Source organism: Caballeronia sp. LZ003, assembly GCF_031451465.1.
GTDB lineage: Bacteria > Pseudomonadota > Gammaproteobacteria > Burkholderiales > Burkholderiaceae > Caballeronia.
Genome location: NZ_JARUXJ010000004.1, coordinates 851,464 through 909,134, shown reverse-complemented (window position 1 = coordinate 909,134; position 57,671 = coordinate 851,464). Strand labels below are relative to the sequence as shown.

Annotated in this window: 48 protein-coding genes (2 of these 48 only partly in view); 23 read left to right on the top strand and 25 right to left on the bottom strand. The window is 62.6% G+C overall.

All coding sequences use genetic code 11. The annotated features are described in order from the left end of the window. Positions 1 to 255: the 3' portion of an MFS transporter gene (locus QCE79_RS28250; protein ID WP_309849542.1), read on the top strand. 1,203 nt of this gene lie to the left of the window's left edge; 255 of the gene's 1,458 nt are visible here — the last part of the coding sequence; the start codon falls outside the window, past its left edge; its stop codon occupies positions 253 to 255. 106 nt (positions 256 to 361) lie between these two features. Continuing rightward, complete coding sequence (locus QCE79_RS28245) at positions 362 to 529, top strand: hypothetical protein (RefSeq protein ID WP_244828474.1); 168 nt, start codon at positions 362 to 364, stop codon at positions 527 to 529. A gap of 220 nt (positions 530 to 749) precedes the next feature. On the opposite strand, the gene QCE79_RS28240 is transcribed toward QCE79_RS28245, so the two are convergent. Next, positions 750 to 1,022: a hypothetical protein gene (locus QCE79_RS28240; RefSeq protein WP_244828475.1), complete on the bottom strand. Its 273-nt coding sequence runs from the start codon at positions 1,020 to 1,022 to the stop codon at positions 750 to 752. Between the two features lie 63 nt (positions 1,023 to 1,085). Further along, positions 1,086 to 1,967, bottom strand: a complete 882-nt coding sequence (locus QCE79_RS28235) for a helix-turn-helix transcriptional regulator (protein ID WP_309850630.1) — start codon at positions 1,965 to 1,967, stop codon at positions 1,086 to 1,088. Positions 1,968 to 2,221: 254 nt separating this feature from the next. On the opposite strand from QCE79_RS28235, the gene motA reads away from it, so the two are divergent. Then, a complete protein-coding gene (motA, locus tag QCE79_RS28230) occupies positions 2,222 to 3,091 on the top strand; it encodes a flagellar motor stator protein MotA (RefSeq protein WP_244828477.1) in 870 nt (289 codons plus the stop codon). A 33-nt stretch (positions 3,092 to 3,124) separates the two neighbouring features. Beyond that, complete coding sequence (motB, locus tag QCE79_RS28225) at positions 3,125 to 4,105, top strand: flagellar motor protein MotB (RefSeq protein WP_244828478.1); 981 nt, start codon at positions 3,125 to 3,127, stop codon at positions 4,103 to 4,105. A 67-nt stretch (positions 4,106 to 4,172) separates the two neighbouring features. On the opposite strand, the gene QCE79_RS28220 is transcribed toward motB, so the two are convergent. Continuing rightward, a complete protein-coding gene (locus QCE79_RS28220; protein WP_250493246.1) occupies positions 4,173 to 5,504 on the bottom strand; it encodes an Nramp family divalent metal transporter in 1,332 nt (443 codons plus the stop codon). Between the two features lie 316 nt (positions 5,505 to 5,820). Here QCE79_RS28220 and QCE79_RS28215 point away from each other — a divergent pair, with 316 nt between their 5' ends. The 6 genes from QCE79_RS28215 (at position 5,821) to QCE79_RS28190 (ending at position 14,722) form a co-directional block, all read left to right on the top strand. Next, positions 5,821 to 6,102: a DUF4148 domain-containing protein gene (locus QCE79_RS28215; protein WP_244828483.1), complete on the top strand. Its 282-nt coding sequence runs from the start codon at positions 5,821 to 5,823 to the stop codon at positions 6,100 to 6,102. Positions 6,103 to 6,454: 352 nt separating this feature from the next. Then, the gene (locus QCE79_RS28210; RefSeq protein WP_309849536.1) at positions 6,455 to 9,655 is read left to right on the top strand and encodes an efflux RND transporter permease subunit; all 3,201 of its coding nucleotides are present in this window, start codon (positions 6,455 to 6,457) and stop codon (positions 9,653 to 9,655) included. Between the two features lie 25 nt (positions 9,656 to 9,680). Further along, complete coding sequence (locus QCE79_RS28205) at positions 9,681 to 10,931, top strand: efflux RND transporter periplasmic adaptor subunit (RefSeq protein ID WP_250509930.1); 1,251 nt, start codon at positions 9,681 to 9,683, stop codon at positions 10,929 to 10,931. Continuing rightward, positions 10,928 to 12,391, top strand: a complete 1,464-nt coding sequence (locus QCE79_RS28200; RefSeq protein WP_309849533.1) for an efflux transporter outer membrane subunit — start codon at positions 10,928 to 10,930, stop codon at positions 12,389 to 12,391. The genes QCE79_RS28205 and QCE79_RS28200 overlap by 4 nt, the downstream gene beginning before the upstream one ends. A 100-nt stretch (positions 12,392 to 12,491) precedes the next feature. After that, on the top strand, positions 12,492 to 13,205 hold the full coding sequence (locus QCE79_RS28195; RefSeq protein WP_244828488.1) for a heavy metal response regulator transcription factor: 714 nt from the start codon (positions 12,492 to 12,494) through the stop codon (positions 13,203 to 13,205). After that, positions 13,202 to 14,722, top strand: coding sequence for a heavy metal sensor histidine kinase (locus QCE79_RS28190; RefSeq protein ID WP_309849531.1), 1,521 nt, complete (start codon positions 13,202 to 13,204; stop codon positions 14,720 to 14,722). The genes QCE79_RS28195 and QCE79_RS28190 overlap by 4 nt, the downstream gene beginning before the upstream one ends. A 578-nt stretch (positions 14,723 to 15,300) precedes the next feature. Here the strand turns inward: QCE79_RS28190 and QCE79_RS28185 are convergent. Genes QCE79_RS28185 through QCE79_RS28165 form a run of 5 tightly spaced genes read right to left on the bottom strand, consistent with a single transcriptional unit; the run spans position 15,301 to position 23,562 of the window. Further along, positions 15,301 to 18,042: a molybdopterin-dependent oxidoreductase gene (locus tag QCE79_RS28185; RefSeq protein ID WP_309849528.1), complete on the bottom strand. Its 2,742-nt coding sequence runs from the start codon at positions 18,040 to 18,042 to the stop codon at positions 15,301 to 15,303. A gap of 2 nt (positions 18,043 to 18,044) precedes the next feature. Beyond that, positions 18,045 to 19,313: an NAD(P)/FAD-dependent oxidoreductase gene (locus QCE79_RS28180; RefSeq protein WP_250466733.1), complete on the bottom strand. Its 1,269-nt coding sequence runs from the start codon at positions 19,311 to 19,313 to the stop codon at positions 18,045 to 18,047. Beyond that, on the bottom strand, positions 19,310 to 19,654 hold the full coding sequence (gene nirD / locus QCE79_RS28175; protein WP_244828499.1) for a nitrite reductase small subunit NirD: 345 nt from the start codon (positions 19,652 to 19,654) through the stop codon (positions 19,310 to 19,312). The genes QCE79_RS28180 and nirD overlap by 4 nt, the downstream gene beginning before the upstream one ends. A gap of 15 nt (positions 19,655 to 19,669) precedes the next feature. Then, positions 19,670 to 22,213, bottom strand: coding sequence for a nitrite reductase large subunit NirB (nirB, locus tag QCE79_RS28170; protein ID WP_309849526.1), 2,544 nt, complete (start codon positions 22,211 to 22,213; stop codon positions 19,670 to 19,672). Between the two features lie 23 nt (positions 22,214 to 22,236). Further along, positions 22,237 to 23,562 carry an MFS transporter gene (locus tag QCE79_RS28165; RefSeq protein WP_244828502.1) on the bottom strand — a complete coding sequence of 442 codons (1,326 nt, stop codon included), beginning with the start codon at positions 23,560 to 23,562 and terminating at the stop codon, positions 22,237 to 22,239. A gap of 716 nt (positions 23,563 to 24,278) precedes the next feature. On the opposite strand from QCE79_RS28165, the gene cobA reads away from it, so the two are divergent. From cobA to QCE79_RS28120, 9 genes are all read left to right on the top strand, one after another. Continuing rightward, positions 24,279 to 25,040, top strand: coding sequence for a uroporphyrinogen-III C-methyltransferase (gene cobA, locus QCE79_RS28160; RefSeq protein ID WP_250493241.1), 762 nt, complete (start codon positions 24,279 to 24,281; stop codon positions 25,038 to 25,040). A 189-nt stretch (positions 25,041 to 25,229) separates the two neighbouring features. Continuing rightward, positions 25,230 to 25,805 carry an ANTAR domain-containing response regulator gene (locus QCE79_RS28155; protein WP_244829714.1) on the top strand — a complete coding sequence of 192 codons (576 nt, stop codon included), beginning with the start codon at positions 25,230 to 25,232 and terminating at the stop codon, positions 25,803 to 25,805. 20 nt (positions 25,806 to 25,825) lie between these two features. Continuing rightward, entirely contained in the window at positions 25,826 to 26,965 is a 1,140-nt protein-coding gene (locus QCE79_RS28150) for a CmpA/NrtA family ABC transporter substrate-binding protein (RefSeq protein WP_309849523.1), read from the top strand. Positions 26,966 to 27,452: 487 nt separating this feature from the next. Then, positions 27,453 to 28,052 (top strand): DUF2760 domain-containing protein, encoded by a 600-nt coding sequence (locus QCE79_RS28145; protein ID WP_309849520.1) that lies wholly within the window; start codon positions 27,453 to 27,455, stop codon positions 28,050 to 28,052. After that, complete coding sequence (locus tag QCE79_RS28140; RefSeq protein ID WP_309849517.1) at positions 28,049 to 29,932, top strand: Hsp70 family protein; 1,884 nt, start codon at positions 28,049 to 28,051, stop codon at positions 29,930 to 29,932. The genes QCE79_RS28145 and QCE79_RS28140 overlap by 4 nt, the downstream gene beginning before the upstream one ends. Then, positions 29,933 to 32,755, top strand: a complete 2,823-nt coding sequence (locus QCE79_RS28135) for an Hsp70 family protein (RefSeq protein ID WP_309849513.1) — start codon at positions 29,933 to 29,935, stop codon at positions 32,753 to 32,755. A gap of 159 nt (positions 32,756 to 32,914) precedes the next feature. Continuing rightward, positions 32,915 to 33,073, top strand: coding sequence for a hypothetical protein (locus QCE79_RS28130; RefSeq protein WP_244828514.1), 159 nt, complete (start codon positions 32,915 to 32,917; stop codon positions 33,071 to 33,073). Positions 33,074 to 33,406: 333 nt separating this feature from the next. Continuing rightward, on the top strand, positions 33,407 to 35,446 hold the full coding sequence (locus tag QCE79_RS28125; RefSeq protein ID WP_244828515.1) for a hybrid sensor histidine kinase/response regulator: 2,040 nt from the start codon (positions 33,407 to 33,409) through the stop codon (positions 35,444 to 35,446). Next, on the top strand, positions 35,443 to 36,402 hold the full coding sequence (locus QCE79_RS28120; protein ID WP_309849511.1) for a nucleoside hydrolase: 960 nt from the start codon (positions 35,443 to 35,445) through the stop codon (positions 36,400 to 36,402). The genes QCE79_RS28125 and QCE79_RS28120 overlap by 4 nt, the downstream gene beginning before the upstream one ends. 115 nt (positions 36,403 to 36,517) lie before the next feature. Here QCE79_RS28120 and QCE79_RS28115 read toward each other — a convergent pair whose 3' ends face one another. Beyond that, positions 36,518 to 37,204, bottom strand: a complete 687-nt coding sequence (locus tag QCE79_RS28115) for an alpha/beta hydrolase (protein ID WP_250493235.1) — start codon at positions 37,202 to 37,204, stop codon at positions 36,518 to 36,520. Between the two features lie 40 nt (positions 37,205 to 37,244). Further along, positions 37,245 to 37,634: an MAPEG family protein gene (locus QCE79_RS28110; protein WP_244828519.1), complete on the bottom strand. Its 390-nt coding sequence runs from the start codon at positions 37,632 to 37,634 to the stop codon at positions 37,245 to 37,247. Positions 37,635 to 37,766: 132 nt separating this feature from the next. Between QCE79_RS28110 and QCE79_RS28105 the strand changes: the two genes are divergently transcribed. Beyond that, positions 37,767 to 38,174 carry a PPC domain-containing DNA-binding protein gene (locus tag QCE79_RS28105; protein WP_244828521.1) on the top strand — a complete coding sequence of 136 codons (408 nt, stop codon included), beginning with the start codon at positions 37,767 to 37,769 and terminating at the stop codon, positions 38,172 to 38,174. A 42-nt stretch (positions 38,175 to 38,216) separates the two neighbouring features. Here QCE79_RS28105 and QCE79_RS28100 read toward each other — a convergent pair whose 3' ends face one another. The 3 genes from QCE79_RS28100 to QCE79_RS28090 all read right to left on the bottom strand — a co-directional run bounded on the left by QCE79_RS28100 (position 38,217) and on the right by QCE79_RS28090 (position 40,701). Beyond that, positions 38,217 to 39,059, bottom strand: coding sequence for a metallophosphoesterase (locus QCE79_RS28100; RefSeq protein ID WP_250509919.1), 843 nt, complete (start codon positions 39,057 to 39,059; stop codon positions 38,217 to 38,219). Continuing rightward, positions 39,056 to 40,066 carry a diacylglycerol kinase family protein gene (locus QCE79_RS28095; RefSeq protein ID WP_309849500.1) on the bottom strand — a complete coding sequence of 337 codons (1,011 nt, stop codon included), beginning with the start codon at positions 40,064 to 40,066 and terminating at the stop codon, positions 39,056 to 39,058. Before QCE79_RS28095 ends, QCE79_RS28100 begins: the two co-directional genes overlap by 4 nt. 191 nt (positions 40,067 to 40,257) lie before the next feature. Further along, complete coding sequence (locus QCE79_RS28090) at positions 40,258 to 40,701, bottom strand: CBS domain-containing protein (RefSeq protein ID WP_244828530.1); 444 nt, start codon at positions 40,699 to 40,701, stop codon at positions 40,258 to 40,260. A 355-nt stretch (positions 40,702 to 41,056) separates the two neighbouring features. Here QCE79_RS28090 and QCE79_RS28085 point away from each other — a divergent pair, with 355 nt between their 5' ends. Continuing rightward, entirely contained in the window at positions 41,057 to 42,016 is a 960-nt protein-coding gene (locus tag QCE79_RS28085) for a chemotaxis protein (protein WP_244828531.1), read from the top strand. 136 nt (positions 42,017 to 42,152) lie between these two features. On the opposite strand, the gene QCE79_RS28080 is transcribed toward QCE79_RS28085, so the two are convergent. From QCE79_RS28080 to QCE79_RS28070, 3 genes are all read right to left on the bottom strand, one after another. Then, on the bottom strand, positions 42,153 to 42,431 hold the full coding sequence (locus QCE79_RS28080) for a hypothetical protein (protein WP_309849495.1): 279 nt from the start codon (positions 42,429 to 42,431) through the stop codon (positions 42,153 to 42,155). A gap of 322 nt (positions 42,432 to 42,753) precedes the next feature. After that, positions 42,754 to 43,200, bottom strand: a complete 447-nt coding sequence (locus QCE79_RS28075) for a response regulator (RefSeq protein WP_309849492.1) — start codon at positions 43,198 to 43,200, stop codon at positions 42,754 to 42,756. Positions 43,201 to 43,282: 82 nt separating this feature from the next. Continuing rightward, a complete protein-coding gene (locus QCE79_RS28070; RefSeq protein WP_244828535.1) occupies positions 43,283 to 43,606 on the bottom strand; it encodes a hypothetical protein in 324 nt (107 codons plus the stop codon). Positions 43,607 to 43,853: 247 nt separating this feature from the next. On the opposite strand from QCE79_RS28070, the gene QCE79_RS28065 reads away from it, so the two are divergent. Next, positions 43,854 to 44,876: a transporter gene (locus tag QCE79_RS28065; protein ID WP_309849488.1), complete on the top strand. Its 1,023-nt coding sequence runs from the start codon at positions 43,854 to 43,856 to the stop codon at positions 44,874 to 44,876. Positions 44,877 to 44,889: 13 nt separating this feature from the next. Here QCE79_RS28065 and QCE79_RS28060 read toward each other — a convergent pair whose 3' ends face one another. After that, positions 44,890 to 45,384 (bottom strand): nuclear transport factor 2 family protein, encoded by a 495-nt coding sequence (locus tag QCE79_RS28060; RefSeq protein WP_309849485.1) that lies wholly within the window; start codon positions 45,382 to 45,384, stop codon positions 44,890 to 44,892. A gap of 80 nt (positions 45,385 to 45,464) precedes the next feature. Here QCE79_RS28060 and QCE79_RS28055 point away from each other — a divergent pair, with 80 nt between their 5' ends. Continuing rightward, positions 45,465 to 46,037, top strand: a complete 573-nt coding sequence (locus QCE79_RS28055; protein ID WP_309849483.1) for a TetR/AcrR family transcriptional regulator — start codon at positions 45,465 to 45,467, stop codon at positions 46,035 to 46,037. Here the strand turns inward: QCE79_RS28055 and QCE79_RS28050 are convergent. The 8 genes from QCE79_RS28050 to QCE79_RS28015 form a co-directional block, all read right to left on the bottom strand. Beyond that, positions 46,034 to 47,383: a TolC family outer membrane protein gene (locus QCE79_RS28050; RefSeq protein ID WP_309849480.1), complete on the bottom strand. Its 1,350-nt coding sequence runs from the start codon at positions 47,381 to 47,383 to the stop codon at positions 46,034 to 46,036. The genes QCE79_RS28055 and QCE79_RS28050 overlap by 4 nt on opposite strands. Further along, positions 47,376 to 49,496, bottom strand: coding sequence for an ATP-binding cassette domain-containing protein (locus QCE79_RS28045; RefSeq protein ID WP_309850627.1), 2,121 nt, complete (start codon positions 49,494 to 49,496; stop codon positions 47,376 to 47,378). The genes QCE79_RS28050 and QCE79_RS28045 overlap by 8 nt, the downstream gene beginning before the upstream one ends. A gap of 2 nt (positions 49,497 to 49,498) precedes the next feature. After that, complete coding sequence (locus tag QCE79_RS28040) at positions 49,499 to 50,728, bottom strand: HlyD family efflux transporter periplasmic adaptor subunit (RefSeq protein ID WP_244828543.1); 1,230 nt, start codon at positions 50,726 to 50,728, stop codon at positions 49,499 to 49,501. Positions 50,729 to 50,806: 78 nt separating this feature from the next. Next, positions 50,807 to 51,658 (bottom strand): hypothetical protein, encoded by an 852-nt coding sequence (locus tag QCE79_RS28035; protein WP_309849473.1) that lies wholly within the window; start codon positions 51,656 to 51,658, stop codon positions 50,807 to 50,809. Between the two features lie 1,039 nt (positions 51,659 to 52,697). Next, positions 52,698 to 53,216, bottom strand: coding sequence for a fimbrial protein (locus tag QCE79_RS28030; RefSeq protein WP_244828555.1), 519 nt, complete (start codon positions 53,214 to 53,216; stop codon positions 52,698 to 52,700). Positions 53,217 to 53,289: 73 nt separating this feature from the next. Further along, entirely contained in the window at positions 53,290 to 54,396 is a 1,107-nt protein-coding gene (locus QCE79_RS28025; RefSeq protein ID WP_309849471.1) for a fimbrial protein, read from the bottom strand. Positions 54,397 to 54,408: 12 nt separating this feature from the next. After that, positions 54,409 to 57,006: a fimbria/pilus outer membrane usher protein gene (locus QCE79_RS28020; protein WP_309849468.1), complete on the bottom strand. Its 2,598-nt coding sequence runs from the start codon at positions 57,004 to 57,006 to the stop codon at positions 54,409 to 54,411. A gap of 156 nt (positions 57,007 to 57,162) precedes the next feature. Further along, positions 57,163 to 57,671, bottom strand: the 3' portion of a protein-coding gene (locus QCE79_RS28015) for a fimbria/pilus periplasmic chaperone (protein WP_250493225.1). 235 nt of this gene lie beyond the right edge of the window; the window shows 509 of its 744 coding nt (coding positions 236-744); its start codon lies beyond the right edge, outside the window; the stop codon is at positions 57,163 to 57,165.

The window sequence follows — 57,671 nt, the reverse complement described above, 5'->3', positions numbered from 1 at the left end:
CAGGAGCGCGCGGGCACGGCGTCCGCAGTACTGAATACGGCGCGGCAGGCGGCGGGAGCAATCGGCGTGGCGGCATTCGGCGCGCTCGCGGGACATGGCGAAGGCGGCGCGGCAACGGCGCAGATCGTCGATGCGGTGCGCTGGTCGGCGGGCATATCCGTCGCGCTTCTAGTCTGCGCTTGCTTCAGCGGGTTTCTCGTGCGCGATGCGCGTGGCAATCGCCCGATGAGCGCGGCACGGCAGGCGACGGAATAATGCGACGAGACTCGGGAACGCGCGTTGCAGACGCATGAGGGACGCCCGGCATCGACGAAACCGTGCCGGTCACACACGAACTGCATACTCTGGAGAACACCTGATCATGTCGACGATGCCCCGCTCACCCGAAGAGCCGATGGAACCGGACCCGGACAAGCTGCTCGACCCCGACGCGGCGCCGAACCCCGACGATCCGGACATGCCCGATGGCCCGGATTCAGCGACGCCACTCGTTCCCGCCGATCCGAGGAATGGGCAGCCGCGCCTTTGAAGGCGCGCGTTGTTCGATCCGCGCTGCTTTCGTGAAATGGATCGCGCGACTCCGCTGAATGCCGGCGCCGGTCGAGGTCACGCCTAACTGACCGCAGAGACGGCAGGCCGAGAGCCTAAGCAGCGCGCTATGTGGCTCGCACTATCATCCAAACACAGAAAGCACAACGCCCGCGCGACCGAAGATCGCCGCGCGGGCGTTGTTGCCGTCTAAACCAGAATTACAAATTCGTAGTTTGCACGGCACCCGTCTGCAGGGCGCGCTCGATCAAGCCTTCCTCCTGCGCCCGCTTCACGGCATCCGCGACGAACGTATCCGGCGCCTCGACTTCCGCTTTGATGGCACCGATAATGCCGCCCGCCTCCACGATCACGAGCGATTCCGCCGAATCCGCCCGGCTGATGATGACGCGCCGGGGACCGCCGCCGTCCGCGATACTCGCGCAGAACTGCATGCTTTGCCCGCCGATTACTTGTTCGAATGTTTGAATCATCGCTGTCTTCCGCGTTGGTTGGACAAAAGCCATGGTTAGCCGCTTCGCTAAAACGCCGCGTGCTCATTCATTGATTCGCGCCGCGTCGTCAGGTTCAATTTTGTAAGCTGATGGCCGTGAGCGCAACGACATCTCCGCGAGCGCAGTAGCCGTAAATTCGTCGGCGGGAAAAAAGGCCTCGATCGCCAACTCGGATAGCGTGATGTCCACCGGCGTGCCGAATACCGTCGTCGTGCTCAGAAACGACAGTGTGCCGTGCGGCGTCAAGAGGCGCAGCGGCACGACCACGGGATCGAGTTCGGCACTCCTCGCCTTGCCGGCATGCGGCGGCGTTGGATAAGCCTCGAGTTCCACGAGCAGCGCAGCGAGCGTGGCGTCTCCAGAAACCTCGATCTGCCGACGCACACGCGCCAGTAGATGCGCGCGCCATTCGTGCCAATTCTCGATTGCGTGAGCCAAGCCTTGCGGATGCAGCGACAAGCGCAGCACGTTCACGGGCGGGGCGATTAGCGACGCATCCGCCGCGAGCGCAACCAGCGCCGACACGGCGGCGTTGCCAGCAATCATCGTCCAGTGACGATCGACGGCCAACGCCGGATACGGCTCGTGTCCCTTGAGCACGAGTTCGACGGCACGGCGCGCGGCATCGAGTTGCGGATCGGCGAACGGGCGTTCGCGATATAGCGGCGCATAACCCGCCGCCATCAGAAGCGTATTGCGCTCGCGCAGCGGCACATCGAGTTGCTCGGCCAGGCGCATGAGCATCTCGCGGCTCGGCAACGATCGCCCTGATTCGATGAAACTCAGATGACGCGTCGATACCTCAGCATCGCCAGCCAGGTCGAGCTGGCTCATGCGCCGTTTCTGGCGCCATTCACGCAACAGCGCGCCGACCGTCGCGGGCGGCGCGACACTCGATGCAACGAACGCAAAAGTCGAATTCATGCCGCCGATGTTAGTCGATTCGTCCATCCGCGATCCATTACCTGACGCGTAATGACCGGTCAAAGTTGCGTCGAATGCCGTCGTAACATTTACCTCGCAAACCATTGCGCAGAAATCTTTGCGCGCGTAACCCTAAATCTCGGGTGGTCCGCGCCGTTAAAAGCCATCAACAAGCCAATAAAGTTTCGCGTGCCGTGCGTGTCTCATGTCGAGCTCGCAGTGCTCGCGACGCCCTGACTTCTTGCGGAGAGATCATGTTTGTCATTATCGGTTGGGTAGTGGTCATCGGTTCGGTGATCGGGAGTTTTATCGGCGTCGGCGGGCATCTGGCGGCGCTGGTTCAGCCGTTCGAGTTGCTGTGTATTTTCGGGGCGGCAATCGGCGCGTTCGTCGTGTCCAATCCGACCGCAACGCTCAAGAAGACCTTGCAAGGTCTGCCGAAGGCCTTTAAGGGCGGCGCCTACACGAAAGAGAAATACCTTGCGCTGATCGCGCTGCTCTATGAGCTGCTGCAAAAGGCCCGCAAGGAAGGGATGATGGCGCTCGAAGCCGACGTCGATGCTCCCGAAGCCAGCCCCGTGTTCCAGAAGTACGAACACGTGATGAACGATCATCATCTGCTCGAATTCATCGTCGACTATCTGCGCATGATGTCCGCAGGCAACGTCAACGCGATGGAAATGCAGGACCTGATGGACGAAGAACTCGAAACGCATCACACCGAAAGCGCGATTGCCGGCAACGCAATTCAGAAGATGGCGGACGGCTTGCCGGCGTTCGGTATCGTCGCGGCGGTGATGGGCGTGGTGCACACCATGGGCTCGGTCGGCGCCGCGCCCGCCGTGCTCGGCGAGATGATCGCGGGTGCGCTCGTCGGAACCTTCCTCGGCATTCTGCTCGCATACGGTTTCTTCGGACCGCTCGCTGACTTGCTCAACGCAAAGGGCGCGGCCGAAGCCAAGCCGTTCCAGTGCGTGAAGTCCGTGTTGCTCGCGTCGATGAACGGCTACGCGCCGACCATCGCCGTCGAGTTCGGCCGCAAGGTGCTCTTCACGGCGGACCGTCCGAGTTTCAAGGAACTGGACGACGCCGTGCGCGCCACCAAGATGCCGAAGTCCGCCTAAAGCCGCTCGCGCTCATTACCGGAAAACACGTTCATGGCTGAGAAACCTTCACGCGATCCGCTGCAATCCGTGCTCGCGCCGACCATCATCGTGCGCCGCAAGAAGAAGGCGCACGGACACGGTCATCATGGCGGCGCATGGAAGATTGCTTACGCCGACTTCGTCACCGCGATGATGGCCTTCTTTCTCTTGATGTGGCTGCTGGGCTCCACGTCGAAGTACGACAAGGAAGGCATCGAGGACTACTTCAACACACCGCTCTCCGCGCTCTTCGGCAACGACGGCGGCGCATCCGCGCACACGAGCGTGATTCCAGGCGGCGGACGCGATCTGTCGAGCACGCGTCCCGGCGAAGGCAAGAAGAGCCAGACGCAGCCAGTGCCGCCACAAATCGCGCGTGCCGCCGTCGCCGCGGACGACATGCAGCGCCTGCAGCAACTGAAGCAGAAGCTGCAAGCGCTGATCGAACAGACGCCTGCACTGAAAGCGTTCAAGGATCAGATTCGGATCGCGATCACGAGCGAAGGCTTGCGTATCGAGATTGTCGATTCGCTCAAGCGGCCCATGTTCGCGTCGGGCAGCTTCAAGCTCGAAAGCTACGTGACGACGATTCTCACGAATATCGGCGCGTCGTTGAATGACGTCGATAACCGCGTGTCTATCGCCGGTCACACGGACGCCGTGCCCTATTCCGGCAATCAGACGGGCTACTCGAACTGGGAGCTGTCGAGCGAGCGTGCCAACTCCGCGCGCCGGGCGCTGGTCAGCGGCGGCATGAAGGAAAGCAAGATTCTTCAGGTGCGCGGTCTCGCCGATGCACTGCCGCTCAATAAGGACGTTGCCGACGAACCGACCAACCGCCGTATCAGTATTCTCGTGCTGAACAAGGCTGCGGAACAGGCATTCTTCCGCGATGGCGGCCGCACGACGGTGGATCAGACCTTGCCTCCCGAAACCGCGATTCCGGCGGCCGTGGCGGCGAAATCGACCGCACCGGCAGCGGTGGTCAAGTAACCTCCAGCCTTCATCGACAGATGCGCCATGCACGAATCACGCGTGCATGGCGCTTTCTTTTGTGCGCTCAGGAAAGCCAGTCGCTCACGGTCTGCACGACGAGCCACACATTCGCCACGCTGATCACGACGAACAAGAGCCACGCCAGCAGCTTCGTGGTCATGGCATTGGCGAACTCGCCCATCAGCGTCCGATCGCTCGTCATGCGAATGAGCGGCCACAATGCAAACGGTAATTGCAGGCTCAGCACGACCTGACTCGCGACCAGCAGCTTGCCGACCGCGCCGTTGCCCATCGCATACACGCCGATCAGCGCGGGCACGAGCGCGAGCGCACGCGTGATGAAACGCCGCTGATAGCACGGAATCTTCAAGTGCAGGAAGCCTTCCATGATGACTTGGCCCGCGATGGTGCCGGTAAACGTCGAGCTTTGTCCCGAAGCGAATAGCGTCACCGCGAATAGAACCGCGGCCAGCCCGGTGCCGACGATAGGCGCCAGCAGCTTGTAGGCATCTTCGATCTCGGTGACTTGGGTATGCCCTGTCGCATGAAACGCCGATGCCGCGAGAATCAGAATTGCCGCGTTGATGAGCAACGCAAGCACGAGCGCGACGATAGTGTCGATGCGCGACAAGCCGATCGCCGACGCCAGGCTCTTCTTATCGCGCTGAACCACGCGCGTTTGCACGATCGACGAATGCAGATAGAGGTTATGCGGCATCACGGTTGCCCCGAGAATGCCGATGGCGAGATACAGCGGCTCGCGCTGCGAGAAGAGGCTGATCGAAGGCACGAGACCTGCGGCGACCGAAGCCCAATGCGGCTTCACGAGCACGAGCTCGACAATATAACCAAGCCCGATGGTCGCAATCAAACCCAGCATGATGGCTTCGAGATCGCGAAAGTTCTTGCCCTTGAGACCGAGCACGATGAGCGTATCGAACGCGGTGAAGATCACGCCCCACATCAGCGAGCAGCCGAATAGCAAGTGAAACGCGAGCGCACCGCCGAGCACTTCGGCGAGATCGCACGCGATGATCGAGAGTTCGGCGAGCGCCCATTGCGCATGAGCGACGGGCTTTGCGTAGCGTTCGCGTGATAGCTGCGCGAGATCGCGTCCGGTGACAATGCCGAGGCGCATCGACAGACATTGCAGCACCATCGCCGCAAGGCTCGAAAGCACGACCACGAAAAGCAGGTCGTAGCCATAGCGCGATCCGGCTTCGATATCGGTGGCCCAATTGCCCGGGTCCATATAACCGATGGAGATGAGCAGCCCCGGCCCCGCGAACTGCAGCAGCTTTTTCCAGAACGACGCGCCAGGCGCGACGGCGACGGAGCCTTTGACTTCAGACGGACAGAATGGCGCGGTGGCCGTGGTCGGCAGCTTGAACGGCAATTGACGGTCCCGGTGTCGATGTTTGAACGAAAGATGTTTGAACGAAAGCGAGCGTCACTGAAACGAACCATGCCTTTGTCTTACAGGACGCTCGAAGCTCGCGAGTCTATCATCGGGCGCTTGCCGCCACAGGCGAAAACGTTTGTGACAGCGCCCGCTTCAATCTGACCAAAGCGCCATTTGACCGCCAGCATCTCGTCACGGTGCGAGACATAGAATCGGTGCCGTGGCGGTGGTGGGTGTAACGAGCTTCATGACGCTCGAAACCACGAAACCGCACGCCGCGAATCGTCCTTAACTTTTCAGGGAGTTCGCCATGAAACTACTCGCTCGCATCGCTATCGTTACGTTGGCCGCAGCGCCACTTGCCGCCTTTGCTCAAAGCGAAGGACTCACCCGTGCACAGGTCAGACAGGATCTCGTCAAGGTCGAACAAGCCGGCTACAACCCGTCGGAGCGCGATGCGTTTTACCCGAACGATATCCAGGCCGCCGAACAGAAGGTCTCGAACCCGTCGTATGGCGCATCGTCGGAAGGCTCGTCCGCGTCGGGACAACCGACCATGACGACCACGCCGCTCGGCCAGACTCCGCAATAACGTCATTCAACAGTCACGCCATTCCGAACGAGGCCAGCGCGGCTTCCGCTGAATTGAAGCGATCCCGCGCCGTCTCACTGCGGTACTCGCATTGCCTTTCGCGCGATGCATCGACGTACTTTCCGATTACGTTCACCTTCCATTGCGCGCTGCCGGCTTTCCTTTCGAGCGCTTAGGATTACACACGCCTTTCATTTCACGCAAGATGACGAAATCGCCATTTTCGCGTCATTATCTCGTTGGTACGTTGCCACTACCATAGGGCACCGAAGGCGACTCACCGACCCGCCTTCGAGACTCGTCCCGCGCGTGAAAGCACCTGCGTCCCTCCCTCGCTCTTCCGAACGCCTCAATGTGGATTGTCAACGTAGCGCTGAAGCGGCCTTATACGTTCATCGTAATGGCCATCATGATCCTGCTGGCCACGCCATTCGTCATTCTGACGACGCCGGTGGACGTACTTCCGGAGATCAACATTCCGGTTGTCAGCATCATCTGGACGTACACGGGCCTCTCGTCCGAGGACATGGCCAACCGCATCACGTCCGTGAACGAACGCAGTCTCACGACCACCGTCAACAACATCGAGCATATCGAGTCGCAGTCGTTGCCGGGTATCGCCATCATCAAGCTGTTTTTGCAGCCGACCGCGAACATTCAGACGGCGATCGCGCAGACGGTGGCCGTCGAACAGGCGCAGCTCAAGCAGATGCCGCCCGGCGCAACGCCGCCGCTCGTCATCAGTTATTCGGCGTCGAGCATTCCGGTGATCCAGCTTGGATTGTCGAGTCCTAAGGAGTCGGAGCAATCGCTCAACGATACGGCGCTCAACTTCCTGCGCCCACAGCTCGTGACCATTCCCGGCGCATCGGTGCCGTATCCGTATGGCGGGAAGTCGCGTCTCATCTCCATCGACCTCGACACGCGCGCGCTGCTCGCCAAAGGCCTGACGCCAACCGATGTGGTCAGCGCCGTCAACGCGCAGAACCTGATTCTGCCGACCGGCACGGCGAAGATCGGGCCGAAAGAATTCACCATCAACATGAACGGTTCACCGACCACCGTGGAAGGCCTCAACGACCTGCCCGTGCGAACCGTGAACGGCGCGACGACTTATCTGCGTGAAGTGGCGCACGTGCGCGATGGCTTCTCGCCGCAGACCAACGTCGTGCGTCAGGATGGCCGGCGCGGCGTGCTGATCTCGGTGCTGAAGAACGGCGATTCATCGACGCTCTCTATCGTCAACACGTTGAAGGGTCTCTTGCCGCAAGCGCGTTCGTCGTTGTCGGAAGACATCAAGATCACCGCGCTCTTCGATCAATCGGTGTTCGTGAAAGCCGCCGTGCAGGGCGTGGTGCGCGAAGCGCTGATCGCCGCCGCGCTCACGGCCGCCATGATCCTGCTCTTCCTCGGCAACTGGCGCAGCACCTGCATCATCGCGATCTCGATTCCGTTGTCCATTCTCTCGTCGTTGATCGTGCTGCATGCGCTCGGGCAAACCATCAACATCATGACGTTGGGCGGGCTCGCGCTCGCGGTGGGCATTCTCGTCGACGACGCCACCGTCACCATCGAGAACATCGAACGCCATCTGCACATGGGCACCGATCTGCACGAAGCGATTCTCGAAGGCGCGGGCGAAATTGCCGTGCCCGCGCTCGTCTCGACGCTGTGTATTTGTATTGTGTTCGTGCCGATGTTCTTCCTGACCGGCGTGGCGAAGTTCCTGTTCGTGCCGCTCGCGGAAGCCGTGGTGTTCGCCATGATCGCGTCGTACATTCTTTCTCGGACGCTCGTGCCGACGCTCGCCATGCTGCTGATGGGCCACGCGCATGCACCCGATGCCAAAAAGAAGCCGAATCTCTTCATGCGGCTGCATCGCCGGTTCGATCACGGCTTCGAGCGCATGCGCGCCGCATACATCGTGATTCTGAGCAGCCTGCTCGTGAAGCGGCGGCTCTATGGTTCGCTCTTTCTCGGCTTCTGTCTCATATCCACCGCGCTGGTGTTCGTGCTCGGCCAGGACTTCTTTCCCACGGTCGATGCCGGCGACATCCGCATGCACATGCGTGCTCCAACGGGCACGCGTATCGAGGAAACCGCGCGTCTCGCCGATGAAGTCGAGAAGGTCGTGCGTCAGGTCGTGCCCGCCGATGAGCTCGATACCATCCTCGACAATCTCGGCCTGCCCTATAGCGGTATCAATCTCTCGTACAGCAACTCGGGCACCATCGGTACGCTCGACGGCGAGATACAGGTCGCGTTGAAAGAAGATCACGCGCCGACCGAAAAATATATCGATGAACTGCGCGCGCTCTTGCCGCAGAAATTCCCCGGCGTGGAGTTCTTCTTTCAGCCCGCGGATATCGTCACGCAGATTCTGAACTTCGGCTTGCCCGCCGCCGTAGACGTGCAGATTCAAGGCCAGAATCAGCAAGCTAACTTTCAGGTCGCCGCCAAGCTGATGAAGCAGATCCGCATGATTCCCGGCAACGTGGATACGCACATCCAGCAAAAGCTCGACGAACCCGTCATCAACCTGACCATGGACCGCACGCGTCTGCAGCAGCTCAATCTCTCGGCAAGCAATGTCGCGCAGAACGTGCTCGTTTCACTATCGGGCAGCTCGCAAACGTCGCCGGGATTCTGGTTCAACCCGAAGAATGGCGTGGAATACAACCTCGCGGTACAGACGCCGCAGTATCAGGTTTCATCGGTCGACGAACTCTTGCGCACGCCTGTGTCTGCCTCGCTCACGGGACCGACGCAATTGCTCGGCAACCTCGTGCGTGTCTCGCCGCAGAATCAGTTCGCGGAAGTCTCGCACTACAACATCCGCCCCGTGATCGATCTCTTCGTGAGCGTGGAAGGAAACGACCTCGGCAGCGTGGCCCGTCAGGTGAATCATCTCGTCGATGAAGCGCGCCGCACGCTTCCGCGCGGCACGCAGATCAACGTGCGTGGTCAGGTCGAGACCATGCGTACATCGTTCTTCGGGCTGGGCGTTGGCGTGGCCATGGCGATCGTGCTGGTGTATTTGCTTATCGTCGTCAACTTCCAGTCGTGGGTCGATCCGCTCATCATCGTGAGCGCGTTGCCGGCGGCGCTCGCGGGTATCGTCTGGATGCTGTTTCTCACCGGCACGCATCTGTCCGTGCCCGCACTCACGGGCGCGATCATGACGATGGGCGTCGCCACCGCCAACAGTATCTTAATGGTGTCGTTCGCGCGGCAACGTCTGACAGCGGGCGTGCCGCCGCTCGCCTCCGCGCTCGAAGCAGGCGCAAGCCGTATTCGCCCGGTGCTGATGACGGCCTTCGCGATGATCATCGGCATGATTCCAATGGCGCTCGGTCTCGGCGAAGGCGCCGAACAGAACGCGCCGCTCGGCCGCGCGGTGATCGGCGGCTTGCTGTTTGCCACGGTTTCCACGCTGTTCTTCGTGCCGCTCGTCTTCGCGGGTATTCACGCGCGCCTTGCTAAACGCGCGGAACGCAAAGGCCAGAAATCGCACGGCGAAGCGCAGTCCGACGACACGAACACGCAGCACTGAATTCAATCCAGGCACTCCGACGAACATGACTGAAAAGAACCACGCCTCGCTCGCGATTCCCGCGCGTGATCCGAATGAAGGACCCGCGCTGCCACCGCGCCATGTCGAATGGAAACGCGCGAAGATCGCGCTCGTGATCGTGCTTGCGCTGCTCGCGCTCGGCGCGGCGCGCACCGTGATCAGCGACATGATTCACAACCGCTCGGTCGTCACGCGCACGCAACAGAACGCCCAGCAATACGTCAACGTGGTCGCGCCAACGCAGACCGATGGCGGCGGCAACACGACCTTGCCGGGTACGCTGCGCGGCTTCGTCGAATCGCCGATTTATGCGCGCGCGACGGGTTATCTGCTGCACTGGTACGCGGATATCGGCACACGCGTGAAGCAAGGCCAGTTGCTCGCCGATCTCGATACCCCTGAAATCGATCAGGAGCTCGCGCAGGCGGTCGCGCAACGCGATCAGACAGCATCGAGCCTGGGCCTTGCGAAAAGCTCGCTGCAACGCTGGCAACAACTGCGTCAGCGCGATGCCGTCTCGCAGCAGGAACTCGACGAACGTCAGAGCACGTATAACCAGGACGTGGCCAATCTCGCCGCCGCGGACGCCAACGTGAAGCGTCTGCGTCAGCTCGAATCGTTCAAGCGCATCGTCGCGCCGTTTGCAGGCGTGGTCACGCAGCGCAACGTCGATGTCGGCGATCTCATCGACGCGGGCAGTGGCGCAAGCCGCGCGCTCTTTGCGCTCGCGCAGTCGGACCCGCTGCGCGTGTTCGTGCAGTTGCCGCAGGCGTATGCGCAGAACGTGTCGGTCGGTCAGTCGGTGGTCGTGATGCAGGCCGAGCTTCCCGGTCAGCAGTTCCACGGCAAGATCACGCATATCTCCGGCGCGATCGACGTGCCCACGCGTTCGCTGCAAGTCGAAGTCACGCTGCCCAACGCCGATCAGCGCCTGCGTCCCGGCGCCTATGTGCAGGTCGCCGTGCCAGCCGTCGTCCATGCACGCCTGCTCGTGCCGGGCAATGCGTTGCTCTTCCGTGCGGAAGGACCGCGCGTCGCGGTGGTCGACTCGAACGGCCATGTGCATCTGAACAAGATCGTGATCGCGCAGGATCTCGGGCAGTCGCTCGAACTCGAGAGCGGTATCGAGCCGACCGACAAGATCATCATCAATCCGAGCGATTCCATTGCGGACGGCGATCATGTCGTGGTCCAGCCGCAGAAGCAGCAGAATCAGCACGATCCGCAGACTCCGAATCAGAAGGCCGCGTCATGAGAGGCATCGTTGCCATCGGCATGTTGACGATGCTTGCGGCGTGCACCGTCGGCCCCGATTACAAGCGCCCCGTCGCCGAGACGCCGCCCGACTGGCAAACCGACTCGTACTGGCGAGTCGGCGAACCTTCGCACGCGCCGCTCGCGCTCGACTGGTGGACGGGCTATGACGACGCCACGCTGAACACGCTGGAGACGCAAGCACTCGCGCAGAATCAGACGCTCGCGGCCGCCGTCGCGCATTACGAACAGGCCCGCGCAACGCTCGCGCAAACCTCATCGCTCGCGCTGCCCGAGGTGGATCTCGGCGCACAGGCCGACCGTCTGCGCGTATCGAAGAATCGTCCGGTCACGAGCTACAACACGCCGGTCATGAGCACGGTTCAGAACGACATCAAGCTCGCGCCTTCCGTGAGCTATGACCTCGATCTGTTCGGACGCATTCGCCGCGAAGTGGAAGGCGCACAGGCAACGGCGGAACAATCGCGCGACGACCTCGCCAACGCGCGGCTCGTTCTCACCACGGAACTCGCGAGCAGCTATTTCTCGATGCGCGAACTCGATGCCGAGATCGACGTGCTGAATCGCTCCGTGGGGCTGCAAAAGAAAGCGCTCGATTACGTGACCTCGCAGCACGATCTGGGCGCGGTATCCGGTCTCGACGTACTGCAACAGCAGTCGCAACTCGACTCGACACGCGTGCAGGCGCAACTGCTGCTGAACCAGCGCGCGCAATACGAACACGCCATTGCGGCGCTCGTCGGCACGCCCGCGCCGCAGTTCTCCATCGCGGCGGACATCAAGGATCGTCCGGTGCCGTCGATACCGCTCGGCCTGCCGAGCGACGTGCTGCAACGCCGGCCGGATGTGGCATCGGCGGAGCGTTCGATGGCGTCGGCGAATGCGCAGATCGGCGTCGCCAAGGCTGCATTCTTTCCGAGCCTGACCTTGAACGGTAACGTCGGCTGGGAGAGCACCGCGTTCTCGAGTCTCATCTCCGCGCCAAGCCTCTTGTGGACCATCGGCACCATGGCGAGCCAGGTCGTGTTCGATGGCGGCCGGCGTTCCGCTGCCGTCGACTTCGCGAGCGAAGGCTACGTGGCGGCTGAGGCGAATTATCGTCAGACCGTTCTCGGCGCGTTCCAGCAGGTGCAGGACGGTATCGTCGGGTTATCGGTGCTGGATGGCGCGGCGAAGCAATCGCATGCGGCCGTGGTCGACTCGCAGCGTCTGCTTTCGCTTGCCAATGATCGATATTCGGGCGGCCTCGTCGCTTATCTCGACGTGATCACCGCACAGCAGCAATTGCTCACGAGCGAGCGCCAGGATGTGCAGATACGTGGCCAGCAACACACCACGTCTGTCGCGCTCGTCAAGGCGCTGGGCGGCGGATGGGACGTGCATGACGCGGCGCAGGAACAGGGTGCATCGAATCAGAGCGTCAAGGAATCATCGCGTTGAATGGCGGTTCGATGCAAGCATGTTAGACGTGAGGATCGTATAGTAATCACCTATAACAATAAGCAAGCGAGCGGTAAGCAAACCCCTTGAAGAGGCAGGCATGAAAGTCCTGATAGTGGAAGACGAACACAAGGTAGTCGATTACCTGCGCTCCGGACTGACCGAGCAAGGCTGGGTCGTCGATGTAGCGATGGACGGCGAGGAAGGCACGCATCTGGCCATCGAATACGATTACGACGTGGTCGTGCTCGATGTCATGCTGCCGCGCCGCGATGGCTTCGCGGTGCTGAAGGCGCTGCGTCTGCAGAAGTCGACGCCGGTCATCATGCTCACGGCGCGCGATCATATCAATGACCGTGTGCGCGGTCTGCGCGAGGGCGCGGACGACTATCTCACCAAGCCTTTTTCGTTTCTCGAACTCGTCGAGCGACTGCACGCGCTCGCACGGCGCACGCGCGCGCAGGAATCCACGCTCATTTCCGTGGGCGATCTTTACGTCGATCTGATCGGCAGACGCGCCACGCGTGACGGCGTGCGCCTCGATCTCACCGCGAAGGAATTTCAGCTGCTGAGCGTGCTCGCGCGCCGTCATGGGGATATCCTGTCGAAGACGGCCATCACCGAACTCGTCTGGGAAGTGGATTTCGAAAGTCATACCAACGTGGTGGAAACCGCCATCAAGCGGCTGCGTGCCAAGCTCGACGGGCCGTTTCGCACCAAACTCCTGCATACCGTGCGCGGCATGGGCTACGTGCTCGAAGTGCGCGAAGCACGCGACACGCGGGAAACCAGGGAAGACGCGAGAACATCATGAACGTGCAGTGGGCCAAATCCGGCGACGGCGAACCGCGCTCGCAGCGATCCATTGCGCGGCGGCTTGCGGTCATGTTCGCGGTCGTCGCGTTGTTCGTGTTTGCGCTCGTGGGCACCGGGCTTTTTCTCGTGCTGCGTGTGCAGCTCGAACAGCATCTGCGCGACTCGCTCGACAATCGCGCGGAGATCGCACGGCTGATCGTCTCGCACGTATCGAACCCCGACAAGTGGAAGATGGCCAAGGAGAAGCTCGCGGACATCACGCCGCGTGACGGCTCCACGATGTTCGCCGTGGCCAGCAACGACGGGCTTTATAACTACGGCGCGCCGCCCTTGCGCGATCAGATCAAGCGCGTGCAGGACCATTACGGGCACTTCCAGCCCGAAGGCCGCGCGTATGAAATGCTCATGACCACGCTGACCATTCCGCCGTATATGGACCGTCCGCCGTTGCAGCTTTTCGTGGCCGTGGACTGTTCGCCGAACGTGCGGACCATGCGCGCCTTCGGGCTTGCGCTTGCCGCATTGACGGCGCTCGCCACGGTCGCCGTGTTGTTCCTCAGCTATTCGGTGGCGCGACTGGGCCTTGCGCCCTTGACGCGTCTGACACGCGACGCGCAGAACGTAAGTCCGAACAATCGCTCGCAGCGGCTCAACACGCGCTCGTTGCCCTTTGAACTCGAAGACCTCGCGAAGTCATTCAACGGCGCGCTAGAACGGCTCGATCACGCGTATGGACGGCTCGAATCGTTCAATGCGGATGTCGCGCACGAGTTGCGCACGCCCGTCACCATTCTCATCGGCCAGACGGAAGTGGCGCTCACGCGCGACCGGCCGATCGAAGAATTACGTCATACGTTGCAGTCGAATCTCGAAGAGTTCGAGCGCGTGCGCGCGATCATCAACGACATGCTGTTCCTCGCGCGTGCCGATCAGGGCGAACGCGCAACGGGGCTCGTCGAAGTGTCGCTCGCGGCGGAAGTGAGCCGCACGCTGGAGTTTCTGGAGATACCGCTCGAAGAAGCGCAAGTGCGCGCGACGGCAAGCGGCGATGCACGCGCCTTCGTCAACACGTCGCTATTCGGCCGCGCGCTTTCCAATCTCGTGATGAACGCCATTCAGCATTGCGCGCCGGGCGCGACTATCTCGGTCAACATCGCGCGCGAGCATGGGCGCGTGCGGATCGCGGTGGCTAATCCCGGCGAGCAGATCGCGCCGCCTGTCATGGAGCATCTGTTCGATCGTTTCTATCGCGCCGAAAGCTCGCGCACCAACAGCCGGGAGAATCACGGGCTGGGACTGGCTATCGTGAAGGCGGTGGCGGAAATGCATCGCGGCACGGTATCGGCGACGAGTGCCAAGGGCATCAACACATTCGCGTTCTCGGTGGCGCGATTCGGCAATGAGCATCGGCCCATGAGCGAAGGCGGAGCATCGGCCGGGGCGCCGTTATCCGCCGAGCATGCGCAGCAGGCGCGCATTGCGATGGGCCTTTCGGAACAGCATTCCACAGGCTGATTGTTCTCGCGGTGCTTTCCCGCAATGTCAAAAAAAAGGGTTGGCCCTTCCGATGTATCCACATCCGAGCCAACCCAAAAAGAAGAGACGGCTGTGAAGCACATCTCCATGCTCCAGAAACGCCACCTTGCCTGGTTGCCTCCGGAGTTCCAACGGTGTTACCGAGCGGTTTGCGACGTCGGTTTCGTCGCGGCAATGGCAATGGCTATTGCAATGGCTATTGCAATGGCTATTGCAATGGCTATTGCAATGGCGGCAAGCTTCGCTTCGTGTGCCCTATAGCGTGGAAGCGTCACCAAGAAACTCATTCGCCATCCGAAATAACCGTGCCTTCGTTTCAATCCCTATAGCCATTCGACGATGCCCGCTGACGCTCATTTTTGTCGATGCGCCTGTGGGAAAGGACTGTAAGGAGAATCGCGAAAGGAATTGGCGGGGGAACCAACATATGCGCTGAAATCGAGCTGATTCGTCAGATGTTTGGTTCGACAACGCTCACAGGGCGCTTATTGGAAGACGGCATGAAGTAAGAACGGGCGCCGAGGCGCCCGCTTCTTGCCGCAGCCGTCAATGACAAATCAAACCGTGCTCAACCGAGCCATCTCCGTTTCGACGATCAGCTTCTTCAACTCCGGCACGCACGATCCGCAGTTGCCGCCAGCCTTCACGCAAGCGGTGACCTCTGCGGCCGTCTTCAGACCCTTGTCCTGAATCGCCTTGCAGATCGTATTGCGCCCGACGCCGAAGCACGAGCAGACTGTCGGTCCTGTGTCCTCGCCCTTGCCAATCGGCTGGCCGAGCAAAAGGCTCGCGCGGTCTTCATCGTCGAGACGCTCTTTATCGAAGAGACTCGCAAGCCAAGCGCGCGCAGGCAAGTCGGGGCGCTCGGAAACGAACACGCAACTTTCGATGCGATCGTTCACCACATGCGCCGCGCGATACACGCCCGCACTTTTGTCCTCGTATTCGATCCAGTCCGCATGCGGATCGTCAATGCGAAAGAGCGCGCGCGCCCAGTCGTAATGATCGTCATGCGCGGCATCGAAACGATTGCGTCCCGCCAGTTCATGGCGCACGAAACGCGCGCCGTGCACGCGCGTCCAGTGCGTGACGGAATCGAGCGCGGGCGCGCGTCGCGAAAGCGCGAAGCCGTGCCATGTCACGTGGAATTGCTCGATCGACACAGGCGTGTGCTTGAACTCGGGCTCGCCCGATACCGGATCGACGACCGGATTCACCACCGCGCCGACGCGCGCATCCGAGGCAACCTGATCGTTCCAGTGGATCGGCACGAACACGCTGCCGCGCGACATGCCGCCGCCGAATTGAACACGCGCGATCATCGAACCCCAGCGGCTCGTCACGCGCGCGAGCTCTCCTTCGCGCACGCCGTATGCAAGCGCGTCCTGCGGATGCATGTCGATGAACGATTCGCTGATATGCCCGGCGAGCTTCGCCGAACGCCCGGTGCGCGTCATCGTGTGCCATTGGTCGCGCACGCGGCCCGTGTTGAGAATGAGCGGATAGTCGGCATCGGGCGCGTTGACCGGATCGCGCGGCGGCGTCGCGATGAAACGCGCGCGCCCATCGGCATGACTGAAGCGTCGTTGCTCGAAAAGGCGCGCGCTGCCGGTGTCGTCTTTCGAGCGCAGCGGCCATTGCACGGGTTCGAGCAGGTCGTAATCTTGCTCTCCGAGTTGCGTTAGTCCGCCGATGTCGAATGCGCGATAAACGCCCGTCTCCGTGTCGTTGCGATACGCGCTCAAACGCGCGTGTTCATCGAAAATTTCATGCGGCGCCTGAAAGTCGAAGCCCGCAAAGCCCATGCGACGCGCGACATCGCACATGATCCGCCAGTCGGCGCGCGCTTCGCCCGGTGCCGGCAGAAACGCGCGCTGCCGCGAGATACGGCGCTCCGAGTTGGTCACGGTGCCGTCCTTCTCGCCCCAGCCGAGCGCGGGCAGCAACACATCGGCGCAAGCGTTGGTATCCGTATGCTCGATGATGTCCGAGCTCACCACCAGTTCACACTTTGCAAGCGCGCGCTTCACGCGGTCGCCGTCCGGCAGACTCACGACCGGATTCGTGCCCATGATCCACACTGCTTTCACGCGGCCGGCTTCGATGGCGTTGAACAGATCGACGGCCTTCAATCCGGCGCGTTCGGGAATCGCAGGCGACGCCCAGAACGTCTGCACGATCTCGCGATGCAACGGGCTATCCAGTTCGAGATGCGCCGCCAGCGTGTTGGCAAGGCCGCCCACTTCGCGCCCGCCCATCGCGTTCGGTTGTCCCGTGAAGGAAAACGGTCCCATGCCTGGCTTGCCAATGCGTCCGGTCAACAGATGACAGTTGATGATGCTGTTGACTTTGTCCGTCCCCGCGCTCGATTGATTCACGCCTTGCGAATAAACCGTCACCACGCGTTCGGTGCGCGCAAAGAGCCGATAAAAGGTCATCAGATCGTGCGCGTCGAGCTTGCAGTCCTTCGCGGTCTGCGCGAGATCGGACGGTCCTGCTGCCGCGAGCGCGGCATCGAAGCCGTTGGTGTGTGCATCGACGAAAGCGGAATCGGATGCGCCATGCTCCGCCAGAAACGCGAACAGGCCGTTGAACAGCCGCACATCGCTGCCGGGCTTGAGCGGCAGATGCAGATCGGCCATCTCGCACGTTGCCGTGTGGCGCGGATCGATCACGACGATCTTCACGTCTGGCCGCGCTTCCTTCATCTTCACGATGCGCTGAAACAGGATTGGATGACACCATGCCGTATTCGATCCAACGAGCACGATGGTATCGGCGAGTTCGAGGTCTTCGTAATTCAGCGGCACGAGGTCTTCGCCGAACGCGCGCTTGTGTCCCGCCACCGACGACGACATGCAAAGCCGCGAGTTCGTATCGATGTTCGCGCTGCCGATATAGCCCTTCATCAGCTTGTTGGCGACGTAATAGTCTTCCGTGAGCAATTGCCCCGATACGTAGAAGGCGACCGCATCCGGACCGTGACGTTCGACGATGCGAGCGAATCCGCTCGCCACGGTGCCGATGGCATCGCTCCAGGAGACATCGGCGAGCGCGCCGGTTTGACCGTCGCGCAGCTTCGGTTTGAGCAGACGTCCTTCGAGGCTCACCGTGTCGCCGAGTGCCGAGCCTTTCACGCACAAGCGGCCGAAGTTGGCCGGATGTGTTTCGTCGCCAGCAATCGCCACGTCGATAGCCGTGCGCGGTGTCGCCACTACGCCGCAACCCACGCCGCAATAAGGACATGTCGTGCGAACGGCAGCCGCCTGAACCGGAATGATGGGGATTCTCGCGTTCATATCTATGCTTGCGCTTCGCAAAGCGTCTTGCCGAACAACAAACGTCCGCGCAGATGCGAGACATCCGTGCGGTTCTGAATCAGCTCGAAATACCATGCGCCGTCTTTCACGTCGCCATACAGCACCGCGCCGATCACACAGCCCGCCTGCAACACGAGACGCTTGTAGACGCCGCGACGCGGATCGCGCAGCACGAGGTCTTCGGACGAATCGTCGCCGATGAAATCGCCCGCCGAGTAAAGATCGACGCCCGTGACTTTCAGCTTGGTCGCGGTCGCGCGCTGCACATAGCGGCGATGTCCCGCGCCGGCGAGATGCGCGCCGGCCACACGCGCCTGATCCCAGATCGGCGCCACGAGACCGAACGTAGCCGAGCGATGCTGCACGCATTCGCCCACTGCATAGACGCGCGGATCGTAAGTCTGCAAGGTGTCGTCGACGACGATCGCGCGCTCGCAGTGCAGTCCCGCTTCCTTCGCGAGCGCGATGTTGGGACGCACGCCCGCGGTCATCACGACGAGATCGGCTTCGATCTCGCGGCCATCGGCAAAGCGCACCGCCGTCACGCGTTCATCGCCCACGATCTCCGTCGTCTTCGCGGCCATCGCGAAACGCAGACCCTTGGCTTCCAGCGAACGCTTGAGCAACGTGGACGCGCTCGCATCGAGTTGACGGTCCATCAGGCTTTCGCTCGAATGCACGACCGTCACCGACATGCCCTGACGTTGCAAACCGTTGGCCGCTTCGAGACCGAGCAAGCCGCCGCCGATCACCACCGCGTGACGATGATCGCGCGATGCCGCCAGCATCTTTTCCACGTCTTGAATGTCGCGAAACGCGATCACGCCCGGAAGATCGCAACCCGGCACGGGAATGATGAAAGGCTTCGAACCCGTCGCTATGAGAAGTCGGTCGTAGCGCACCTCGACACCGCTTGCCGAGCGCACGATGCGCCGCACGCGATCGATTCCGACCACGGCGTCGCCTGCATGCAGCGTGATGTCATTGGCTCGATACCATTCGCGCGTATTGAGGATGATGTCGTCCACGCTCTTCTCGCCTGCAAGCACGGGCGAAAGCAGAATGCGGTTGTAGTTGCCGTAAGGCTCGGCGCCGAACACGGTGATGTCGTACAGCTCGGGCGCGATCTTCAGCAATTCCTCGACCGTGCGCATGCCCGCCATGCCGTTGCCGATCACGACGAGACGCTGACGCGCCTGCACCACCGGTACATCGGCCGCGCCAGCCGCAACCGCATATTCCGTCTTCATGCGGCAATCCACACTTTGCCGCCCGCCACGCGTGCGCGATACGCGGTCACGGAGCGCTCCGGCGCTTCGAGGCATTCGCCGGTACGCAGATCGAAGTGCTGCTTGTAGATCGGCGATGCCACGACAATGCGCTCGCCCAAGCTGCCGACGATACCGCGCGAGAGCACCGCCGCCTGCGAATGCGGATCGAAGTTGTCGATGGCGAAGACGCTCTGCTCGTCGCCCGCCACATGAAACACGGCCACCTGCGCGCCCTTGAAAAGCGCACAGACGCCGGTGTCGGGCACGATGTCATCGAGTGCGCAGATCTCGGTCCAGTCCTGTTCAATGCGGTCATTCATGGTGGTCTCCAGCGCTCAAACGGTTTCGACGACGACAGGAATGTCGATCAGCTTCAGCTTGCGTTCCTCGGGCGTCGCGGGACGAATCTGGCCGCGCTCTTCCACGAAGGTCACGTTCTCGTCGCTCTTGTCGCTGTTGACGAAGTGACGGAAGCGCTTGCGCGTTTCGGGGTCGGTGACGGCCTTCTTCCATTCGTCTTCGTACGTATCGACGACGAGTTGCATCTCCGCTTCGAGTTCGGCGGCGAGTTCGAGCTTGTCGTTCACGACGATATCGACGAGATAATCGAGGCCGCCTTCGAGGTTGTCGCGCCACACGCTCGTACGTTGCAGGCGGTCCGCCGTACGCACGTAGAACATCAGGAAGCGGTCGACGTAGCGAATGAGCGTGACTTCGTCGAGATCGGATGCGAGCAGTTCGGCGTGACGCGGCTTCATGCCGCCGTTGCCGCAGACGTAAAGGTTCCAGCCCTTCTCCGTCGCGATGACGCCGATATCCTTGCCCTGCGCTTCCGCGCATTCGCGTGTGCAACCCGAGACGCCGAACTTGATCTTGTGTGGCGTGCGCAGCCCCTTGTAGCGGTTTTCCAGCGCGATGGCGAGACCGACCGAATCGCCGACACCATAGCGGCACCATGTCGAACCGACGCACGACTTCACCGTGCGCAGCGACTTGCCATAGGCATGTCCCGATTCGAAGCCCGCGGCGATCAGCTCTTCCCAGATGAACGGCAACTGCTCCACGCGCGCCCCGAACATGTCGACGCGCTGGCCGCCCGTGATCTTTGTATAGAGCCCGTACTTCTTCGCCACTTGTCCGACCGCGATCAAACCATCGGGCGTGACTTCGCCGCCCGGCATGCGCGGAACGACGGAATACGTGCCATCGCGTTGAATGTTGGCGAGGTAGTAGTCGTTCGAATCCTGCAGGCCCGCATGCTCCTTCTTCAGCACGAACTCGTTCCAGCACGAAGCGAGAATGCTGGCCACGGCAGGCTTGCAGATATCGCAGCCCAGACCCTTGCCATGCTTCGCGAGCATCGAGCCGAACGTGCGATGTCCTTCCACGCGCGCCATGTGATAAAGCTCCTGGCGCGAATACGGGAAGTGTTCGCAGATATGGTTGTTGACCGCGAGCCCCTGGCGCTTCATCTCGCTCTTCAGCACCTGCGTAACGAGCGGCACGCAGCCGCCACACGATGCGCCCGCCTTGCATGCGCTCTTCAACGCGCCGATGCTCGTCGCGCCCGCGCACACCGCCGCGCAGATTTCCGCCTTGCTCACGTTGTTGCACGAACAGATCTGCGCGGCATCGGGCAAGGCTTCGACGCCGAGGCCGGGCTTCGCCTTGCCGTCGCTTTGCGGCAAGATCAGGAATTCGGGTGCTTCCGGCAGCTCGATCTTGTTGAGCATCATCTGCAAAAGCGTGCCGTATTCAGTGGCGTCGCCAACCATCACGCCGCCCAGCAGGAACTTGCCGCAATCGGACACGACCAGCTTCTTGTAGATCTGCTTGCGCTCGTCGCTGAACTGATACGAGCGGCTGCCCGGCGTCTTGCCATGTGCGTCGCCGATACTCGCCACGTCCACGCCCATCAGCTTGAGCTTGGTGCTCATGTCCGCGCCCGCGAACATGGCGTCGTCCGCGCCAATGACCTGCTTCGCGACGATGCGCGCCATGTCGTAACCCGGCGCGACGAGGCCGAACAACTGCCCTTGCCACAGCGCGCATTCGCCGATGGCGTAGATATCCGCATCGCTCGTGCGGCATGCGTCGTCGATCACGATGCCACCGCGCGGCCCGATCTCGAGACCGGCCGCACGCGCGATATCGTCACGCGGACGAATGCCCGCGGAGAACACGATCATGTCGGTATCGAGATGCGCGCCATCGGCAAAATTCATGCGATTCGCAGCACCCTCGCCATCGACGATGGCAAGCGTGTTGCGGCCCGTGTGCACCGTCACGCTCAGTTCCTCGATCTTGCTGCGCAACACGCGTCCGCCGCCGTCGTCCACTTGCACGGCCATCAGACGCGGCGCGAATTCGACGACGTGCGTGATGAGCCCGAGATCGCGCAACGCCTTCGCCGCTTCGAGACCAAGCAAACCGCCGCCGACGACCGTACCGACTTTCGATTTCGCACCGAAGGCACGCATCGCTTCGAGATCTTCTATCGTGCGATACACGAAGCATCCCGCGCGCTCCTTGCCTTCGACGGGCGGCACGAACGGATACGAACCCGTTGCGAGCACCAGCTTGTCGTAGGGCAGCACTTCGCCCGTGGATGCCGTCACGGTACGCGCCGCGCGATCGATCGCGACGGCTTTCGCATTGAGTTGAAGCGCATAGCCCGAGCGATCGAAGAAGCCTTCCTGCACGAGCGAAAGCTCATCGGCCGACTTGCCCGAAAAGAATTCGGTCAGATGAACGCGATCATAGGCCGCGCGCGGTTCTTCGCAGAGCACGGTGACTTGCAGCGTGTCATGCCCGCTTTCGGCGAGACATTCGAGGAACTTGTGGCCGACCATGCCGTGGCCGATGACGACGATTTTCATGGGGACTCTGCCTGAGTGATGACTTAACCAGCTACACGGTTGTTGCCCGCGAGCGCGCTTTCACGCAACGCGGCTTCGCGTGCCTTGTGTTCCGGGGTAAAGCGCACGGCCAGCGCGCACAGTGCAGCGCCTCCGACCATCACGCCGAGCATCGAGAGCGTGGCTTGCGCATTGCCCACGCCTTTCATGAGGAAGCCCGCCGCGACCGCGCCGACGTTGCCGCCCGCGCCGATCACGCCAGCCACGCCGCCCAGCGCCTTGCGGTCTATGAACGGCACGAGCGCGTAGGTCGCGCCGCAAGCCATATGCGTGAAGAGACCGAAGATGAGCATCGATACGATGGCGAGCGCCACGCCTTCGGCATGCGCGAACGCATAGAGACCGATGCCTTCGCCCGCGATCAGTACGAACAGCAAGGTCGCGCGAATATCGAGGCTGCGGCGCGCGGCCGCTTTATCGGAAAGCCAGCCGCCGAGCGCGCGGGCAAAGAGCGCGAGCAGACCGAAGCTGCCTGCCGCCAGTCCTGCCGCGCCGAGCGAGAGCTTGAAGTGATCGACGTAGTACACGGCCGCCATGTTGTGGATGAACACTTCCACGCCGAAGCACGCGCCGTAGGTCACGAACAACATCCACACGCGATAGTTCGAGCATGCGGTCACGAAACTCTGCCAGCCGCCCTTCTTGCCGCCGTCGATGGCAACGCCCAGTTCGCGCAGTTGCGTGAAGTTGCCTTGCGGACAGTCTTGCGTATAGCGCCAGTAAAAGTACGCCATCACAGGCATGGCGATACCCGGCACGATCAGCGCGATGCGCCACGACGATGCCGCGCCTGCGCCCAACGCGATCGCGGCGGCAACCAGCATCGGCACGAGAGCTTGCGCCGCGCCTGCGCCTGCGTTGCCCCAGCCCGCGGTCGTGGCGTTCGCGGTGCCGACGACGTTCGGCGCGAACATCACCGACGTGTGGTATTGCGTGATGACGAAGCTCGCACCGATTGCACCGATGGCAAGACGACACCACAGGAAGCTGTCGTAGCCCGTGGAAAGCGCCGCGCCGAACACCGGCACCGCGCCTGCGAGCAACAGCGCGCTATAGACCTTGCGCGGGCCGAAGCGGTCGCACATCGGGCCCACGATCAGACGCACGAGAATGGTCACGGCCACGGCCGCGATATTGAGGTTGGCGACCTGGTCGTTGGAGAGGCCGTATTCGCGCTTGATGAGCGGCATCAGCGGCGCGCAAGCGAACCAAGCGAAGAAGCATACGAAGAACGCCATCCATGTGAGATGGAAGGCGCGCATCGGCGCCGTGCGCATGCTGAAGAGATCGATCCGGGTGGCTTTGTCCATCGTCTTTCCGCCAAAAAAGAAAGGCGTCCCGCGCATCAGCCGGAAAGCCGATGCGGGGGACGCCGTTGTCCGATGCCCGCATGGCTTTTACCTGCCGGGCGCTGTAATCAGGACGGATCGCCGTTGATCCGATGGCGGGACATAAGGCAAGGGATATGCCATGTTGAAGGCGTGCAGCTCAAAACCACGCGGCATAAGCGTTCGAGCGATCCTGCACCGGCAACGCGCATTGGCTCCGCGTCGCGTTTTGATGCGCGCGGGCACATCGCTGGTGCGGCGCAGCACTGATGGCGTGCGAACGTCGCTTATATTTGAACCGTCTGGTTAATCGTGCGAATGAACGCGGGACGCCATGCGTTTGGCAACGCATCGAGGCATGCGCGCGCTGTTCGGGTGCCGGCTGCACATCGACAGTGCCTCCTTACGGTGCGACGTGATGCGCGCGTCGACGCGCAAGCCCTTGCGACATCTACGCAAGCGCGTTCCCGGCGCAAATGGCCCGCTTATTGCATTGCTCGAAGCGCTGCCGGCAACGGCGCTGGCAGCAGCGCAAAGCATGCATACATCGACCGATGCGTGCATCGACCAAGGCCCAAGGACAACGGCGTCCCCTCGTGCAACGACACGGGCGGACGCTTTTTGCATTTCGTCCCGCCGCGCCGATGCGCCCCACCGATACAGGCGAGTCATCTCGCCCCGAGCCGAAAGAGAACACGATGAATCACGTTGAAGGCAAAGTCACCCTCCTAAGCGCGGGTCCCGGCGATCTCGACTTGCTGACCTTGCGCGCGGCCAAGGCGCTCGCCGCCGCCGACATCCTCATGCTCGACGACCTCGCCAATCCAGAGATCGTCACGCTTGCGCCCAACGCGCGCGTGATTCGCGTCGGCAAGCGCGGCGGTTGCCGGTCGACACCGCAGGCGTTCATCGAACGTCTGATGCAGCGTTATGCGAGAAAGGGCCTGCACGTGGTGCGCGTAAAGGGCGGCGATGCGCTGCTGTTCGGCCGCGCGGGCGAGGAAATCTCGGCGCTACGCCATGCAGGCATTGCCGTGGATATCGTGAACGGCGTGTCGTCGGGATTCGCGGCGGCAGCGGGGCTCGGCATTTCGCTGACGCATCGGGATCATTGTCAGGGCGTGACCTTCGTCACGGCGCACATGCAGGATCACAGTCAACCGGACTGGGCCGCGCTCGCCGCCACCGGCACGACGCTCGCCATCTACATGGGCATGAGCCGCATTGCGAGCATCGCTCAGGCGTTGCTCCTGGCGCTGCGTGCCGATACGCCGGCCGCGGTCGTGCAGCACGCGGGATCGCCCGATGAGAAGCGCCTCGTCACCACGCTCGATCGTCTCGCCGCCGACGCCACCGCCGCCGGACTCGGCAGCCCCGCCGTCATTCTGATTGGCGGCGCGATAGGCGAAGCCGTCGAATTCGCGTGCCATTCCAGGCAAGGTCTCGCGCATGCCGCTTGAACGAATAGCTCGCGATGCAACGTCGAATCCGCGCGTTCGTCGCAACGAAAGACGCTGGTCGCGCACATTCGCACGCCGTATTGCCTATGCCATTCGGCCAGGTTCTCAAGCGGCCTGGCGCACGTTAGAGTCGAAGGTATCGCGTATGCCTTCGTTCCGACCGTTTCCCGCATGACTCCTGCTCCATCCATGTTGCGCGTCTTGCTCGTCACCGACACCGCCAAGCCCATCGGCGACTTGCGCGAGCAGCTGGCGCGTCTCGGTTACGACATGCTCGCCGAGGTCGCCGCGCCTTCCGCGCTGCATGCGGCCGTGGAGAGCCAGAAGCCGGATGTCGTCATCATCGATACCGATTCGCCTTCGCGCGACACACTCGAACAGCTCGCGGTGATGAACAAGGCCGCGCCGCGTCCCGTGCTCATGTTCAGCAACGACGCCGATCAGCAGTTCATTCGCGCCGCCGTCGGCGCGGGCGTGACAGCGTATTCCGTGGAAGGGCTCGCACCCGCGCGGCTCGCACCGATCATCGAAGTCGCGCTTGCTCGCTTCGCACACGAGGCGCAGTTGCGGCAGCGGCTCGCGCAAGTGGAGAACGAGCTTGCGGAGCGCAAGATCATCGACCGCGCGAAGCGGCTGCTGATGGATCGCCGCGGCCTGTCCGAGAACGACGCCTACGCCATGCTGCGCAAACGCGCGATGGACCAGGGCGTGAAAGTCGCGGAGATCGCGCGCCAGCTTCTCTCGGTCGCGGATTTACTGCCCTGACCGAGCACACTGCACAGACCATGAACTTGCCCGAAACGAATACATCCCCGTCCGCGTTGCCCGAACGCACGCATTTGCGGCTCGGCTTCGTCGCGTTGAGCGACGCCGCGCCGCTTGCCGTCGCGGCCATCCACGAGATGGGGCGGCGCCATGGCATCCGTATCGAACTGTGCCGTCAGCCTTCGTGGGCCGCCGTGCGCGACAAGCTGCTTTCCGGCGAGATCGACGCCGCGCACGCGCTATATGGGCTCGTGTATGGCGTGCAACTGGGCATCGGCGGGCCGCAGGCGGACATGGGCGTCCTGATGGTCCTCAACCGCAACGGTCAGGCGATCACCTTTTCAAACCCGCTCGCCGATGCCATTCGGAATGGCGCGAGCGTGAAAGATACGCTGGCGTCGCTCGACCGCCCGCCCGTGCTTGCGCAGACTTTCCCGACCGGCACGCATGCGATGTGGCTGTATTACTGGCTGGCGGCGAATGGCGTGCATCCGCTGCGCGACGTGCAAAGCGTCGTGATTCCGCCGCCGCGCATGGCCGATGCGATGGCCGAAGGCATGCTCGACGGCTTTTGCGCGGGCGAGCCGTGGCATGCGGTGGCCGAAGCGCGCGGCGTGGGACGCACGGTTGCGTACACGAGCGAAGTCTGGCCGGATCATCCGGAGAAGGTCCTTGCGTGCCGGCGCGATTTCGTCGCGCTGTATCCGAATAGCGCGCGGGCGCTGGTGCGTACGCTGCTCGACGCATGCGCGTGGCTCGACGCGCGCGAGCATCGCGTGGAGATTTCGCGGGCGCTGGCTTCGGCGGAATTGCTTGGCGTCCCGGCGGCGCTCATCGAAAGCCGGCTGGCTGCTGCCGATGGCGGCGACGCGCGCGCGCTTCCCGTGCGCTTCTTCGACAATGGCGCGGTGAACTTTCCGCGCGTGTCGGATGGCTCGTGGTTCATCACGCAGTATCGGCGCTGGGGCATGCTTTCCGGTGAACACGACGATGCCGCCATTGCGTCGGCAGTGAACCAGACGGCGTTGTATCGCGAGGCGGCGCTGGCGGCAGGCGTAAGTGTGCCGGACGAGTATCGAAAAGCGACCTTGTGCGATGGACGCGTTTGGGATGGCGGCGATACGGCCGGTTATCTCGCGGGCTTCGATGTGAAGGCTTGAGCGCGGCCTGTTGTCTCGTCTCGCGAAACTGCATCGGCCGGTGCGAGGGCCAGGCGCAAACGTCGCAAGCGACCAAGACACGCCATACGCCAGCTTGCATGCACGTCGGTTCGACCCGGTCGTGAGCACGCCAGCCAACGCAAGGTTCAGTGGCGACTCGGCCTCCGCGCCACGATCAAGCCGTCTCGATCCCGCCAAGCCTTGACTTAAGCGCCTAAATCAAGAGAATGGGCGCCGCCGCGCGACCCTCGCGGGCGGGTTTTAGCGCCCCGGCGCCAACATCATGGACAATATCGGGATACGGATCGAAACGCGCTGACGTTCTCGTCGCGTGCTTCGGCTCACGCAACCGCGCTCAAACGGCCTGCCGTGCGCCGCTCGCGGCATCGGCTGCCGTTTTCCGCACACCAGAACCGCGCCGCCACCGGCCACCAGCGCCGCCGAGGATAGGTCGTCCTCGCAAGCAGCCACAAGGAGCATCAAACACATGACCGACATGAATCCGTCCTTCTTCGGCAGGATAGGCATTGCCTTCGGAGCGTTCTTCGGCGTGCTCGGCAACGGCGCGTTCGCCGGCCGCGTGCAGCGCCTGCGCGAAGCCCCGCATGCGCCGGAAGCGCCCGTGCCCGCCGCCGCGCCGGTGGCAACCGCGCCGGTGGCAACCGCGCCGGTCGCGCCCAAGCCCGCGCCGTCGCCGCTGAAGGAATCGAGCCCCGTCGCCGCCTTGCAATTGCTTGGCCTTTTGCAGCGCGACGCCCGCTTCATCGATTTCGTCGAGGAAGACATCGCCAACTACAGCGACGCCGATATCGGCGCGGCCGCGCGTCTCGTGCACGACGGCTGCCGCTCGGTGCTGCGCGAACATTTCACGGTCCAGCCTGTGCGCAACGAAGCCGAAGGCAGCCGCATCACGCTGCCCGAAGGTTTCGACGCCAGCGCCGTGCGGGTGACCGGCAACGTCGTCGGCAAGCCGCCGTTCTCGGGCAATCTCAGCCATCGCGGCTGGAAGGTCGCTGAAACACGTCTGCCGAAGCTCGCGGACCAACACGACGCGAGCATCGTCGCACCGGCCGAGGTGGAGCTATGAGCGATCATCACGAAGAGAACGCGCCGCGCTATTCCATCGGCGTCGATCTCGGCACCACGCACTGCGCGCTGTCCTACGTCGACTTGTCCGCAAGCGACGGCGAGAAGACCGCGCAAGGCGTGCTGTCCATCGCGCAACTGACGGCGCCTGGCGCGGCCGAGGAGCGCGAGTTGCTGCCTTCGTTTCTGTATCTGCCTCATCCGAGCGAACTCGCGCCCGGCGATCTGACCTTGCCATGGACGCAGGAGCGGCCGTTTATCGTCGGTGAGCTGGCGCGCAGCCGGGGCGCTGGCACGCCCATCCGCCTCGTCTCCAGCGCGAAAAGCTGGCTCTGCCATCCGGGCGTGGATCGTCGCGCGGCCATCCTTCCCGCCGATGCTCCCGAGGAAGTCGAACGCGTCTCGCCGCTCGAAAGCTCGGTGCGCTATCTCACGCACTTGCGCGAGGCATGGAATCACGCGCATCCGGACGCGCCTTTCGATCAGCAGGACGTCACCGTGACGATTCCCGCTTCCTTCGACCCCGCCGCCCGCGAACTCACCGCCGAAGCCGCGGCGGCGGCCGGCTATGCGCGCATGACGCTGCTCGAAGAACCGCAAGCCGCGCTCTACAGCTGGATTCAGAAGTCGACGGGCGGCTGGCGCAAGCAAGTGAAAGTGGGCGATGTGATTCTCGTCGTCGATGTCGGCGGCGGCACCACCGATCTCTCGCTGATCGCCGTGGTTGAGCGTGAAGGCAATCTCGAACTGCATCGCGTCGCGGTCGGCGAACACATCCTGCTGGGCGGCGACAACATGGACCTGGCGCTCGCGCATATCGTCGCGCGCAAGCTCGCGGCCGCCGGCACGCAACCCGATCCGTGGCAACTGCGCGCGCTCACTTATGCGTGCCGTTCGGCCAAGGAAACGCTGCTCACCCATCCAGACACGGACACCGTGCCGCTCGTCGTGCCGAGCCGTGGCTCGAAGCTGATCGGCGGCTCGCTGCGCACCGAGCTCACGCGCGCCGAACTCACGCAGATCTTGCTCGAAGGCTTCTTCCCGCAAGTCGATGGCAGCGCGCGCCCGGTCAGCCGCGCACGCGCCGGTCTCACGCAACTCGGTCTGCCCTATGCGCAGGATGCCGCCGTGACGCGTCACCTCGCCGCGTTCCTCGGCCGTCAGGTGCACGCGCTCGCGGAAATCGAAGGCTTGCCGCACGAAGCCCCGCAAGGCGCGACGCTGCTGCATCCGACCGCGGTGCTCTTCAACGGCGGCGTGTTCAAGTCGCCGCTCCTGGTCGAGCGCGTCATGTCCACGCTCAATTCATGGCTCGCCGCCGAGAACGCGCCCGCCGCGCGTCTGCTCGAAGGCGCGGACCTCGATCTGGCGGTGGCGCGCGGCGCGGCCTATTACGGCTATGTTCGGCGCGGCAAGGGCGTGCGCATTCGTGGCGGCACGGCACGCGCATACTACGTCGCGGTCGAGTCGGCAATGCCTGCCGTGCCCGGACTCGAACCGCCCGTGCAGGCACTGTGCGTGGCGCCTTTCGGCATGGAGGAAGGCACGGAGGCCGCGCTGCCCGCGCAGGAGTTCGGGCTCGTGGTCGGAGAGCCGGTGCATTTCCGCTTCTTCGGCTCGTCGGTGCGCCGTCAGGACGAGGTGGGCACGCTGCTCGAATACTGGCAGCCGGACGAACTGCAGGAACTCGAGGAGATCGAGGCATCGCTGCCATCGGAAGGGCGCACGCCCGGCGAAGTCGTGCCGGTCAAGCTGCACGCGCGCATCACCGAGGCCGGCACGCTCGAACTCGAAGCCGTGCCGCGCGGATCGTCCGAGCGCTGGAAGGTCGAGTTCGACATGCGCGGCGGCGTGAGCGCCGACTCGGGCATGGGCCTGTAAGTGCCGGCGCGTAAGAAGGCGGCGGGCGCGCGCTATCGCGTCGGTATCGATCTGGGCACGAGCAATACCGTCGTCGCCTATGCCGAAGCGGGCTCGGACGAAATTCGCGTCTTCGAAATGGAACAGCTCGTGAGTCCGGGCGAAGTGGCGGCGCGCCCGCTCCTGCCATCGTTGCGGTATCACGCGGCAGCGGGAGAACTGAACGCGAGCGACTTGCAGTTGCCGTGGCCCCGTGACGCAAACGCCGGGGCACAGCCCGAAGTGGTCGGCCAGCTCGCGCGCGTGCTGGGCGCGCAGGTTCCGGGGCGGCTCGTTTCGAGCGCGAAAAGCTGGCTCTCGCATGCTTCGGTGGATCGTGTCGCGCCAATTCTGCCGTGGGGCGCGGGCGACGACATCGAAAAGATCTCGCCCGTCGCCGCGAGCGCGAGTTATCTCGCGCATGTGCGCGCGGCGTGGAACCATCGCTTTCCGGGCTCGTCGCTCGAAGCGCAGGACCTCGTGCTCACCGTGCCCGCATCGTTCGATGAAGGCGCGCGCGCCCTCACGCTCGAAGCAGCGCGCATGGCCGGGCTTACGGCGCTGCGCCTGCTGGAGGAACCGCAGGCGGCGTTCTACGACTGGCTGTTTCACCATCGCGAAAAGCTCGCCGATGAACTCGCGGCCACGCGGCTCGTGCTCATCTGCGATGTCGGCGGCGGCACGACCGACCTCACGCTGATCCAGGTCGCGATGGACGGCCCGGAGCCGCGCCTGACGCGCATCGGCGTGGGCAACCACCTGATGCTCGGCGGCGACAACATGGACCTGGCGCTTGCGCATCTGGTGGAGCGGCGCCTTGCCGGCAACGATCAGGAGCGCCTCTCCGCCGCGCGTCTTTCGCAACTCGTCGAACGTTGCCGCGCGGCCAAGGAGCAATTGCTCGGCGCCAACGCGCCGGACAAGGCCACGATCACGCTGCTCGGCGCGGGCTCGAAGCTGATCGGCGGCGCGCGTTCCACGGAAGTGACGCGCGAGGAGATCGCGCGGATCATCGTCGATGGCTTCTTTCCGATGGTCGCGCCCGACGAGCGTCCGCGTCGCGCGCGCGGGGGTATCGTCGAATTCGGGCTGCCTTATGCAAGCGATGCCGGCGTCACGCGGCACGTCGCGGCGTTTCTCGCACAACACGCCACGCAGGCGCGCGAGGCGTTGGGCGAAGCGGCATCTGACCAAGCCAGCTTGCCCGTTCCCGACACGCTGCTCCTGAACGGCGGCGTGTTTCGCGCCGAACCGCTTGCGAGCCGTATCGCCGAGGCGCTCGGTTCTTGGCGCGGCGCGCCGGTCCACGTGCTCGCCAATCACGATCCGGACGTTGCCGTGGCGCGCGGCGCGGTCGCCTATGCGCTCGCGCGCGCGGGCCGCGCACCGAAGATCGGCGGCGGCTCTGCACGCAGCTATTTCCTGCTGCTCGACGAAGACAAGAGCGACGCTGGCGAGCGCGGCGTCTGCGTGCTGCCGCGCGGCACCGAGGAAGGTCAGGCCATCCATCTGGCGGACCGCACCTTCGCGTTGCGGCTCGGCGCGCCGGTGCGCTTTCACCTGGTGTCATCGGTGGCGGATGCGACGTTCAAGGCAGGCGAGATCGCCGATGTCAGCGCCTCGGCCGGCGACTTCGTGCGCTTGCCGCCCATCGCCACGGTCGTCGATCCGCGCGGCCAGGAGGCGAATCACGCGCACAAGCCCAACGAGACGCCCGTGCAATTGACGACTTCGCTCACTGAAGTCGGCACGCTGGAGATGCACTGCATCGCCACCGACGATCCCGCCAAACGCTGGCTGCTCGAATTTCAATTGCGCCGGGAGAATGCGTCGAACGACGCGGCGGCAAGCGAAACGCATCCTGCGTTGCCGAAAGCCATCGATCTGATCGACCGCACTTTCGGCGCGCGTTCACAGGACGTCGGCCCGAAGGAGACCAAGCGCCTGCGCGCGCTGCTCGAACAGGCGCTCGGCCCGCGCGATAGCTGGGATCTCGCGCTCTTGCGCGAGCTTTACGGCGCGCTGTGGGACCGCGCGAAACGCCGCCGCCGTTCCGCCGATCACGAACGGCTGTGGCTCAACCTGACGGGCTATTGCTTGCGGCCGGGCTTCGGTCATCCGCTGGATGGCTGGCGCGTCGAGCAATTGTGGACGCTCTTCGACCAGGGCATCCAGTACGGCAACGAAAGCCAGATCTGGTCCGAATGGTGGACGCTATGGCGGCGCGCGGCAGGCGGTCTGCCCGAAGCCGCGCAACTGCGCCTGCTCGACGACATGGCCTTCGTGCTTCAGCCGCCCGGCACGAGCCGCTATCGGCGCGCGGCGGGCGCTGCGCGCGCGGGCTATGAAGACATGGTGCGGCTCGCGGCATCGCTCGAACGCGTGCCGGTCGCGCGCAAGATCGAAACCGGCGAATGGCTGCTCACGCGGCTGAAGAAGCCTTCGGAGAACGTGCAGAGCTGGTGGGCGGTCGGGCGGATCGGCGCGCGGCAACCGTTCTACGGCAGCGCGCATGGCGTCGTGCCACCCGAGACGGCGACCGCCTGGCTCGGCGCGATCCTCGCGCTCGACTGGAAGAAGGTCGATCCGGCGGCGTTCGCGGCCGTGCAGATCGCGCGCATGACGGGCGACCGTTCGCGCGACCTTCCCGACGACATCCGCGCCGCCGTCGTGCAGCGCCTGGAGACGATGGGCGCGGCGGAAGCGTGGATCGCCATGGTCCGCGAAGTCGTCACGCTCGATCGCGCCGACGAAGGCCGCGTGTTCGGCGAGGCGTTGCCGGCAGGGCTCAAGCTCATCGGCTGAACTGGCGTCGATGCGGCGCGTCGAGACCGCGAATTGCTTCGCTCTCAGAAGCTTTTTGCGAAAGACGGCGCGAAAGCCTTGCGCCGTCTTGATTCCCGGCTATGCGCGTCCTATGGTTATCAGTGTGTTCGTCCTGGACACACACTGAAGGAGGTCATCATGCCATCCCCACGCAAGGCTCAAGCGAGCAATCCCGCCGAAACCGAAATGTCGAGCCGCAAGAAAACGGCCGGTCCCAAGGCATCGCCGCCCAAGGCAGCGGGCGCCAAGGAAACGCAGGTCGCCAAACGAAGCACCAAGGCCAAACCGAAATCGTGAATGCGCGAGGCGCGGTATCGCGCACTCTCGCGCGGTACGGTTAGCCCTCGTCATCGCGCGGGGGGCATCGGTCGTGGCTGTCCTTCGATACGGCGAGCAGGCATGCCCGGCTCGCCGTTCGACTGATCCGGTTCGAGATGCACCGGTTGCTTTGTGCGTCGACTCTCTCCTCCTTCCCCGCCGCCGCCGTCCAAAGCCATCTTTTTTCAGCGTCTGCCCGCCAAAAGCTCGCATTAATTTCCGTTTTTAACGGTTGATGCCTAAAAAAAGGCGTATTGGTAAGACCAAGTTGGCCTACAGTAGATATCCCCGAAACCGCGACTCGAACAAGCGATGGCCGTCCCTCAACGCGCCGAACGTGTGCGCACTCCCGAGATTTTCTCCGCCGCGCGAGAAGCGGGGCTCAGTCTCGTTCGCAATCTTTCCATTCCGGCCGCTTTCGCCGACCGCGCGCTGGAAGCGCAATTCCTCGAAGATCACGCGCAGCGCTTCTGCGCGTTCAGGCGCGCATCCGCGCTGCTCGCGCTCGTCATCTGGACCTGCTTCCTCTGGTGGGACTTCAGTTTCTCGCAAGGCAACAGCGCGCTGAACGGGCGCCTGTCCGACATTCTGGCAATCCGCTTTGCGGGCATCGTGTTGCTGATTCTCGAATGCTGTCTCGTCCTGCGGCCCTCGTTCCGCTCGCACGCGATGTCCGAGAAGGTCATCCTCACGGGCATCTACGGGCTCTTGTGTCTGATCCTCGCGCTCTTCGCGATCACGCCCTCGCCCTATAACTACACGCAGCATTTCACGGGGCTGTGCCTCGCGCTCTTCGTGCAGTTCAGTTTCTTCTATCTGCGCTCGCGGGTCGTGCTGACGGCGGGCATCGTCACCATGGCGTCGATCGTGGTGCTGCAGCTCACCGCGCATCTGCTCAATCCGGAGAATTTCTTTGCCGGACTGTTCTATATGTTCAACGTGATCGTGGTCGGCCACGGCGTCTGCGTGCACGCCGAACGCGTCTCGCGCGAACGCTTTTCCGCCGAACGCGCGCTTGCCTCGCTCAACGACGAACTGCGCGCCGCGAACGGCTCGCTCGCGCGCAAGAACGACGAGTTGGAGATCTCCAGGAAGGACCAGGAGAACAAGACCACGGCATTGCTCGCGTTGCGCGAACAGCAGATGATCGCCGCGCAAACCGCGAGCCGCGAGAAGTCCAATTTCCTCGCCGCCGCGACCCACGATCTGCGCCAGCCAATGCACGCGCTCAACCTGTTCCTGCAAGCCGCCGCCGAGGCCATCCGCAACGGCGAGTTCGAGCAGGCGGAACGGCTCATCGACGAATGCGGGCGCTCGTCGATCATTCTGGCGCGGCTCTTGAATGCCGTGCTCGATCTCTCGCGGCTCGAATCGGGCCGCGTGGTGCCGCGCTATCACGTGTTCGACGTGCGGCGAACCATCGAGGAAGCCGTCGAACAATTGCGTCCGTTCGCCATGAGCCGTGGCGTCGACTTGCGGCTGCGGCTGCCGAAGTCGGAAGTCGTCTGCGTGCGAAGCGACGCGCACTGGCTCGGACGCGCCATCGCCAATCTGATCTCGAACGGCATCAAGTACGCCGATCAAAGCAAGACCGCCAGCAAGACCGCCAAGCCCACCGTGATCGTCGGCGTGGTGCGCTCGCCGACGCGGGCGCGCATCGACGTGCTGGATAACGGCATCGGCATTCCGGCCGATTATTTCGACGCCATCTTCCAGCCCTTCTTCCAGGTCGACAACCCGGAGCAAGATCGCGACAAGGGGCTGGGACTCGGCCTGTCTATCGTCAATGCGGTCATTTCGATGCTGGACGAACACCGCATCGAGCTCAAGTCCACCGAAGGGCGCGGTTCGCGTTTCTCGCTGGAAATGCCGCAGTGCGGACCGACGCTCGACAAGCCGTCCACGCGCGCGCCTGCATTGTCCGAGGCGAACGAAGCGGCGGCGCTGAGCGGGCGCTACGTGCTGCTCGTGGAAGACGACGGCCTCGTGCGCGCATCCACCGAGGCGCTGCTTTCGCAATGGGGCGTGCTTTACGACTCCGCCGCGACCTTCGACGAGTTCGAAACCATTCTCGCGGACATCGAGCGCTTCCCGGATCTCATCATCACCGACTACCGCCTGCGCGACTCCAAGACCGCGCGCGAAGTGGCCATGCTGGGCACCGCAAGGCTCGGCCGTCCGTGTCCGTGTCTGGTCGTGACGGGCGAACCGTCGGCCACCATCGTGCCGCTCGCGTGCGAGCAGGATGTGCTGAGCAAGCCCGTGAGCCCGGCGGAATTGCGCCGCGGCATGGTCGCGTTGATGCCGAACGCAGCCGCCGGCCAGAGCGCTTGCGAGGCAGCCATCGCATGAGTGTGCACAAGGTCATCTACGACACCGACCCCGGTATCGACGACGCTATCGCGCTCTTGTTTCAGACGTTGCATCCGCGGATCGAACTCATCGGCATCACGAGCGTGTTCGGCAATGCCGACATCCATACGACGACCGCCAACGCGCTCTATCTTGCATCGCGTTTCGCGCCGAACGTGCCGGTCGCGCGCGGCGCGGCGGCGCCTTTGCAACGCGCCGCGCCCGAACCTATTCCGCATATCCACGGCGACGATGCGCTCGGCAACGTCGAGCGCACGGAAGCCGTCACGGTGAAGGAGGACGGGCGCGCGGCACATCGGTTCATCATCGAGAAGGTGCGCGCGGAGCCGGGCGAAATCACGCTGCTCGCGGTCGGGCCGCTCACGAATCTCGCGCTCGCGTTGCGAGACGATCCGGAGATTGCATCGCTCGTGCGCGAGGTCGTCGTCATGGGCGGCGCGTTCGGTTACAACGGCGCGCTCGGCAACGTGACGCCCGCCGCCGAGGCGAACATCCATGGCGACCCGGAAGCGGCCGATATCGTCTTCGGCGCGCCGTGGAAGGTGTCGATCGTCGGGCTCGATGTAACGCATGAAACCGTGATGACGAACGCGTTTCTCGCCGATGTGCGGGACAGCGCAGGCGATGCCGGCCGGTTCGTATGGAACGTCTCGCGCTTTTACGAGCGCTTTCACGCGAACGACGGCGAGACGCGCGGCATCTACGCGCACGATTATTCGGCGGCCGCTTTCGTCGTCGCGCGCGAACTGTTCACGACGAGAAGCGGGCCGGTGCGCGTGCTGACCGAAGGTATCGCGGCGGGTTTGACTGTGCAAAAGCCCACGTCGATGCGTGCCAGCGCGCCGGATTGGGACACGCGGCCATCGTGCGACGCGTGTATCGGCGTCAATGCGGACGCGGTGCTCGAACTCTTTGCTCGGACATTGCGCGGCTGACGTGCTCGTCTAGTGCGCCGCTTCTTTCATGCAACCGGCGCGCGCCGCGGCAATGCCGACGCGCTGCGGCTTGCACCTTGCCGAAGCGGATCGGCGGGCATACCAACGCGGCGCTTCAACCCTCGCGCAACCGCGCACCCAGCCACTCGCGCAGCGCTTCCACTTCCTCCATGCAGACCGAATGCGGCATCGGATACGTATTCCATTCAACCGTGCAGCCCTGCTCGCGCGCGAATTCCACGGCTTCCTCGCCTAGCCGCACGTTGAGTACGTCGTCGAAGCTGCCGTGCGCGGCGAAGATCGGCGTGTCGCGGTTCGCCTCGCTGAACGAGGCATCGATCAAGCCTTTCGACGGGATATAACCCGACAGCACGATCAGCCCCGCGAGCTTTTCCGGATGCGTGAGTCCCGCCTGATAGGTCATCGCGCCGCCCTGCGAAAAGCCGGCAAGAAAGATGCGCTCGGAGGCGATGCCGCGCGCGTTCTGCTGCGCGACGAGTTCGCGCACGAAGGCCACAGACGTCTCGATGCCCGCCTCGTCCACGCGCCGGTTGATACCTTCGAACGACAGGATGTCGTACCACGCGCGCATCACGTAGCCGTTGTTCGCGGTTACGGGAATCTCCGGCGCGTTCGGAAACACGAAGCGCATGGCGGGGGCATCGGCCAGACGCAGTTCGGGCACGAGCGGCACGAAGTCGTTGGCATCCGCGCCCAGTCCGTGCATGAGGATCACCGCGAACTCGGGGTCCGGCGCGGTTTCGACTTCCACTACCGATGGATCGTACGGTTGTGCGGACATGCAATCACTCCCTTGAGGTCGATCACGTTTCAATCACGCGTCAGATGATGGGCACGAGCAATAACACGATACCCACGATGGAAATGAGCCACACCAGCGAGCGCACGAACGGCACACCGCCCGCATAAAGCGGCACGTAGCACAGGCGCGCGACGAAATACATGAGCGCGCCATAGTGCGTAAGCGCATTTTCGCGCCCGGCGACATGCACGATCAGCACCGCGACAGCGAAGATCGGCAAGGTCTCGAAAAGGTTCGATTGCGCTCGCATCAGACGCCCGGTGAGCTTGCGCGGCGGCGGCGCCGGGCCGTCGCGCGGACCGGCGTTGTATCTGAGGCCCGTCTCCTTGTTGCGCAAGAACGCGGGCAGCAGCACTTGCACGAGGGCGAGGATGAGCGTCCAGGCCAGCATCGTCAGTTCGAAACTCATGGCGTCTCCAATCGGTTTGTTGGCGATGCAAGCGACGGTCCATCATGCCATCGGGCCGTGCGAACGTGTACGCTTGTTGGCATTCCTTCGACTTACGCTCGTTCTCACGCTCAAGCTCGCGGTGAATCTTCCATGCACACGCTTACCCTGCGTCTTTCTCCCGGCGATGACCTGCGCCTCGCGCTCGATCTCGCAGTTCGCTCGCAAAAAAGCGCGCAAGAAGCGGGCGCAGCGTTCGTCCTGCAAGGCATTGGCAGCTTGAGCGTGGCTGCCTTGCGCTATGCCGGGCGCGACGAGGCAACCGTTCTGCGCGGCGACCTCGAAATTTTGACGCTGGCGGGATCGCTATCGGCGGATGGGCCGCATCTGCACATGAGCATCTCCGATGCCGATGGCCGCGTCTTCGGCGGCCACGTCACGGCGGGATGCATCGTGCGCACGACGGCGGAAGTGCTGATCGCAAAGTTGCCGGACGAACGCTACACGCGTGAGCACGATCCCGCGACAGGTTTCGCGGAACTCGTCATCCGGCGTACATAGCTTCCTGAGTTGCAGCAGCACGAAGCGCTCCAAGAGCGTCGATCAGGCGGATGCGACTGTTGCCGGTTCGGCGGCGGCGCTATCCAGCGCGAGATCGTGACGCGCGATCAGCTCGAAGCGCTCGCTCTTTTCCACATAGTCCCAGCGCTCGACGGTCGTGCTGCGCGTACCCGATGACCCGTCGTAGCGAATCACGTTCACCGAATTGTCGATGGTCCCGCGCGTGCGCCGGGACAGCGCCGTGCCCGCCTGCACCGCCCACAGCTTGCGCGGCAGGCCGGCGAAGGTATCGTGCAGCGGCAACACGTAGGGCAGATGAATGTGCCCGCCGAGAATGAGATCGGCGCCCGCGCGCGCCCAGCGCTGCACGGCGCGCTCGTGTCCATGCAGAAGGTTGGCCTCGTCTTTCGCGCGCGTGACCGCGACCGGCTGATGCGTGACCACCACGCGCAATTGCTTCGCGCTTGCCGCTTCGAGCCGCGCGGAAACGCGTTTGACCTGTTGCATCGAAATTTCGCCGTCCTTGTGACGGAACGGACGCGTGGTGTTCACGCCGAGCACGAGCAGCGTGTCCGATTCGAACGACGGCTCGAGCTCCGCGCCGAACACGCGCTGATGATTCGCATACGGACGAAAAAGCCGCGCGAGCGGATTGAAGAGCGGAATGTCGTGATTGCCGGGAATGACGAGCCGGGGCCGCGTGCCGAGGGCATCGAAGAACGCGCCCGCCAGCGCGAACTGATACCGCCGCGCGCGCTGCGTGATGTCGCCCGAGACGACGACTAGATCGGGCGAGATGGCATCGGAAAGCCGCAAGAGCGCCGCCACCACCGTCGGGCGTTCGGTGCCGAAATGCGGATCGGATATTTGCAGCAAAACGTTCATGAGCGATTGGCTTCGGCCACGGCCGGCTCGGGTTTGAGCAGCAGCAATGGCTTGTCGGAAACGCGGAATTCCAGCGGCATCTGCAGCCACGCCACTTCGCCATCGGTTGCGATCTTCACGCGACGGCGTCGTCCGGACGGATGCGTCACCGTAATGCGCTCGAATGTGAAACTTGTCACGTGATCGGAGTCGGCTAGCCGCCCTGCCGCGCCGCGCAAGGACAGGAGCAGATGCGCGAGCCGCCCGACCGGGCGCGGCGCAATGGCCACGAGCAAGCCATGTTCCAGTGCGCCGGCTTCGGCCATGCCGATCTGTTCGAGTTGCAGCCGGTTGTTGCCGACGAAGAGCGTCGATGAACGGATGTCGCGCACTTGCCCTTCATGCTCGATATGCAGCCGCAAATGCCGATGCCGCCGCAATAGCGTGTTGAGCGCGGACCACAGCGCGACCAAACGGCTGCGGCCGAATTGCTGCTTGTAGGTTTCGCGATCTTCCAGCAGCTTGGGATAAAGCCCGAGACTCGCATTGACGATGAACATCTGGCCGTTCACGTAGCCCACCTGCGCGGGAAATACGCGCGCTTCGAGCAACAGGCGGGTGGAAAGCTCGAGATCGGCGGGAATACCGTGATCGCGACTGAAGTAATTGAACGTGCCGCGCGGCAGCACCGCGAATGGCACGCCGCGCGTAAGCGCCGCTTCGGCCACGGCGCATAGCGTGCCGTCGCCACCGGCACCGACCAGCACGCCGCCCTGATCGAGCGCCAGTTGTGCCGCCTCGCGCGCGGCGGCGGGCAGACGGCCGGGGTCATCGACAACGCACATTTCGAAGCGCCGGCCCGCCGCGCCAAGTTCGCGGTCCAGCACGGCGCGAGTTTCATCGGCCTGCTTGCGGCCCGATCCCGCGTTCATCACGATAAAAAACGGCGCGTGCGGCGCAAGTGTCTGCCCTTGTTCCGCGCCTCGAGCAGGTTCGGCGGGTATGACGGGTGTGGCGGTCGGGGTCATCGGCAGCGCTCCTGGGCATCGTGCGATTCGTCCCGCCTGGCCGCCGACGTGCCGTGGAAGCGCGCTCAAGACACGAAGTCCCGCCGACACGCACGCAACGAAGCCCGGCGAGTATCTGCCGAATCATAACAAAATGCTTACAGCTGCATGACGAGACGCACGCGCAAGCGTGCGCCATCGCTCAAGGCAGATCAGGTGTGTTCGCCGCCGCGAATGTAGTACTCGAGCTGCTGAATGGTGAACTGCTGCTCGGAGATGATGTTCTTCACCAAGTCCCCGATGGAAATCATGCCGGTCAGCTTGCCGTCTTCGATCACCGGCAAATGGCGCATGCGCTTTTCCGTCATGAGCGCCATGCAGTCGTCCGTGGTCTGGTCGGGGCGGACGTAACGCACGTGCGAGGTCATGATGTCGCGCACCGGCGTCTGCTTGGACGAACGGTCCATCAGCACGACCTTGCGCGCATAGTCGCGCTCGGTCACGATCCCGACGATCTCCTCGTTCTCCGTGACGATCACCGCGCCGATATGGCGGTCGGCCATCAATCTGATTGCATCGTAGACCGATGCAGTTGCCGCGATCGTGATGACCGTCTGATCGGGTTTGGAACTGAGTACCTGTGCGACTGTTGCCATCGAGCGCCTCCGTCTGGCTTCGCGCGGCTCACCGGCCGATGAACACGCGCTTTTGTTGTGCGGAACCGATGTTGCGCGTAACGGGCGAGGCAGTTCGTCGTGCGACATGTAGCGCGGGCTTAAAAGTGACCGGCTGCATCGGCGAAAGTCCGACCGTGGAAAAAGTATAGATCAACCCCGGCTCGCGGATATGCGCCCGTCCGCTCGCATGTTTGTGCAAGCCCGCTGGACTTGCGTTTGCGCGCGCATGGCGCGTCGCCTTCAGTTTTGTCGATTCGTGCCGCTAATCAGACACGCGCGCCGCGATGCGCGCATCAAGCGGCGCAATGAGGCGCCGCTCATGGAGATGACAAAGGTGAGCAGTTCACAACAGGATATCGAGCAGCGCGTGCGGCTCGCGGGCAGCAACATGTTCGAGCTGCTTCTGTTCAGGCTCGGCGAGGCGCCGGGTTCGGAACAGCGCGAGCTCTACGGCATCAACGTGTTCAAGGTGCGCGAGATTCTCGCGATGCCGACGATCACCGCTGTCGCGGGATCGAGCGCGGAAATTCTCGGCGTCGCCGACATTCGCGGGCAGATCATTCCCGTGATCGATCTGGCGCGCATCACCGGATGCCGGCCGAAAAACGGTCCGAAGATCCTGCTCGTCACCGAGTTCGCGCGTACCACGCAGGGCTTCGCGGTCGAGGAAGTCGATGACATCGTGCGGCTGGAGTGGAATCAGGTGCTGTCGGCGGAATCGCATTCGGGCGGCAGCACGGTAACGAGCTTCGCGCGGCTGGACGGCAACGTCGACGGATCGCGTCTTGCGCAAGTGCTGGATGTCGAGCGCATCGTGCGAGAAGTGCTGCCGGGGCAGGAATCGGATATCACCGAGGAAAGCACCGGCCGCCTGCGGCTCAAGCCCGGCGCGCGCGTGCTCGCCGCGGACGACTCGGGCGTGGCGCGCTCGCTCATCGGACAGAGCCTCACCGCGATGGGCGTGCCCTTCGTCATGACCAAGACCGGTCAGGAAGCGTGGGACGTGCTGGAATCGGCGCTCAGAAAGGCGCAGAAGGACGGCACGGAAGTGTCGGATCAGATCGCGCTCGTGCTGACGGACCTGGAAATGCCGGAAATGGACGGCTTCACGCTCACGCGGCGGATCAAGGCGGAATCCGGTTTGCAGCATATTCCGGTGGTGATCCACTCGTCGCTTTCGGGTTCCGCGAACGAGCAGCACGTTCGCAAAGTCGGAGCGAATGCGTATGTGTCGAAGTTTGAGGCTTCCGAACTCGCAACCGTCATGCGCGGCGCATTGGCCAACGCAGCCTGAAAACCGAGCGATCAAACGAAATCGGCGCCCGAGAAAACAGACCTTGTGAGTCTGCTTCTCCGGGCGCCGTTTTCTTTGCTTATTGCGTACTGGTCAGTCCGTTCAGCCGAACGATAATCCGGCCGGACTGCTTCGATCAGTGACCGAAGAAAACCGAGTTTGCGTTGTTATCGCCGCTGGCTTGCGCACGGTTGCCCGATTGAGCCAGCGAGTCACGCGAACCGCCGAAAGCGCGATTATCGCCATGAGCCGCTTCTTCAGCAGCAATGGTTTGTGCGCTCGGGCCTTGTTGCGAGCTCGGCGCGCCGACTGCCGGACGGTAGAACGGAGCCGGGCCGTAGCCGCTTGCAAATGCGGGTGCTGCGAGCGTGGCGGAAGCGGCGATCAAAAGAGTAGCGATAAGATTGCGTTTCATGGTGAGCTCCAAAGACGGTTGACGTTCAATCAGAAAGCGCCGCAGCGGTCTTGCGAGAAACTGTCTGCTACGTCGATGAAATGCAGTGTATACCCCTACTATCGTTTTTTTATCTCGATATCTTTCAATACACTTTTCACGGTGAACCAACAATCGCTGGCAGCACGATTGTGCTTAAGTTCTGAGCAGCCTTTTCGGATAAGGGTTTGCGGACGATGCAGTCCAGCAGCGGCGCGAGCTTTGTTTAGCGGGGGCAAAACGATTATTTATCGCACGAGCGTGCAATAGACGGGTAACTCGGGCTGATTTCCGGCGTTATCTCTCAATGCACCTGCACGATCTTTTCGATGAGCCGCACGAGCGCGGCCGGCGAACTGCCCTTCTGGCAATAACCGTCGAAGCCGGCGTGAAGCCCTTGCGTCCTGACGAGTTCTTCACCGAGCGCGGTAAACGCAATGATCCCGGCGTCGCGCGTCTGAGCCACGCGGCGCAAGACGCGGGCGGTGGCGAAACCGTCGTGCTCGGGCATGGTGATATCGAGAATGACGATGTGCGGGATCCAACGATCCACCGCGTGCAGCGCCTCCAGGCCGCCGAGCGCGACGCGCGTCTCGAAGCCATCGGCGAGAAAGGCGGCGGAGAGTGCCTCGGCGCTCGTGGCGTTGTCATCCACGATAAGAATGCGCCATTGCTTACGGTCGACGTCGACGCTGCGGTTGGTCCACAGCGAACACGGTTGAGAAGACGAGGTCAGCGAAGTCAGAGGCATGGCAATCCGGCAAATTCATTTTGCCGAACAGCCAGCAGGTTTCGGACCAGAGACGCGCGCCGCCGCTTCTCGGCGTGCGCGGTCAGTCTTTTTTGCTTTTGCGACGCTTGCCCGCGACCACTTCTTCGCGGTCACGCAGGCGCGCGTTTGCTTCCACGAGCGATGCGGCGTCGTGCTGACGCAAGGCCAGATCGAGTTCGCCGAGCGCCGCGAAAACCGCGTCCCGCTCCGCTTCTTCGTTTTCCGCCACGCGCCGGGCTTCCTTGTCGATCCGCTTGAAAAGCTTGCCGCCAAAGCGCGTATCCACCGCGCCTTCGCGCACGAGAACAGCGATCACCGAAGCCAGCCGGACCACGCCTGCTGCCGTGGTTTGCGTATCGCCATCCAGTTCATCACGGTCGTCCACTCTTGCCTCTCCCCGGTTTGGGCAAATGATTCGCGTCGATATCGTCCGATGCGAGGGCGCGCCGCGCCCTTCTTGCGTTGCGCCATGATACGCCCGCTTTGTGACAGCCAAATTTGCACGGGTATGAAGAACCTGGCCCGCGCGCCCCATTCGACAGACGCGCGAGCAATGGCACACTAACGCCTGCCGCCCTGTCACGCCAGTCGATATCGATGACGCCGTTTAGCCACTGCCACCGACCGCCCGCATGAATCCCGCTACCCTGCATAGACCGTCCTACGGCTCCGACTTCTCCGGCCTCGTCTGCGGCTTCCTGTTTCATCTCGACCAGCCGGGCGTTGCCATCGACGCCGACACCGCGAGCGCCTGGCTCGCCCGCGACGATACGTCGAAGGAATTCATCTGGCTGCACTTCGATCTCGTCAATAGCGCGTGCGAACGCTGGATGCGCACGCGGCTCGGCCTTCCCGACGCATTCTTCGAGACGCTCAGCGAAGGCTCGCACTCGACGCGCATCGAGCATAAGGAAGGCGCGTTGTTCGCCGTCATCAACGATGTGATCTTCAACTTCGAACTGACGCCGTCCGAGATCGCCACCTTGTGGGCGTATACGCATCACAAGATTCTCGTCACCGCGCGCATGAAGCCGCTGCGTTCCGTGGACTCCCTGCGCGAATCGGTGCGACGTGGCGAGCTGTTTCGTTCGCCCGCGGAATTACTCGCGCATCTGCTGCGCGATCAGGCGGAATTGCTCGTGCAGATCGTGCGGCGCACGAGCGTGGAAGTGGACGGCATAGAAGACCGCTTTCTGTCGCTGCATTCGCCCACGAGCCGTTCGGATCTCGGCGCGTTGCGACGCGTGCTCGTCAGGCTGCAACGCCTGCTCGCGCCGGAACCGGGCTCGGTATTCCGGCTGCTTGCGCGTCCGCCGCGCTGGCTGCACGCGCAGGACATTCAGGAATTGCGCGACGCCACCGAGGAATTTTCGCTCGTGCTCAACGATCTCGCGGGACTCGTCGAGCGCATCAAGCTCTTGCAGGAAGAGATCGCAACGCGCATGGACGAGCAGAGCAATCGCACGCTGTTCACGCTGACGCTCGTGACCGTGCTCGCGTTGCCGATCAATATCGTCGCGGGTTTCTTCGGCATGAACGTGGGCGGCATTCCACTCGCGGAAAATCATCACGGCTTCTGGCTGCTCGTGTTGATCGTCGCGAGCTTTACCGTGCTCGCGGGATGGTGGGCGTTTCGCCGCCGTCGCAACATGTGAGCGTACGCGCGTGTTAAAAGCCGAGATCGCTCAGGCCGGGATGGTCGTCCGGCCGGCGTCCGAGCGGCCAATGATATTTGCGATCCGCTTCCCGAATCGGCAAGTCGTTGATCGACGCGTGGCGGTGCGTCATGAGACCCGCCTCGTTGAATTCCCAGTTCTCGTTGCCATAACTGCGATGCCAGTGGCCGGAATCGTCGTGCCATTCATAAGCGAAACGCACGGCAATGCGATTCCCCGTAAACGCCCACAGTTCCTTGATGAGCCGATAGTCCAGCTCGCGATCCCACTTGCGCTGCAGGAACGCTTCCACGGCAGCGCGGCCGTCGACGAATTCCGCGCGATTGCGCCAGCGGGTGTCCTGGCTATAAGCCAGTGCGACTTTCTTCGGGTCGCGCGTGTTCCAGCCATCTTCGGCGGCACGGACTTTCTGCACGGCGGTTTCGGCGGTGAACGGCGGGAACGGCGGTTTGCTTTCCATGGCGAACTCTCCTTTGCGCTCTGACATGTAGTCGATATAGGGAGACAGGTCTGTCTACCTGCGGCCTACTCTAGCGCAGGTAGACGAACCTGTCTACAATCGATTGCATGAATACGCATACCGAAGTCACGGAACTCACGCCCGACGCGCGCATCCTGCAAACGGCTCACGATCTCTTCTATCGCGACGGCATTCGCGCGACCGGCATCGACCGGGTGATTGCGGAATCGGGCGTCGCGAAGAAAACGTTCTACCGTTATTTTCCGAGCAAGGACGATCTGATCGTCGCGTTCCTGGCGTTCCGTCACGAGAACTGGATGACGTGGTTTCGCGACGCGCTCGCGCGTCACGGCGGCTCGCTCTCAGCGCTCGTGCCCGCGCTTGCCGAGTGGTTCGGCGGCGACACGTATCGCGGCTGCGCGTTCATCAATTCGGTGGTGGAAGTGGGCGGCACGTTGCCGCCGGCCGTGGATATCGCGCGGCGGCACAAGCGGGATATGACAGCGGCAATTCGCGCACACATGCCGGCATCGCGCACAGCCAAGGCCGATGCACAAGCGCTGGCGCTCGCCGTGGATGGCGCCATAGTCGCCGCGCAATTCGCCGACTCCCCCGCCGATGCATTGAAGGCGCTCGCACGCGTGGTGCGAGCGGTGAAACGCGGAGCGAGCGCGGACTAGAACGACCCGCCGCTCGCTTTCGCCGATTCCGTGAGCGCCGTCTGCGCGCTGCAACACAACTTCGCGTTCATGGCCTCGATATCGTTCGTGCTCAAGGTCGCGACATCGGCCTTCAGTTTCAGGAACGCGACGATGGCATCGTAGCGAGAGCGCAGCAGATCGCGGCGCGCGGTGTAAAGCGCGTCGATGGATCGAAGCACATCCGTGCCCGAACGGCTGCCGACCTTGTAGCCGATCTGCGTGGCATCCAGCGTGTCTCGCGAGGATTGCACGAGATGCGTGAGCGAATCCACCCGAATCCGTTGACGCGTATAGCGAGCGAAGTTGTCGCGCGCGGACGCTTCTGCTTGCCTGGATGCCAGCAGATACGCCTGCTCTTCCTTGTCCGCGAGCGCGAGCGTCTGCTTCACGCGCGCCTGAACCTCGCCGCCCGAGAACAGCGGTATCTGCACCTGAAACATAGCCGTGGTGGTAGTCGTAGGCCGTGAGTAGCCGGATGCAGCGCCCGCAGGCTGATAAGTGCCCGTAATGCTTGCGACGGGATAATGCGCGGCGCGCGCCTTCGCGGTATCGAACTTCGCGATCTCCCAGCCGAGTTGCTTCGACTGTACCGAATAGTTCGACGCCTTCGCCTGCTCGGTCCACGACTCTTCGCCGTCGGAAAGGGCGGGCAAGGTCATGCCTGGGGGCAACGCAAGCAACGCCGAGAACGGCTGGCCGGTGACTTGCTCGACCGCGCGACGTTTCGTCGATACATCTTCCTGCGCATCCGCCTGCTGCAATTGGGCTTGTTCGCGCGCGGTGTCGGCTTCTCGCTGGTCGATGAGCGTGGCCTCACCCGCCGCCCGCTTGCGACGCACCTGATCGAGCTGCAAGTCGATGGCCGCGAGATAGTCCGCCGTGCGCTTCTGCTCGTCTTCCGCGGCGAGTTCATCGAAATAAGCCTGCACCGCGCGAAGGATCGACGCCTGTTGCGCCCCCGCGAAGTCCACCGCGCCTTGCGCCACCGTGAAATCCGCCTGACGATACGCGGTCCACTTGCTCCAGTCGAAGAGCGGTTGCGAGACGGTCACCATCCAGCCGTTCTGCCAATAGTCCTGACGCGGAAAGCCGTCCATGACGATGCGGTTATACGCGCGTCCCCAGCCGCCTCCGACTTGCGGCAGCAATGCGGCGCGCGCGATCGGCACCGCTTGCTTCGCGGCCTCGTAGCTTGCGCGCGCCTGCGCGAATTCGGCATCGTGACCGAGCGTTTGTTGAACGACCGCCATGAGATCGTCGGCATGGGCGAACGACGCGTGTATCAACATACCGAGCAGCAAGCTGCGCTTCAACGATTTATGCATGAGCTTCTTCTTCCGGCGTCGCAACCACAGGCACTTGGCCTTCGCGCACGAGTCCACCATCCTCGAAGCGATAGCGCGTATCGAAAGCCGAAGCCAGCGACATATCGTGCGTAATCACGACGACGGTGCGATCGAGATTGCGCAACAACCCGGCGATATGCTTCACCGATGCAGGATCGAGATTCGAGGTCGGTTCGTCGAGTAGCAATAGCTCTCGATTTTGATAGAGCGCGCGCGCCAGCAACAGACGCTGCCGCTGCCCCGCTGAAATATTCGCGATGGTGTCGCTGATGACAGTGCGCGTTCGCATTGGCAAACGCATGATGTCGGGTAACAAGCCGACGTCGTCGAGCAGCTTGTGGATGCGCTCCTCGTCCGCCTGGCCCGTGAAGAGCGTGATGTTGTCCGCGATCGATCCGTGCAGGATGATGTCGCCCTGACGCATATGCGCCTGATGCCGGCGGATTTCATCGACGGCGAGATTCGGCCAGGCGATGTCGTTGAGCGCGATATGCCCTTCCTGCAACGGCTCGGCCGCCGACAGTAACTTGAAGAGCGTGGACTTGCCGCTACCCGACGGCCCCGTGATGACGATCTTGTCACCCTTGCGCACTTCGAAGCTCGCGTTCTTCAGAACCGGTTGGTCCGAAATGCCATAGCTGAACGTCACATCGCGCACGTCGATACGCTCGAAATGACGCACTTCGGTGGCACGCTGCGCATCCGCGAGCGGCGTATAGCGTTCGTTCTCGTTCTCGGCGATATCGTCCACCCGCGCGGTCGGCACGCTCAGCATGAAGTATTGGAACATCGCGTTGATGGCGCTCGCAAAGCGCTCCGACATCAGCGACTTGTAGATCAGAAACGAATAGAACACGCCGACGGACACCTTGCCGCCCAGCATGAGACGCGCCGCCAGATACGTGATGATGATGGTATCGGCATAATTGACGAGCTTGAGCATGCCGTCGCGCGTGCAGGTCAGCCGGCTGCTCTTGAGAAGCGCCGCTGCGTAAGCCTTGTAGACGGTCATGTAGATAGCCGTGCGGCGGGTCTCGCCTTGCGCGAGCTTGAGCAGCGAAGCCGCGCGGATGGTCTCGATCAGCGAGTCGTCGCAACGGGCCGAGGTTTCGAGCACGAGCGCGTGATTGTCGCGCATGGCCGCGAACATGCTGAGCGCAACCGCCACATACACGGCGAAAACGACGAGCGCGACCACGGCAAGCTGGCGGCTCTGAATGAACATGAGCACGAGCGCGAGTGCGCCGACTGCCAGATCGATATGCAAGGAAATGGCGGAGCGCGTGGCGAACACGCTGATCTCGTCCTGCGCCTTCACGCGCGCGAAGACGTCGCCGACGTGACGCTTCTCGAACCATGACATGGGATTGCGCAGCAAATGGCCGATCAGCCCTTCGGTCATGTTGATCTGCGTGACGTTGTAGAGCAATTCGGTCAGATACTTCTGCACGAATTCGCTCAGCGCGCCAAGCACGAAGATGCTTGCGAACGTCATGATCAGCACGTTCAGCAAGTTGCGATTGTCCGCGGCGACCACATAGTCGAGTACCAGATTGCCGAAGTACGGCGCGGCGAGAATGGCGAACTGACTGCCGAGCGCGACGAACAGCACCTTGGCGATGAGCGCCGTGAGGTCCGGATTAAGTGCGCGCACGCGCTTCAACGCTGCGGGCACGCGCGATTTCGCGCGGATGCGCGGCATTTGCGGCGTAGGCGCGAACTCCAGCAGAAAGCCGGAGACGGCGGAGCGGAACGTGTCCATCGAGATACGCCGGCGGCCGCTTGCCGGATCGAGCACGCGCACGTAGCCGTGACTCGCCTTTTCGAACACCACGAAGTGCGAGCCGCCGAAATGCATGAGCGAGCCCCTCTTGACCTGCGAGAGATCGTTGGGATCGAACCGGTATGCCTGCACTGCAAGGCCGAAATCGGTGGCGACATCGTACAGGTCCATCAAGCTCAGCCCGTTCGCCGAAATGGGCTTGTAGCTCGACAACTCGCGTACTTCGGTCGCCCGGCCGAGATGCGACAGCACCATGGCCAGACACGCATAGCCGCATTCGGCCACTTCATTCTGATAAATAACCCGCACCATCAACCTCTCAGCATTCGGAACAAGGGCGCCAGCACCCATTCGGCAATCGTCCTTCGCTCGACGACGATGCTCGCCGTCGCCCGCATCCCCGGCAAAATCTTGAAATGCTGTCCCTCGAAGTCGAAGGTATTGCCGCGCAGCGTGGCCCATGCGAGGTAATCGCCTTCGCCTTCTTTCGAGCTATCCGTCTGTTCGGTCGGATCGGGCGCGCCTGGTGTGCCGGGTGGACTGGGCGGGCTCGCCGGCAGCACGGTGGTGCCGGAGATGGAGTCGATGCGCGCCTCGTACGTGCCAAATTTGGCGTACGGGAATGCATCGAACTTGAGCCGCACGATCTGGCCTTCGCGCACGAAACCGCGACGCCGAGAAGGAATGCTCAACGCGGCGCGCAAGGGCCCGCTCTCGTCTGTCGCGATGACCATCGCCACGTCGGCCGTCGTCAACATGCGGCCCGCGACGAGGCCCGAAAACGTGACCGTGCCGCCCTTCGGCGCGGACACGGTCGCGTCTTGACGTTCGCGTTCGAAGCGCGTGCGCACGTCTTGCACGTCGCGCTCATGTTGCGCGTCGAGGCCGCGCAATTGCGCTTCGAGATCGGCTTGCGTGCTACTCGACGCGCTGACTTCGCCCGCCAGTTGCTGCTGACGCGCGACGCTTTGCGCGGCCGTCGCCTTGCCCTGATGAACATCCGCGCGAGCCTGTTCGACCTTGTCGGCGGCAACGTAATCCGCCACCGAATCCAGACGCGCCAGCCGCTGCTGGAACTCGCCGACCAGTTGATTGTTCTGCGCGATCTGCGCGTTGAGCGCCCCAAGCTCGGCGCGGCGGCTCACTGCTGTCAGGCGCGCCGATTCGCGCTGCGCATTCAACTGGATGCGGCGCTCGTTGTACTGCGCGTCGATGGAGCGAATCTGGTCATCGCGCATTTGCTCGTCGAATACTTGTCGGCGACGTCCGTCTGTCGTCAGCGAGAAATCCCGCTGCAGCCGAAAGAGCGGCGTGCCGGGCTGCACCTTTTCGTCCGTGCGCGCGTAGATGCCCGACACCAGTCCACTCAGGCCTTGAATCTTGACCTCGGACGGAGACATGACTTCGCCACTGACATCCTGTTTCAGTTCGACCTGATGGAAGAACGCGAAAGCGACGGCGGCGACAGTAAAAATGGACGTCGCGTAGGCTATCCATCGCCACGGGACGTCTTTGAATTCGGGAAGATCGGTCGGCTGCATGAGAATGAAGGCTGGCTTCGCTGCGTGGTCTGGCCCGGTCTGCACCGGGTGCGTGACGCGCAGATTCGGTTGCGCTGATTAGCGATTGGGAGCGAACGAATACATGGCGGGATGACCGCCCGGAGTCCACTGCTGATAGTTATCGGTCAGCGCGCTTTCGATGTAATTTGCGAGCCGCTGGGGCGCGTCGGGCGCGGCGAGCGGAATGTGGTCGAAGATATGCGCCTCGAAATGTCCGCGCTCGAAGCGCAAATAAAACGGCAGCAACAGCGCATTGAAACTCTCGCCCATGCGGAACACGCCGTTATGAATACGCGCGCTGCGTCCGAACATTCTGACCTCGGCGGTCTCCATGGGATAACGATGCATGGTGAATGGCGGCACGTCGGAGAACAGCACGACGACGCCATCGCGTTTCAGCGCACGCGCCACGCGCACGCCAAGTCCATTGCGATTCGCATCACCATAGGTGTAAAGCACTTTAATGCCGGGAATGAGCTTGTGATCGTCGCCATATTGATTCCTTGGCACGCCCGAAACCACCGAAAGCGACTTCAGGTCGAGCAAGGCGACAAGCCGCTCGACGATATAGATATTCGCGTATTGCGAGACATAGTGAAAGGGCGAGACAAACACGGGCTGATTCGGCACATCGCGTTTGAGTTGCCTGATTCGCGCCGCCAACTTCTCCGCGATTGCGTCTAACTCGGGCAGGGCTTCGTGCTTGCGAATATCGCGACCGAAATAAATGCGCTGGTCGATCAACTTTTCCAGTTGCGCTGCCGCGCGTGAACGCTTTATTTGCGCGGCTGGCAAATGCAGGATATCGCGCGCAATCTCTGCGCGAATGTTTCCGTGCGCGCGGCAGACGGCATTGAATAAACCGTTGACGCGCAGCATGATATTCGCGAGCTGTTCCGCTTTGGTCATCGGGATACGTCCAATCACCGCGCGCTTTACGCGATGTCGACACACCGCGAGCCACTTTCTCAGCATTGGGCGCAACGATGCCATGGTATTTTCTGTCAGATAATGAGAAAGCGGATCTCGCACTCTTCGGCGAGATTGGATACAGCGCGGATAATCCGTTCTTTACCCTTGCGATGACCTCTCGCGGAGAGCAAACCAGGAGAGGTCAAAAGCCAAGCGATCAACCGCCAGCACTACCCTGTTGGCCACCACTTACCGCCGTCCGGGAAGTGCTAAGCGGATATTCGATTTAGCCCGTGATGTAGATGTTGATCACGGTTTGCGACTGAGCCGACGAACCCTTGTTGCAGCCGCCTGCGATGTCAGCGTGTTGGAGTGCGTTACGTTCGATTTTTTGCATGATTGCCTTGAAACTATTTTTAGATTGACGATACGCGCAAGAATTCAAGTATGAGGTTCTTGCGAATTACATTGCCTTTGATATCCGAATCTTGCTGAATATCGAAGGAAGGCGAATGATACGGCATCCCGAAACGAATTTAAACTTCGATAATTCCGAAAAATAAAACTGGTCATAGGAGTATATACATGCCCACAGGCAATCAAATAAAGTTTGTGATTGCCGAGAAGCCCTTATCGGTTGCTTCAATTGAGCTTTCATTGTCATCGTGGACTGTTTTTTAAAGGCAAACGACAACGGGGCCACTGGCCCCGTCGTTCAATCGCTTCTTCGGACAGACTGGAAACGTTAGTTGGCCGCAACAGAGATTCTTGCCTTGTCGTTATGGTTCCCAGACGTAATGGAAATAGAAACGTTAGTATTTGAACTGGAGTTGCTCGACGCCTTGGCTTCACCACCGGCGACGTAGCATTCGCTCAACGCTTCTCGATCGATTTTGTGCATAGATATGATCCTGCTTGTTGCTAAGTAGAGGGTTTTCTTTGAGCCGGCTTTATCCGGCAATCAGAGACTACATACAGACTCCGCGGAATCAAATAAGTAGTTTTGCCAGCTATGTTTAACGAAGCGATTGAAACCTTAGTTATAAGTGAAGTTCACTGTAGCCGATGCCGTCACCGTGCCGCCGGTCATCGTGCCGAGCCTATAGTATTGGGCGACCATCGGAACGGTCATCGAACCCGAAGCGTCCGCTGCGCCCAGCGTGAGCGCGCTATTCAACGCGAGAGGCGAACCCGTACTGTCACCCACATTCGTGGCCTTGAGCAATTGCACGCCCACTTGCGCAGCAGTACCCGTGTTTTTCAGGACGCTTGCCACCGTGTCGATGGTTCCATTGACGGTCATTCCTATATTCGTGCCGGCCGCGCAACTGACCAGCTTGACATTGAACGCCTGCGCGGAGTTGGTTGCGCCAACGGCTGCAAAGTCGGTCGTTTTAGCCTGTTGAAGCGTGATTGTCTGATTAACGGAATCCGTATCCACCGTGCATGTCGGCAAGATGATCGTTCCGGTGAAATTGAGCGTGGCATCGGCGGCAAATGACGAATGCGCGGCAACGAGTGCAAGCGCGGCCACGCCGGTTTTCAAAAGCTTCATTCGAGTTTCTCCTTTGTGTTGATGAGCGGTCAGACAATGCGCGGCGAAATCTCAGGCAATTCGCCGCGCGTTGTCACAGATAGAGCACGGTCAAGGTCATCGTGGCGTTGGCGGGTCCCGCACTCAGCGCGCCGGTGCGGTAATAACGGGCCGTCATGGGAAGCGAGTAACTGCCATTGCGCGTGCCGTCGAATCCGCTCAACGTCCGATTGACGCCAAAGCCGAATACCGAGCCCGTGCTGTCATACAGCTGGATGCCCACGCCGCCCGCACTCGGACTGCCATTCAGCGCCGCCACGTCGGTGAAGCCGGCAATGGTTCCGTTAGTCGGATCGATCCGGTACTGCACGCTGTGGATCAATCCAGCCGACGTATTCGGCACCGCCGCACCGGCCGGGCAATTGTTGAAGCTCAGATTGAAGCCGATGACCTTGCTAGGCGCGGCTCCGACGGATGGCAGGTCGGCTGGTCCCTGCGTTCCCATCGGCACGGTCACGTCCGGTGTCTCGCAGGTCAGAACGGTGATCACGACCGGCGTGATGTTGAAGTCGATCACCCCGGCGGACAGCACGTTGCCAGCGGGCGGTGGTGTCAAGGTCTGCCAGGAGAAAGCCTGGGCGATCGTTCCCGAAAGTGTGCCGGGTGTCACGTCTCCGATCTTCACCAAAGCCACGATCAATTGCCCGCCGTTGTAGATCGTGCCGGGGTAGTTCCACTGCGAACCCATCTTTTCGAACGAGCGAAGGTTCGTCTGTCTGCCATCGGGGACGACGTAACCGCCCATCGCGATGCCTATACCCGGCACAGTTGTCGGGTACACAGCGAACGCAACGCCGTTGTAGGTCACGGTATATGTGGTTCGACTGTCCGTCGTCACTCCCGCGGTCTCGAAGTCGGTCCCCGTGTACACGGAGCCAACCACGGTGCACGTGTAATAGTCGCTCTTCAATGGCGACAGTGACCATGCGGTCAAGATCGACCCATTTGGCAGATCCCGCGCCACGGCCACGGCGGCGGGCATCGAAAGCGTGAACGCACTGTAGTTCGACCGGCAAGTAGCGGAATCCGCATATGCATTCGCCGGTAACAGCGCCCACGCGACGAGCCAGCACAGCAGAGCGCGCACCAGCGCCGAGGCGACCTTGTCGATCGTACCCATATGGTTTTCTTGATTAATCATCGCGTCTTCTCCTCACTGACACACGCCATCGCCGATGGAGATCGAATTAGGTTTGGTTGCATCGACGGACTGCGGCAGCTGATAACGCACCACGCAACGCTGGCTGGCCCCGTCGCCCCATTTCACGTTCAACGCGCCCGCGTCCGCCTTTAACCCGGTAGCGATGATGCGGCTGCCTTGCGCCACGGTGCCGACGGTGTGGGCCTCGCCGTCGAATACCTCGGCGCCGAATGGCAGCGGCGTGCCATCGGCCTGCGTCACGCGCATGACCGCTGGCTTGCCCAGGTTTTCGGTTTCGAACTTCAGGGCGACCACCGCACCAGCGGTCGGCGCCGTGCGCAGCACCGTCGACTTCAGCGCGATGTTGAGCGGCAGACCCTTGGGGTCGATTTCGACCTCGTTGTTCGAATATGGCTGCATGCCCGAGATGACCGCATGCCCCCAACGGTCGACGCGCAAGCCCGCACCATTCGCGAGGCGCGCGCCTGCCGCGTCCTTGGCTTCGACCACGGCGACCGTATCGCCCATATTCGGGGTGAACGCCACGCCGTCGCGCCACGCGACCACTCCGCTGGAAATGCCCGCGCCGACCTGCGAATAGTGGCGTCCGGTACTGGCGTTTGCGGTCATCAACGCGAATGGCGACATGTAGCCGACGTTGCCGCCAGCGCTCGTCGAACTGCCCGAGCCATTTCCGCCGTCGCTGTAGTTGGCGTTGACGCCGTAGCTGAACGCGTTGTCCGCGCCGAGCGTTCCTGTCACCGATTCCTGCAACGTGGAGCTTCTATCGCTCGTATCGTGCTGGAAGGTCGTGGACGATTGCGGTGCGTGCGCGCCGAAGCCGAGCGGCACCATGAGGTTGAGCATGATGCGGTTATCCCAGCGATTCGTGTTCACTTGATACTGACGCACCGCCGATACGCCATACGTCAGGCGTCGCCAGCTATTGCTGTAGCCGATCTGAAATTGCGTGTCGTGATCGGACCGGTTCCAGTAGTTTTGAATCGATCCCACGGCATACACCGAGCCGTACTTGCCGCCCTCGCCCAGACTCTGATTCAGAACGAACTGAACGCGCGACTTCTGGCGAGCATCGAGAAAACCTGGTTGATGGTCTTCGTACAACTGGCGCAGCGCGACGGCATCCTGCAGCGTGTAAAAGCCATTGGTCGAATAGCGATAGGCCGCGACCGCGATATTCGTATTCGTCGGCTCGAACAGACGGCTGAAGCTCAAGCGCACACTCGCGCCATTGTGCGTGCCGTAGCCCTTGAAGCTCGCGGTGGCGTGGCTCACGTCGAGGCCGAATGCGCCGACGCTCGTATTCAGCGCGGCGCCGACCATGCCGGAGAAATACATATCTCCGCCGATCATGCCGCCGTAGAGCGTCACGAGATTGTTGACGCCGTGCTGCACCGTTGCCTGCGAGACGAACGGATGAATATCGATGCTCGGATCGCGGTACTGACCGATGGTCGCGCTATAGCGGGTGACGCCGGGTCGCAACGCGTTCACCGCCGCCGCATAAGGCACGGTGGAAATGTGCTGCGAGCCGTCGGCTTCCGTGACGATGACATCGAGATTGCCGCCGTAACCCGTCGGATAAAGATCGTTGATCTCGAATGCGCCGGGCGCGACGGTCGTCTCGTAGATGATGTTGCCGTTCTGCCTGACCTGCACCCGCGCGTTGCTGTTTGCAATGCCGTGCACCACGGGCGCATAGCCGCGCTGCGACTCGGGATACATGCGGTCGTCGGTGCCGAGTGTGACGCCGCGCACTCCGTAGCTGTCGAACAGCGCGCCGTCCGTGAAGGTATCGCCGGCGGTAAGCTGGCTCTTGATGTCCCTGAACGAACGCTGCACGTAAGTCTGCACGCTCTGATAGTGCTGACCGCCGATGGTGTTGTGCGTCAGGTTGCCCTGATAGCGAAAGCGCCACGGTCCCGCATTGATGCCGCCGATCAGCCCGAGATACTGCGAGTCGTTGTTGTATCCGCCGGACGAGCTGTGATAAACGTTCGCGTTGTACTGCAGCGTGCCCGCGTTGATGCCGTCGTCCCAGTACTTCGGATCGACGTAGCCGCGTGCGCGCGAATTCATCGCGATTTGCGGAACGGAGACGTCGAGACGCTGCTCGCCGTTGTCGAACGACGCGGTTGCTCCAGCAATGAGATCGGGCAACGTAAGGCAGGCATCGCCCGCGTTATCGAGCTTCGCCGATGCCTCCGGCGACAGCTTGCGCAGATCGACACCCATGCGATCGAGCAGGTCCGCATTCACGCAAGGCTGCATGGCGACAACACCCGCGCCTGCGCCCGCCTCGCGGATATCGATATCGAACTTGCCTTTCCAGACGGCGTTCACGTAGGTATCCGCGCGATACGTTCCAGGCAGAATCTCTTGTCCCTTGTTGAAGCGCGATATGTCCAGCTTTTCGCCGCTGCCGTTTTCGAGGAATTGTTCGTTGAATTCGACGGCCGCGATCTGCTGGGTAGAATCGGCCCATGCGTGAGCGCTCAAGCCCATTGCGGCCAATGCCTGAAGCGTGAACAGGCTGATGGGTCTCAGGCGCATGCCGGACACATGAGCGCTTCGGTATTGCATATTCATTTAGTGTTCCGAAATTACGGCAACAGCGTGACTCGGCACGCTATGCGGCATGCTCCGAGTTCATCCTTAACGAGTGATGGCGACGTTCAGCGCAACGCTGCGCTATCGCGGGGAATCGGCCTGCTGGGCAGGCCCGCCGAGAAGCCTGCGAATGACTCAGGGCGCCAGATTGGCATCGCCGTCCTGCGGGCCGCCGTAGTCGTTGATCGCGGTATAGCGAATCTTCGTGCTGTTCGCGGGCACCTCGCCCTTGAGCGGGAAAGCCCTGCTTTCGCCCGGGCCTACCATGCCGCCGTCAGTGAACTCCGATGCACTCGCGCCGTTGCTAACCTGCACGCGGTCGAACGACACGTGATACGGCGTGGGGTTACTCGCCTCGATCGAGTTCTTGCCGCCATCGTGTTTGAGATGCCACACGATCTGTCCCGGCGCGTCCGTTGCCTGGCCTTTGAGGCCACTCGGGCGATAGAAAAACTTGATGCGCGTGCGAAATGCAAGCTGCAACTGGTTCGCGCTCGCTTCGTCGCCCGTGGGTTTCGGCGGCACTTCGAGCACGTTCAAATAGAAGATGCTCTCCTTGTCCGCAGGCAAAGGCTCGCCCGTCGACATGATCCGCAAGGTCTGCGATTTACTCGGATCGATACGCATGATCGGCGGCGTGATGG

Coding starts and splice junctions, on each gene's coding strand:
- QCE79_RS28215 (WP_244828483.1), top strand. CDS start 5,821: ATGAAACTACTCGCTCGCATCGCTATCGTTACGTTGGCCGCAGCGCCA.
- QCE79_RS28090 (WP_244828530.1), bottom strand. CDS start 40,701: ATGGCAACAGTCGCACAGGTACTCAGTTCCAAACCCGATCAGACGGTC.
- QCE79_RS28240 (WP_244828475.1), bottom strand. CDS start 1,022: ATGATTCAAACATTCGAACAAGTAATCGGCGGGCAAAGCATGCAGTTC.
- QCE79_RS28205 (WP_250509930.1), top strand. CDS start 9,681: ATGACTGAAAAGAACCACGCCTCGCTCGCGATTCCCGCGCGTGATCCG.
- QCE79_RS28235 (WP_309850630.1), bottom strand. CDS start 1,967: ATGAATTCGACTTTTGCGTTCGTTGCATCGAGTGTCGCGCCGCCCGCG.
- nirD (WP_244828499.1), bottom strand. CDS start 19,654: ATGAATGACCGCATTGAACAGGACTGGACCGAGATCTGCGCACTCGAT.
- cobA (WP_250493241.1), top strand. CDS start 24,279: ATGAATCACGTTGAAGGCAAAGTCACCCTCCTAAGCGCGGGTCCCGGC.
- QCE79_RS28060 (WP_309849485.1), bottom strand. CDS start 45,384: ATGTCAGAGCGCAAAGGAGAGTTCGCCATGGAAAGCAAACCGCCGTTC.
- QCE79_RS28030 (WP_244828555.1), bottom strand. CDS start 53,216: ATGAAGCTTTTGAAAACCGGCGTGGCCGCGCTTGCACTCGTTGCCGCG.
- QCE79_RS28185 (WP_309849528.1), bottom strand. CDS start 18,042: ATGAACGCGAGAATCCCCATCATTCCGGTTCAGGCGGCTGCCGTTCGC.
- QCE79_RS28200 (WP_309849533.1), top strand. CDS start 10,928: ATGAGAGGCATCGTTGCCATCGGCATGTTGACGATGCTTGCGGCGTGC.
- QCE79_RS28075 (WP_309849492.1), bottom strand. CDS start 43,200: ATGCCTCTGACTTCGCTGACCTCGTCTTCTCAACCGTGTTCGCTGTGG.
- QCE79_RS28025 (WP_309849471.1), bottom strand. CDS start 54,396: ATGATTAATCAAGAAAACCATATGGGTACGATCGACAAGGTCGCCTCG.
- QCE79_RS28110 (WP_244828519.1), bottom strand. CDS start 37,634: ATGAGTTTCGAACTGACGATGCTGGCCTGGACGCTCATCCTCGCCCTC.
- QCE79_RS28125 (WP_244828515.1), top strand. CDS start 33,407: ATGGCCGTCCCTCAACGCGCCGAACGTGTGCGCACTCCCGAGATTTTC.
- QCE79_RS28040 (WP_244828543.1), bottom strand. CDS start 50,728: ATGCAGCCGACCGATCTTCCCGAATTCAAAGACGTCCCGTGGCGATGG.
- QCE79_RS28080 (WP_309849495.1), bottom strand. CDS start 42,431: ATGAAACGCAATCTTATCGCTACTCTTTTGATCGCCGCTTCCGCCACG.
- QCE79_RS28120 (WP_309849511.1), top strand. CDS start 35,443: ATGAGTGTGCACAAGGTCATCTACGACACCGACCCCGGTATCGACGAC.
- QCE79_RS28105 (WP_244828521.1), top strand. CDS start 37,767: ATGCACACGCTTACCCTGCGTCTTTCTCCCGGCGATGACCTGCGCCTC.
- QCE79_RS28100 (WP_250509919.1), bottom strand. CDS start 39,059: ATGAACGTTTTGCTGCAAATATCCGATCCGCATTTCGGCACCGAACGC.
- QCE79_RS28190 (WP_309849531.1), top strand. CDS start 13,202: ATGAACGTGCAGTGGGCCAAATCCGGCGACGGCGAACCGCGCTCGCAG.
- QCE79_RS28180 (WP_250466733.1), bottom strand. CDS start 19,313: ATGAAGACGGAATATGCGGTTGCGGCTGGCGCGGCCGATGTACCGGTG.
- nirB (WP_309849526.1), bottom strand. CDS start 22,213: ATGAAAATCGTCGTCATCGGCCACGGCATGGTCGGCCACAAGTTCCTC.
- QCE79_RS28145 (WP_309849520.1), top strand. CDS start 27,453: ATGACCGACATGAATCCGTCCTTCTTCGGCAGGATAGGCATTGCCTTC.
- QCE79_RS28195 (WP_244828488.1), top strand. CDS start 12,492: ATGAAAGTCCTGATAGTGGAAGACGAACACAAGGTAGTCGATTACCTG.
- QCE79_RS28130 (WP_244828514.1), top strand. CDS start 32,915: ATGCCATCCCCACGCAAGGCTCAAGCGAGCAATCCCGCCGAAACCGAA.
- QCE79_RS28150 (WP_309849523.1), top strand. CDS start 25,826: ATGAACTTGCCCGAAACGAATACATCCCCGTCCGCGTTGCCCGAACGC.
- QCE79_RS28245 (WP_244828474.1), top strand. CDS start 362: ATGTCGACGATGCCCCGCTCACCCGAAGAGCCGATGGAACCGGACCCG.
- QCE79_RS28050 (WP_309849480.1), bottom strand. CDS start 47,383: ATGCATAAATCGTTGAAGCGCAGCTTGCTGCTCGGTATGTTGATACAC.
- QCE79_RS28155 (WP_244829714.1), top strand. CDS start 25,230: ATGTTGCGCGTCTTGCTCGTCACCGACACCGCCAAGCCCATCGGCGAC.
- QCE79_RS28210 (WP_309849536.1), top strand. CDS start 6,455: ATGTGGATTGTCAACGTAGCGCTGAAGCGGCCTTATACGTTCATCGTA.
- QCE79_RS28165 (WP_244828502.1), bottom strand. CDS start 23,562: ATGGACAAAGCCACCCGGATCGATCTCTTCAGCATGCGCACGGCGCCG.
- QCE79_RS28055 (WP_309849483.1), top strand. CDS start 45,465: ATGAATACGCATACCGAAGTCACGGAACTCACGCCCGACGCGCGCATC.
- QCE79_RS28115 (WP_250493235.1), bottom strand. CDS start 37,204: ATGTCCGCACAACCGTACGATCCATCGGTAGTGGAAGTCGAAACCGCG.
- QCE79_RS28065 (WP_309849488.1), top strand. CDS start 43,854: ATGAATCCCGCTACCCTGCATAGACCGTCCTACGGCTCCGACTTCTCC.
- QCE79_RS28095 (WP_309849500.1), bottom strand. CDS start 40,066: ATGACCCCGACCGCCACACCCGTCATACCCGCCGAACCTGCTCGAGGC.
- QCE79_RS28140 (WP_309849517.1), top strand. CDS start 28,049: ATGAGCGATCATCACGAAGAGAACGCGCCGCGCTATTCCATCGGCGTC.
- motB (WP_244828478.1), top strand. CDS start 3,125: ATGGCTGAGAAACCTTCACGCGATCCGCTGCAATCCGTGCTCGCGCCG.
- QCE79_RS28020 (WP_309849468.1), bottom strand. CDS start 57,006: ATGAATATGCAATACCGAAGCGCTCATGTGTCCGGCATGCGCCTGAGA.
- motA (WP_244828477.1), top strand. CDS start 2,222: ATGTTTGTCATTATCGGTTGGGTAGTGGTCATCGGTTCGGTGATCGGG.
- QCE79_RS28035 (WP_309849473.1), bottom strand. CDS start 51,658: ATGACCAAAGCGGAACAGCTCGCGAATATCATGCTGCGCGTCAACGGT.